The sequence below is a fragment of the Geobacillus sp. G4 genome, assembly GCF_040327975.1.
GTDB lineage: Bacteria > Bacillota > Bacilli > Bacillales > Anoxybacillaceae > Geobacillus > Geobacillus thermoleovorans.
The window spans coordinates 1-55942 of record NZ_JBEPJY010000003.1; the positions used below are offsets into that span (position 1 = coordinate 1).

A 55942-nucleotide genomic window follows, 5' to 3' on the forward strand; every position below is an offset into this window, starting at 1 on the left:
AAAAATTTTGCACATTATTTCAGAATCCATCTGAAATAATTTGAAAAAGTGATTCTGAAATAATGTGCTAATTTACAAGTTGCACCCAGCCAAAAGGCTGGGTGAGGATTGAAACAATAAAAGATCGTATAATTGAAAATGCAAAGAAAGTTGCACCCAGCCAAAAGGCTGGGTGAGGATTGAAACTTGTTGCAATCTTTGAACTTTTTCAGCTTGATCAAGTTGCACCCAGCCAAAAGGCTGGGTGAGGATTGAAACCCGATGCTTTTTCCGACTTCCACGAGTATGCTCATGTTGCACCCAGCCAAAAGGCTGGGTGAGGATTGAAACATGGGCATCCATTTGATCGGGAGGAATTCGCAAAGTTGCACCCAGCCAAAAGGCTGGGTGAGGATTGAAACGGTGGAAGCATGGAACAAGGTGTTGGGCAAGCAGGTTGCACCCAGCCAAAAGGCTGGGTGAGGATTGAAACGTTAGCCCCTAGCTGAAGATCCAGGGGTAACTTTTTTGCCAAACAAAGCAGGAATTTACCGTTCCGCGTCGAATTAAACTTATGAAAACTGTTGCTTCACCTTCTCCACATCTTCTTTAAACTTCTCATGTGTTTTCGCCAGCACTTCTTCAAAGACGCCGTTCATTCGTTGTTCCAGCACAGCGATTCCTTCCCCGGTAATGCCGCCTTTGACGCATACTTTTTCCTGCAACGTTGGCAATGTGTACAGATTCCGCTTGAGCAGTTCCCCAAGGCCGATGATCATATCGGTCGCCAGCATCGTCGCCTGTTCCTTCGTGATGGCGGTTTTGGCCGCTGCGGCGTCGATGAAGCGCTGAAGCAAATAGCTGAAAAACGCTGGACCGCAGCTTGAGATGTCGGAAGCGACGCGGGTGATGGCCTCGTCGATGTACACCGGCGAGGCGATGCGCCGGAGAAGATCATCGATCGTTTGCCGGCAGGCGGCTGAGCAGCGCGAGCCGAAGGTGACAAGGATGCTGCCGGAGAGCGCCCGGTTTGCAATGCTCGGAATGGCGCGCACGATTTGGCAAGGGACGGCTGCTTCAAGCTGTTCGACGCTGATCGGGCTTGTGATCGATACGAGGTAGTGTTCGTTTGTCCAGTGCGGGGCCAGTTGCTGCAATAATGGGTGGATGTCGAGCGGTTTGACGCATAAAAAGACGAGGCTGGATTGTTTGATGACTTCAGCCGCATCGGCAACCACTGCAATGCCGGGATGCGCGCGTTGTATCGCGAACGCTTTCGCAAGCGTACGGTTCGTTATGACGAGCTGATCCGCTTTCACGGCGCCGGAGTCGAGGAACGCTTCGATTAAGATGGTGCCCATATTCCCCGTGCCGATAACGCCGATGTTCATGCATTGTCCCCCCTCCCGGTTTTGGTTCACCGGAACTCTCTTTTTCGATATGTATGAGAAAAAGGCTCGGTTTATGACTGGAGATGGAAAGGATGGGATCGTATGTGGGAGCATGTGCAGGAGCTTGGAAAACGTTATGGGAAAGCGGGGGTGCTCTTGTTGTTTGCCGCGGCGGCGGGGTTATGGGTGTTTCGTCATCCGACGGATGAAAAGGAGCAAGTCGTCTTGCCGGCGGCGGCTGAAACGGATGCCGCCCGGCCGGAAGAAAAAAAGGACGAGGCGCCCAAAACCGCTGTGGTGGATGTGAAAGGGGCGGTCGCGAAGCCAGGAGTGTACGAAGTGGCGGCGGACGCCCGCGTTCGCGATGTTATCGCCCTAGCCGGCGGATTGACGGACGAGGCGGATGAAACGAAAATCAATCTGGCGGCAAAAGTGCGCGATGAGATGATGATTTACGTGCCGGCAAAAGACGAGGCCGCACCAGCGTCAGATGCCGTCGGCAAGTCTCCAAGCGATGGAGCTCGGGACGGGCCGCAAGTGGCGGTCAATACGGCGACGGAAGAGGAGTTGATGCAGCTTCCCGGCATCGGACCGGCGAAGGCAAAAGCGATCATCGCCTATCGCGAAGAACACGGGCCGTTCCAGCGGGTGGAAGATTTGTTGAATGTAACCGGAATTGGCGAAAAAACGCTGGAGAAATTGAAACCGTATTTGCTTGTGCCGTAAACGAGGCGGGGGAGCGCAATGCTTCTCGTTTATGGGCGGATCAGGGCTGCTGCGGACGTTTTTCGGCGTTGACGGGGGCAGGCGGCGGCGGGTAGACTAAAAGTATGGAAACGAGCGGAGGGACGTAGAATGGAACGCATCACATGGGATCAATACTTTATGGCGCAAAGCCATCTGTTGGCGCTGCGCAGCACGTGCACAAGGCTGGCGGTCGGGGCGACGATTGTGCGCGATAAGCGCATCATCGCCGGCGGGTACAACGGCTCGATCGCCGGGGGCGCCCATTGCACCGATGAAGGGTGCTACGTTATTGACGGCCATTGTGTACGGACGATCCATGCGGAAATGAATGCCATTTTGCAATGCGCCAAGTTCGGCGTCCCGACCGAGGGGGCCGAGATGTATGTCACCCATTTTCCGTGCTTGCATTGTTGCAAGGCGATCATTCAAAGCGGCATTCGCGCTGTCTATTACGCCCAAGACTACAAAAACCACCCGTACGCCTTGGAGCTGTTTGCTCAAGCTGGCGTCCGGCTTGTGCAAGTGCCGCTGAAAACGGATGTGTTCGCCTTGCTTTCCGGCGGCGGAGGGGGAGCATGAAAGGACAAGCCGTCTATCCCGCCGCGGCGGCGCTCTTTGCCGTGGCGGCGGCCTCGCCGTCCAAAACCACATGTCTTCTCCTTATCATTTATCTCCTTCTTCTTTTCATCCGCCGGCCGCACTGTTTCCTTCCTGCTCTCGTTGCAGCTCTCTTCTTTTTTGTCTATTTTCTCATCGTTGACCATCATAACAAAACTTCCCTTTCCGGCGGCCGTCATTCGCTTTCCGTTCGTTTTTCCGCCGCGCCGGCGATCGACGGCGATCGATTGCAGGCGGCGGTGCAAGCTGGCAAGGAGCGGGTGCAGCTTCGTTACATTATTCGGACGGCTGCGGAAAAAGAAGCGCTGCGTGCGCGTCTTATGCCCGGGGTCGTGTGCCGGCTGAGCGGAATGCTCGAGCGCCCTATGCCAGCCAGCAATCCGTATGCATTTGATTACCGCCGTTATTTGCGCCGCCATCGCATCCATTGGCTCTTTCTCCCTGAGGCGATCGATCTTTCCGCTTGCGTGCGTGTCCGTCCCACCATCATCGAACGGCTTGAGGCGATTCGCGAGGCTGGCGTCCGCCGCATTGAAGCCCGGTTTCCGCCGGAAGCGGCCGGCATCGCCGCTGCGCTCATTTATGGCGAACGCCGCTCGTTGGACGAGGAAGTGATTAGCGGTTACCAGCAGCTCGGGATCATCCATTTGTTGGCCATTTCCGGCGGCCATGTCACCCTGCTTGTCGGCGCTGCGTTGGCCGCTGCCATTCGGTTTGTGACGCGCGAAGCGGCCGTGCTTGCTTTGCTCGTTTTCTTGCCTATGTATGCGGTGCTCGCCGGCGCTTCGCCGTCGGTGCTGCGCGCCTGTGCGACCGGGATGATTGTATTGGCCGTCCAGTGGAAAAAAGGAATGATCCATCCGCTGGATGCGTTGAGTTGGACAGCGCTTGCCCTGCTCGTCTTTGACCCATATATGGTTTGGGATGTCGGTTTTCAACTATCATTTCTTGTCACGTTTGCCCTTCTCGCCCATGTGTCGGTGCTCGCCTCTGCTCGTTCGATGCTCCAAAACTTGTTTCAGACCGCGCTCGCCGCTCAGCTTGCCGCGCTGCCGATTTTGCTTTACCATTTTTATGAAATTTCTGTTTGGAGCATAGGGCTGAATGTCTTCTTCGTCCCTTGGTATTCATTTGTCATTTTGCCCATTGCTTTTCTATCCGCAGTTTTTTCCTTTTCTCCGCTCATTTGGCTGTTTAGCCGCCTCATTGAGCTGACGGACGCGGTTGTCCGTTTTTTCTCGGTCGATTACTCGTTTATGCTTGTGCTCGGGCGTCCGGGGCCGTGGTGCTTAGCTGGCTATCTGACGGCCATCGCGGCGGCGTTTTTGGATTGGGAACGCGGCCGCCTGCTCCGCGGATTGACAGCGGTGGCGGCGGCGACGGCGCTTCAGCTGGCCGCCCCGTATGTGGATCCGAAAGGGGAAGTGACGGTATTGGATGTTGGGCAAGGGGACTGTATTTATATTGAGCTTCCTTATCGAAAAGCAGTCTATCTCATTGATACCAGCGGGACGCCGGAATGGGCGCGCGAACCGTGGCGCAAGCGGTCGCGGCCGTTTGCCGTCGGCCGCGACGTTGTCGTGCCGTTTTTAAAAGCCCAAGGGGTGAGGACGCTTGATCAACTGATTTTGACGCACGATGACGCCGACCATATCGGGGCTGCTCCCGAGGTGATGGGAGCCGTGCGCGTCAAGAAGATTGTCACAAGCCCAGGAGCGCTGCCGGCCGTCAAGGCGATGGCGCGCCCGTTTTCCGTGCCGGTGGCCGCCAGCGTGCGGGGGGATCGGTGGAAGGTGGGGGATGCCGCGTTTTCCGTATTGCACCCGGAGGCGGGAAACAATGAGGATAATAACGGCTCGCTTGTATTGCTTGCCCGCCTCGGCCGCTTGACATGGCTGTTTGCTGCGGATATCGAGGAAGAGGCGGAACAGGCGCTCATCCGCGCTTATCCAGAGCTGCGCGCCGATGTATTGAAAGTCGCCCACCACGGCAGCAAAACGTCGACAACAGAGCTGTTTTTGCGGACGGTCAAGCCGCGAGCGGCCATCATTTCCGTCGGCCGCTACAATCGCTACGGGCATCCGTCCCCCGAGGTGCTTATGCGGCTTCGGCAACAACGGGCGATCATTTGGCGGACGGATGAAAACGGGGCCATTCGCTATGTGTATGACGAAAACGGTGGAACCTTTCAGGTGATGAAACCATAAGATGTAGTGCACAAAAAAGCGGAACGTTTCAGCAGAAACAAAAAAATAAGGATTGCTTATGTAAGCAATCCTTATCGACCGAAAAATTCGATCAACGTTGCGATGATGAACATGGTAGCGAAAAAGCCGAACGACACGATGAATCCGACGGCGGAATCGACGGCGTCATTTCGTTGGCTTTGCACTTCCTTTTCAAATACGTTCATCGTTTTCCCCCTCCTCGTTCAATCATTTTTAGTATAGACGAAAACGCGTGAAAAATCTACCGCCGCTCGCTTCTTTTCCTTCCTTGACAACAGTTGACACAAATACTTTCAAACAGCCGGGAAAACATAAAAATAACCCGCTGGCCAATAAGGTCCTAGGACTTATAGGCTGGCGTTTATATAAAGGGGAACCGGTTTTTTCGGCAGCCGGTTCCCTTGTAAAATGACGAAAAACGGTGTATCTTTTCTAGCAGAGACGTTTGCTAGGGAATGGAGACGGGAACATGCTGGAACGCGTATGGGGAAACATTGAAAAACGGCGTTTTTCTCTTCTTTATTTATTATACGGCAATGAGCCGTTTTTATTAACGGAAACGTATGAGCGATTGGTGAACGCAGCGCTTGGCCCCGAGGAGCGCGAGTGGAACTTGGCTGTGTACGACTGCGAGGAAACGCCGGTCGAGGCGGCGCTTGAGGAGGCCGAGACGGTGCCGTTTTTCGGCGAGCGGCGTGTCATCCTCATCAAGCATCCATATTTTTTTACGTCTGAAAAAGAGAAGGAGATCGAACATGATTTGGCGAAGCTGGAGGCGTACTTGAAGGCGCCGTCGCCGTTTTCGATCGTCGTCTTTTTCGCGCCGTACGAGAAGCTTGATGAGCGAAAAAAAATTACGAAGCTCGCCAAAGAGCAAAGCGAAGTCGTCATCGCCGCCCCGCTCGCCGAAGCGGAGCTGCGCGCCTGGGTGCGGCGCCGCATCGAGAGCCAAGGGGCGCAAGCAAGCGACGAGGCGATTGATGTCCTGTTGCGGCGGGCCGGGACGCAGCTTTCCGCCTTGGCGAATGAAATCGATAAATTGGCCCTGTTTGCCGGATCGGGCGGAACCATCGAGGCGGCGGCGGTTGAACGGCTTGTCGCCCGCACGCCGGAAGAAAACGTATTTGTGCTTGTCGAGCAAGTGGCGAAGCGCGACATTCCAGCGGCGTTGCAGACGTTTTATGATCTGCTTGAAAACAATGAAGAGCCGATCAAAATTTTGGCGCTGCTCGCCGCCCATTTCCGCTTGCTTTCGCAAGTGAAATGGCTTGCCTCCTTAGGCTACGGGCAGGCGCAAATTGCTGCGGCGCTCAAGGTGCACCCGTTCCGCGTCAAGCTCGCTCTTGCTCAAGCGGCCCGCTTCGCTGACGGAGAGCTTGCTGAGGCGATCAACGAGCTCGCTGACGCCGATTACGAGGTGAAAAGCGGAGCGGTCGATCGCCGGTTGGCCGTTGAGCTGCTTCTGATGCGGTGGGGCACCCGCCCGGCGCAAGCGGGGCGTCACGGCCGGCGGTGAAGCGATCGCCCGGCCGTTTGCCGTGAACATAAAGAAAAACAAAAAAACGACCTGGCGCCAGGTCGTTTTTGATTAGGAAGCTTGGATGCTGTTCAATTTTTTCGCTAAGCGCGATTTTTGCCGGCTGGCGGCGTTTTTATGGATAAGGCCTTTGCTTGCAGCTTTGTCTAATTTTTTCGACGCAATAATGAATGCCTCGCGCGCTTTTTCCACGTCTTTCAATTCAACAAGCGCTTCAAATTTTTTGATCGCCGTACGCATGGCCGATTTCATCGAGGCGTTGTGAGCCCGGCGCTTTTCGCTCGTTTTCGCGCGTTTGATCGCTGATTTGATGTTAGCCACGTTCGTTCACCTCCGTTACCATTCCTACTTTCTGTTGTGAACAACAGGAAGAACAAGTGTTATTCTATCAAACGTGTTTGGATTATGCAAGAGTGTTCAAGCGAAAATCCTTTACGAAACATGAATGACCGGGCCTGATTGCGGCGACAATAAAAGAAAACGGCAGAAATGGGGAGGAACGACATGGAACAGCCGCTCGATTTACGCCAGTACTCGGTGCGCACGGATTTAGCGATCGAAGCGCATGAGATCGCACTCGAGGAGCGCTTGCAGCAAAAACAAGAAAGCGCCGCGCCGATTGAGGGGGTCATCATTCATGACGAGGAGATCAACGGCGTCAAGCTGTCGCATGTGCATGTCACGGAACAAGGAGCGGCCTCGATCGGCAAAAAGCCGGGCCACTACGTGACGATTGAAGCGCAAGGCATCCGCGAACAAAACACCGAGCTGCAGCAAAACGTGCAGCGCATTTTTTCCGAGCAGCTCAGCGCCTTTTTCAAGCGGCTCCGCATTCCCGATCAAGCGAGCTGCTTGATCGTTGGGCTCGGCAACCAAAACGTCACCCCGGACGCGCTCGGGCCGCTCACGGTGGAAAACGTGCTTGTCACCCGTCATTTGTTCCAGCTGCAGCCGGAAAGCGTCGAGGAAGGCTTCCGGCCGGTGAGCGCCCTTGCTCCGGGGGTGATGGGGACGACCGGGATTGAAACGAGCGACATTATCGACGGCGTCGTCCGGAAAACAAAGCCGGATTTTGTCATTGTGATTGACGCCTTGGCTGCCCGCTCGATCGAACGAGTCAACGCGACGATTCAAATTTCTGACACCGGCATCCATCCTGGCTCCGGGGTCGGCAACAAGCGGAAAGAGTTAAGCTATGAAACGCTTGGCATTCCGGTCATTTCGATCGGCGTTCCGACGGTTGTCGATGCGGTCTCCATCACGAGCGACACGATCGATTTCATTTTGAAGCACTTCGGCCGCGAAATGCGCGAAGGGAAACGGCCGTCAAGCGCGCTCGCTCCGGCGGGCTGGACGTTTGGGCGCAAACGAAAATTGACGGAACAAGACATGCCGTCGCCGCAAGAACGGTCGACGTTTCTTGGCATGGTCGGCACGCTTGGCGATGAAGAAAAGCGGCGCCTCATCTATGAAGTGCTCGCCCCGCTCGGGCATAATTTGATGGTGACCCCAAAAGAGATCGATTCGTTTATCGGCGATATGGCCAACTTATTAGCCGGCGGCTTGAATGCGGCGCTGCATCGGCAAGTCGACCAAGGCAATGTCGGCTCCTACACCCATTAGACAAAAAACAGTTCTATCTTTTCCCGCTTGGCCATACGTTAAACTGAGGAGACAAGCCGGGAAAGGGTGGGAATATGAAACGATGGCGCTCCCCAAACGTCATGATCGCGATTCCAGGAGCCAGCATAAAGAAACTGTTGATGCTCATCATCCTTGGCTGCATGATGATGTTTATGCTTGTCGGAGCGCTCACATCGCTGCGGCCGGAATACCGTCCGTCGTCATCATCGCTGAACGATATGGCGGCCCATTTTCCGGAAGAGACGTTCATTCGTCTGTTCGCCTTGGAAAATCGATATTTTGCGCAGCTGCTGCCGAAAGATCGGCGGCAGACGAATTACTCATCGCTATTGTTCCGCCTGGCGACGAGCATCAATCCCGATGACCCGCGCAGCCTGCTTGGCAGCGAGCTGCCGGGCTTTGCCCTTTATGACAGCAAAATTCTCATCGCTGGTGAAGGAACGGATTATACGAACATGCCATACGAATCAGCGCCGCCGCTTGAGGCGATGCTTGCGGAACGGCAAGCCTCGGTCGATGAACTCGAACAAGCAAACAAGAACGAAGATGAAAAACCGGTTCCCCCGCCATCGCAGACGACCGGAGGGAAAAAAGTGGTCTACATTTACAATACCCATACGCATGAGTCGTTTTTGCCGGCGCTCAAAGGGGTCACTGACCCGGATTTGGCGTTTCACCCGACGGTCAACATCACAAAAGTGGGGGAAAAGTTAGCGGAAGAACTGGAAAAGCGCGGCATCGGGGCTGAAGTGAGCAAAATCGACATTGTCAGCGAATTGTTAAAGAAAGGGATGAAATACTCCCAATCGTATGATATGTCCCGCCAAACAGTGGTCGCAGCAATGAAGCAAAATCGTGACTTGCACTACTTCATCGATATCCATCGCGATTCGCGGCGGCGGAAATATACGACGGCTACGATCAACGGCGTTGATTATGCGCGTGTCGCATTCATTATTGGCGGAGAAAACGCGACATACGAGAAAAACTTGCAGCTGGCTACCGCGTTGCATCAGTTGCTGCAAAAGAAATATCCAGGGTTGAGCCGCGGGGTGATCGAGAAAAAAGGAGCCGGGACGAACGGCAAGTTTAATCAAGATTTATCGGAAAACGCGATTTTAATTGAAGTCGGCGGTGTTGACAATACGTTTACTGAGTTGTTTCGTTCCGTGTCGGCGTTGGCCGATGTGTTCAGCGACTATTATTGGCAGGCGGAAAAAGTCGAAGCGCCGGCTCCGGCGGAGAAAAAGTAAAGGAGCGTCACTATGGCACGATGGTTCATCCGCTTTACTCTAGCGATCTTTCTTCTTTTTTTCGGCGTGTTGTTTGGCATGCAAGAGGCGCATCGCGGCATGGAACGGATGCGCGGTTATGCCGATCCGTCGTTTCCATCCGTCATCGATATGAAAAAAAGGGAAAATGGTGAGGTGGAAGCGGCGGTGTTTGGCCGGCCGGTCGTTGCTGGAGATTTAGGAGAAAAGCAAGAAACGATTCGCGAGCTGAAAACGTTCAACTTGTTCTCTAGGCTCGGCCAACTTTTTGCCGATGCCGTCACCGCGCTCATGGAAATGCTGTTTTCGCTCGTCGGCCGGGTGTTGGACTAGCCCGTTCATGTGCGGACGAAACAGGAACGTGCCGTCACAATGGCGGCTTTTTCTTTTGGACGCCGTCCGCCGGCTGGAGCACAAAGTGCTGCGCTTTCCATATTGTCGATTGTTTTCTTGGCGCGGCTCTGGCCGTTTCGCGTCTTTCCGGAAAGCCCGAACGGCGGCTTGGCTTTTCGTTCATCATTGAATCTTCTTCGCGCTGTTGCTATAATCAAAGCTAGTGTAGTTTTGCGAAGAAGCAGGAGTGAGAGACGATGAACCGGGAAGAACGGTTGAAACGGCAGGAACGGATCCGCAATTTTTCGATTATTGCTCACATTGACCACGGAAAATCGACGCTGGCGGACCGCATTTTGGAAAAGACGGGGGCGCTGTCGGAGCGTGAATTGCGCGAGCAGACGCTCGATACGATGGAGCTTGAGCGCGAGCGCGGCATCACGATTAAATTGAATGCGGTTCAGTTGACATATAAAGCGAAAAATGGCGAAGAGTATATTTTCCATTTGATCGACACGCCGGGCCACGTCGACTTTACGTACGAAGTGTCGCGCAGCTTGGCCGCTTGCGAAGGGGCGATTTTGGTCGTCGATGCGGCGCAAGGCATTGAAGCGCAGACGCTCGCCAACGTGTATTTGGCGATCGACAACAATTTAGAAATTTTGCCGGTCATTAACAAAATCGATTTGCCAAGCGCTGAACCGGAGCGGGTGCGTCAAGAAATTGAGGATGTCATCGGTTTGGACGCCTCTGACGCGGTGCTTGCTTCGGCCAAAGTCGGCATCGGCATCGAAGAAATTTTGGAAAAAATCGTCGAAAAAATTCCGGCTCCCTCGGGTGATCCGGATGCGCCGTTGAAGGCGCTCATTTTTGATTCCCTTTATGACCCGTACCGCGGCGTCGTCGCCTATGTCCGCGTCGTCGACGGAACGGTGAAGCCAGGGCAGCGCATTAAAATGATGTCGACCGGCAAAGAGTTTGAAGTGACGGAAGTCGGCGTGTTCACGCCGAAGCAAAAAGTCGTCGACGAATTGACGGTCGGTGATGTCGGCTATTTGACCGCCTCGATTAAAAACGTGAAAGATACGCGCGTCGGCGATACGATCACCGATGCCGAACGGCCGGCAGCTGAACCGCTCCCGGGCTATCGGAAGCTCAATCCGATGGTGTTTTGCGGGATGTATCCGATCGATACGGCGCGCTACAACGATTTGCGCGAGGCGCTCGAGAAGCTGCAATTGAACGATGCGGCGCTCCACTTTGAGCCGGAAACGTCGCAGGCGCTTGGGTTCGGCTTCCGCTGTGGATTTCTCGGCTTGCTTCATATGGAAATCATCCAAGAGCGGCTCGAGCGCGAATTTCATATCGATTTGATCACGACCGCGCCGAGCGTCGTTTACAAGGTGCATTTGACCGACGGAACGGAAGTTGACGTCGACAACCCGACGAACATGCCCGACCCGCAAAAAATCGACCGCATTGAAGAGCCGTATGTGAAAGCGACGATCATGGTGCCAAACGACTATGTCGGTCCGGTGATGGAGCTGTGTCAAGGAAAGCGCGGCACGTTTGTCGATATGCAATATTTGGATGAAAAGCGCGTCATGCTCATTTACGATATTCCGCTCTCCGAGATCGTCTACGACTTTTTCGACGCTTTAAAGTCGAACACAAAAGGGTACGCGTCATTCGACTACGAATTGATCGGCTACCGGCCGTCCAATCTCGTCAAGATGGATATTTTGCTAAACGGCGAAAAAATCGATGCCTTATCGTTTATCGTTCACCGCGACTCTGCGTACGAGCGCGGCAAAGCGATCGTTGAAAAGCTGAAAGATTTGATTCCACGCCAGCAATTTGAAGTGCCGGTGCAGGCGGCGATCGGCAACAAGGTCATCGCCCGTTCGACAATCAAAGCGTTGCGCAAAAACGTGCTCGCAAAATGTTACGGCGGCGACGTGTCGCGGAAGCGGAAGCTGCTTGAGAAGCAAAAAGAAGGAAAGAAGCGGATGAAACAAATCGGGTCGGTCGAAGTGCCGCAAGAAGCGTTTATGGCCGTCTTGAAAATCGACGACCAGAAAAAATAACGAGCAAGGCTGTCTCCGTTGGGGATAGCCTTGTTTGTTTCCTGCGGCGCCGCCGGCTGAAAGGAGGAGGACCGATGGCCGTTTCAGCGTATTTTCATATTCCATTTTGCGCCCATATTTGCCATTATTGCGATTTTAACAAAGTATTCGCCGCCGGCCAGCCGATTGACGACTATTTGCGGGCGATGGACAAAGAAATGGTGTGGACGGCGGCGGAATTTGGCAGCCAACTCAAGACGCTGTTTATCGGCGGCGGCACGCCGACGGTGCTTGAGCCGGCGCAGCTCGGCTGTTTGCTTGCGAGCATCCACCGCCATTTTCAGTTTGACCCGCAAACGGCCGAATTTACCGTCGAAGCCAACCCGGACGGCTTGACGAAAGAAAAGCTCGCTATTTTGCGCGATGCCGGAGTGAATCGGCTGAGCCTGGGGGTGCAGACATTTGACGATCAGCTTCTGCAAACGATCGGCCGCACGCACCGGCGAGGCGACGTCATACGGGCTGTAGCGTTGGCCAGAGAAGTCGGGTTTCAGAACATCAGCATTGATGTAATGTACGGTTTGCCGGGGCAGACGCTTGAGCAGTTTACGGCCGATTTAGAAGCGGCGTTTTCGCTTCATGTGCCGCATCTTTCTGCTTATTCCCTCATTTTGGAGCCAAGGACGATTTTTTATAACGAATGGCGGAAAGGGCGGCTCCGTCTACCGGGCGAAGAGATGGAAGCCGAGATGTACGAAGCGGCGATGGAGCAGATGGCTGCCGCTGGCTATCGGCAATACGAAATCAGCAACTATGCTTTGCCGGGATTTGAAAGCCGGCACAACTTGACGTACTGGAACAATGAGGAGTACTACGGCATCGGCGCTGGGGCGCACAGCTATATCGACGGGGTGCGGCGGGCGAATATCGGTCCCATCCGGCATTACATCAGCGCGATCGAACGCGGCCAATGGCCGCACCGCGACGTGCGCCGCTTGACCACTCGCGAGCAGATGGAAGAGGAAATGTTTTTAGGGCTGCGCAAAACGGAAGGGGTGTCCAAAGCCTGCTTTCGGCAAAAGTTCGGCCGCGACCTCCACGACATATTTGGCGCGGCGATCCGCCGGGAAATCGAAAACGGACGCCTCGAGGAAACGGAGACTCACATCCGCTTGACCAAACGGGGCAAGCTGCTCGGCAATGAAGTGTTTGCCGCGTTCCTCGGCGAAATGTAAACATTGACATTTGCCGGGCGATTTGCTACCCTAGTAGTAGATTTAGCACTCGAATTGTTCGAGTGCTAACAGAGGTGAGACACGTGCTAACGGACCGCCAACTGCTGATTTTGCAGGTGATTATCGACGATTTCATTCGTTCTGGGCAGCCGGTCGGTTCGCGGACGTTATCGAAAAAGCATCAAATCGCGTTCAGCTCGGCGACGATCCGCAATGAGATGGCGGATTTGGAGGAGCTCGGCTATATTGAAAAAACGCACATTTCTTCCGGCCGTGTGCCGTCGGAAAAAGGGTACCGCTACTACGTCGACCATTTGCTGCCGCCGCAGCGGCTGACAAGGGCGGACATTCAAAAAATCCGCTCCGTGTTTGCCGAGCGCATCTATGAGCTGGAAAAACTGATGCAAAAGTCGGCGCAAATTTTATCCGAGCTGACGAACTATACATCCATCGCGCTCGGGCCGACGTTTAAAGAAAGCAAACTGAAGCAGATGCAAATCGTTCCGCTCAACGAACAGACAGCCGTCGCCATCGTCGTGACGGACACAGGCCATGTTGAAAACCGGGTCGTGACGATTCCGTCATCGATGGACGCAGGCGACCTCGAAAAAATGGTCAACATTTTCAACGAGCGGTTGAACGGCGTTCCGCTCATTGATTTGAAAGAAAAAATGGAGACGGAAGTGGCCGACGTATTGCGCCGGCACATCCGCAACTACGACAGCGTGCTCAATACGCTCATTGAGACGCTCGATGCCCCTGAAGAAGAAAAAGTGTTTTTCGCCGGCAAGGCGAATATGCTCAACCAGCCGGAGTTCAGCGACATCCAAAAAGTGCGCCCGCTCCTGGACATCATTGAGCAGGAAAAAGACATTTATCGCCTGCTCCGCAAGCAAACCCAAAAAGGAGTGCGGGTTTCGATCGGGCATGAAAACGAACTGCGCGGCATGGAAAACTGCAGCTTGATTACAGCGACGTATTCGGTCGGCGATGAGCCGCTCGGGGCGATCGCGATTCTTGGTCCAACGCGCATGGAATACTCGCGCGTCATCACTGTCTTAAACCGTGTCGCTTCCGATTTGTCGGCCGCGCTCGCGAAATGGTATCAAAGTCAATAAGAATGGCCATATTGGATAACGGATGGATCGCGCATCCATCCTTTCCTTGTGGCCATTGATACATAAAAGGGAAGAGCCCCGGCAGGGAGGTGAAAGCGATGGAGCAAGGAGAAAAACAAGTGATGGAACAAGCTACATACGATGAGCCGGAGCGGGAGCAACCGATCGAGGAAGAAGCCGCCCCGCAGCCCGAGGGGGAATCAGGCGGCGTTCCGCTTGAAGAGGCCGGTGGGGAGGAAGCGGCGGAGCCGGCGGAAAAAGCGCCAACGGCCGAGGAGTTGGCGGCGGCCAAGGCGCAGATCGCCGAATTGGAAGCGAAGCTTTCAGAGATGGAACACCGGTATCTCCGCCTGTACGCCGATTTTGAAAACTTCCGCCGCCGGACGCGCCAGGAGATGGAAGCGGCTGAAAAATACCGCGCCCAAAGCTTGGCGAGCGATTTGCTTCCAGTGCTTGACAACTTTGAACGCGCGTTGAAAATAGAGACGGACAACGAACAGGCGAAATCGATTTTGCAAGGGATGGAAATGGTGTACCGGTCGCTTGTTGACGCCTTGAAGAAAGAAGGCGTCGAGGCGATCGAGGCGGTCGGAAAGCCGTTTGACCCTTATTTGCACCAAGCCGTCATGCAGGCGGAAGCGGAAGGCTATGAGCCGAACACGGTTGTTGAGGAGCTGCAAAAAGGTTATAAGCTGAAAGACCGCGTGCTGCGGCCCGCCATGGTCAAAGTAAGCCAATAAACGGAAACGGAGGGTGATCAGTGATGAGCAAAATTATCGGCATCGACTTAGGAACGACGAACTCTTGCGTCGCCGTGTTAGAAGGCGGCGAAGTGAAAGTCATTCCGAATCCGGAAGGAAACCGCACGACCCCGTCGGTCGTCGCGTTTAAAAACGGCGAACGCCTAGTCGGCGAAGTCGCCAAACGGCAAGCGATCACGAACCCGAACACGATCATCTCGATCAAGCGCCATATGGGGACGGATTACAAAGTCGAAATCGAAGGGAAGCAATATACGCCGCAAGAAATTTCGGCGATCATTTTGCAATACTTGAAGTCGTACGCCGAAGACTATTTGGGCGAGCCGGTGACGCGTGCGGTCATCACGGTGCCGGCGTATTTCAACGACGCCCAGCGCCAAGCGACGAAAGATGCCGGCCGCATCGCCGGCCTCGAAGTCGAGCGCATCATCAACGAGCCGACGGCCGCGGCGCTTGCTTACGGCCTTGATAAAGAAGAAGACCAAACGATTCTCGTCTATGACTTAGGCGGCGGGACGTTTGACGTCTCGATTTTGGAGCTTGGCGACGGCGTGTTTGAAGTGAAGGCGACGGCCGGCGACAACCATTTGGGAGGCGACGACTTCGACCAAGTGATCATCGATTATTTGGTCAATCAGTTCAAGCAAGAGCACGGCATCGATTTGTCGAAAGACAAAATGGCGCTCCAACGCTTGAAAGATGCCGCGGAAAAAGCGAAAAAAGAGCTGTCCGGCGTCACGCAGACACAAATTTCGCTTCCGTTTATCAGCGCCAATGAAAACGGTCCGCTCCATTTGGAAATGACGTTGACAAGAGCGAAATTTGAAGAGTTGTCCGCCCACCTCGTCGAGCGGACGATGGGGCCGGTCCGCCAGGCGCTTCAAGACGCCGGCTTGACGCCAGCCGATATTGATAAAGTCATTTTGGTCGGCGGTTCGACGCGCATTCCAGCTGTCCAAGAAGCGATCAAGCGCGAGCTTGGCAAAGAGCCGCACAAAGGCGTCAACCCGGACGAAGTCGTTGCCATCGGTGCGGCGATCCAGGGCGGGGTGATCGCTGGCGAAGTGAAAGATGTCGTCCTGCTTGACGTGACCCCGCTTTCGCTTGGCATTGAAACGATGGGCGGCGTATTTACGAAACTGATCGAACGGAACACGACGATCCCGACAAGCAAATCGCAAGTGTTCACAACGGCGGCTGACAATCAAACGACGGTCGACATTCACGTTTTGCAAGGAGAGCGCCCGATGGCGGCGGACAACAAATCGCTCGGCCGCTTTCAGCTGACCGGCATTCCGCCGGCGCCGCGCGGCGTGCCGCAAATTGAAGTGACGTTTGATATTGACGCCAACGGCATCGTTCACGTGCGCGCCAAAGATTTAGGAACGAACAAAGAGCAGTCGATTACGATCAAATCGTCGTCCGGCCTGTCGGAAGAAGAAATTCAGCGCATGATTAAAGAAGCGGAAGAAAACGCCGAAGCCGACCGGAAGCGGAAAGAAGCCGCCGAGTTGCGCAACGAAGCCGACCAGCTCATTTTCATGACCGACAAAACGATCAAAGAAGTCGAAGGAAAAGTGAGCGCCGATGAGATCAAGAAGGCGCAGGATGCGAAAGAGGCGTTGAAAGCGGCGCTCGAGAAAAACGACATCGACGACATCCGCAAGAAAAAAGACGCGCTGCAAGAAGCGGTGCAGCAGCTGTCGATCAAGCTGTATGAACAAGCGGCGAAACAGGCGCAAAGTGCAGGATCGCAAGGCGGCGCTGCCAATCATAAAGACAACGTGGTGGACGCCGAGTTTGAAGAAGTGAACGACGATAAATAATGCAACCGAAAGTCAAAGTCAGGCCTGCCTTGGCTTTGACTTTTTTTCTAGCATTGACATATTGCCTTGCCGCAGAGGGAAATGATAAAATTAAATTTATGTGAGTGAATCGGGAGTGGATGATCAACGATGGCGAAGCGCGATTATTACGAGATTCTCGGCGTCAGCAAAAACGCGACGAAAGACGAGATCAAAAAAGCGTATCGAAAGCTTTCGAAGCAGTATCATCCAGATGTGAACAAAGCCCCGGACGCCGCGGAGAAGTTTAAGGAAATTAAAGAGGCGTACGAAGTGTTAAGCGATGATGAAAAGCGGGCCCGCTACGACCGCTTTGGCCATGCCGACCCGAACGAAACGTTTGGCGGCGGCGGATTCCAAGGCGGAGGGTTTGATTTCGGCGGCTTTAGCGGCTTTGGCGGTTTTGAAGATATTTTTGAAACGTTTTTCGGCGCCGGTCCGCGCAGGCGGGCGAGCGGTCCGCGCAAAGGCGCGGATGTCGAGTATATGATGACGCTTACGTTTGAAGAAGCGGCGTTCGGAAAAGAAACGGAAATTGAAATTCCGCGGGAAGAGACGTGCGACACGTGCCAGGGCAGCGGAGCGAAACCGGGCACAAGCCCGACGTCTTGTCCGCATTGCCACGGCAGCGGGCAAGTGACAAGCGAACAAGCGACGCCATTTGGCCGCATCGTCAACCGCCGGACATGCCCCGTCTGCGGTGGCACGGGCCGGTACATTCCGGAGAAATGCCCAACGTGCGGCGGCACGGGACGCGTCAAACGGCGGAAAAAAATTCACGTCAAAATTCCAGCCGGCGTCGACGACGGCCAGCAGCTGCGCGTCGCCGGCCAAGGGGAGCCAGGGGTCAATGGCGGGCCCCCGGGCGATTTGTACATCATCTTCCGAGTCGAACCACATGAGTTTTTCAAACGCGACGGCGACGATATTTATTGCGAAGTGCCGTTGTCGTTCGCCCAGGCCGCGCTCGGCGATGAGATCGAAGTGCCGACGCTCCATGGCCATGTGAAGCTGAAAATCCCGGCCGGCACGCAAACGGGCACGCGCTTCCGCTTGAAGGGAAAAGGGGTGCCGAACGTACGGGGCTACGGCCAAGGCGATCAGCACGTCATTGTCCGCGTTGTGACGCCGACGAAGCTGACCGAAAAGCAAAAGCAGCTGCTGCGCGAGTTTGAACGGCTCGGCGGAGACACGATGCACGACGGGCCGCACGGCCGTTTTTTTGAGAAAGTCAAAAAGGCGTTTAAAGGAGAAGCGTAAGCGCGATGAAATGGTCAGAAATCAGCATTCATACGACGCATGAGGCGGTCGAGGCGATTTCGAACATTTTGCATGAAGCGGGCGCCGGCGGCGTCGTCATCGAAGACCCATACGATTTGGTCAAAGAACGGGACGACTGGTACGGCGAGATCGTCGAGCTCAACCCGGACGACTATCCGGAAGAAGGGGTGATCATTAAGGCATATTTGCCGGTCAACAGTTTTCTTGGCGAAACGGTCGAACAAATTAAGCAGGCGATTAACAATTTATGGCTGTATGATATCGACCTTGGCAAAAATAAAATTACATTGAGCGAAGTAAACGAAGAGGAATGGGCAACGGCGTGGAAAAAGCATTATCACCCGGTGAAAGTGTCCGAAAAGTTTACGATCGTGCCGACGTGGGAAACGTACGAGCCGGCGTCTAGTGATGAGCTGATCATCGAAATGGATCCGGGCATGGCGTTTGGGACTGGCACGCACCCGACAACGGTCATGTGTCTGCAGGCGCTCGAAAAGTATGTGCGCCCCGGCGATCATGTCATTGACGTCGGCACCGGCTCCGGCATTTTAAGCATCGCCGCAGCGATGCTTGGCGCTCGGTCGGTGCGGGCGCTCGATTTGGACCCGGTGGCGGTCGACAGCGCGCGGCTGAACGTGAAGCTCAATAAGGTGCAGCATGTCGTAACGGTCTCACAAAACAATTTGCTCGACCATATCGAGGAACCGGCTGATGTGATCGTCGCCAATATTTTAGCGGAAATCATTTTGCGCTTTACTGGTGACGCCTACCGGTTGTTAAAGCCAGGCGGCCGCTTCATCACGTCTGGCATCATTCAGGCGAAAAAGCAGGACGTCAAAGACGGGTTGCTTGCCGCCGGCTTTGCCATTGAGGAAATCAACGTGATGGAAGACTGGGTGGCGGTTGTCGCCCTGAAACCGTAAGCAAAGAAGGGATGGCTGTGCAGCGCTATTTCGTTTCCGGCCAGGCGCAACAAGGCGGGATCGTCGCGATCAGCGGCGATGATGCCTATCATATCGCCCGCGTCATGCGCATGAATCCGGGGGACGGGATCATTTGCGTCTTTCCAGACGGGCGCACGGCGGTGTGTGAAATTGAACAAATTGCCAATGAGCATGTGCAAGCTCGTATTGTACAATGGAAAGAGGAGCGAAGCGAGCTGCCGGTGCGCATCTACATCGCCCAAGGGCTGCCGAAAGGCGAAAAGTGGGAGCTCGTCATCCAAAAAGGAACAGAGCTCGGCGCCGCCGGCTTTCTTCCGTTCGAAGCCGCCCGGTCGGTCGTGAAATGGGACGCGAAAAAGGCGGAGAAAAAAGTCGAGCGATGGAAAAAAATCGCGAAAGAAGCGGCTGAGCAGGCTGAACGAACGGTGGTGCCGGACGTGCGGGCGCCGCTTTCGTTTGTCGAGCTCCTCTCCTTTGGCCAAACGGTCGATGTTCGGCTGTTTGCCTACGAAAAAGAGGCGCGAAACGCCCGGCATGCCGCGCTTCCGGCGCTTCTTTCCCGCCTCCGTCCGGGCGGCGCGTTGCTGGCTGTTTTCGGGCCAGAAGGCGGGTTCAGTCCGGAAGAAGCAGAACAGCTTCGGCAGCACGGCTTTTCGCCGTGCAGCCTTGGGCCGCGCATTTTGCGGACCGAAACAGCTCCGCTCTATTTGCTTTCCGCCGCCTCTTATGAATGGGAGCTGCGCGCGCCGAACGGCGAAGCGGAGCGCGCTTAGTGAGCAACATTGGCTGTTTCTTATAAAAGTTCGGTCCCGCTGATCCCTAAGCGGGGGGCAGAGTGAGGTGAACAAGATGCCGACAGTGGCTTTTCATACACTAGGCTGCAAAGTCAATCATTACGAAACCGAAGCGATTTGGCAGCTGTTTAAAAAAGCCGGCTACGAGCGAAAAGAGTTTGAAAGCCGTGCGGATGTGTATGTGATCAACACGTGCACGGTGACGAACACCGGCGATAAAAAGAGCCGTCAAGTCATCCGTCGTGCGGTGCGCCGCAATCCGGACGCCGTCGTCTGCGTGACCGGTTGCTATGCGCAAACATCGCCGGCTGAGGTCATGGCCATTCCGGGCGTTGATATTGTCATCGGCACGCAAGACCGGCATAAAATTTTGGATTACATCGAGCAATTCCAGCGCGAGCGCCAGCCGATCAACGCTGTTCACAACATTATGAAAACGCGCGTTTTTGAGGAGATGGATGTGCCGGAATTCACTGATCGGACGCGGGCGTCGCTTAAGATCCAAGAAGGGTGCAACAACTTCTGCACGTTTTGCATCATCCCGTGGGCGCGCGGCTTAATGCGCTCGCGCGATCCGCAGGAAATCATTCGCCAGGCGCGCCAGCTCGTCGCCGCCGGCTATAAAGAAATCGTTCTGACCGGCATTCATACAGGCGGCTATGGCACCGATCTGAAAGACTATAACTTTGCGTCCTTGTTGCGCGATTTGGACGAGCAAGTGCCGGGGCTGAAGCGGCTCCGCATTTCGTCGATTGAGGCGAGCCAAATCACCGATGAAGTGATTGATGTGCTGAAGCGGTCGGAGAAAATCGTCCGCCATTTGCACATTCCGCTCCAGTCTGGGTCGAATACGGTGCTCAAGCGGATGCGCCGCAAATATACGGTGGAATTTTACGCGGAGCGGCTCGCCCGGCTGCGCGAAGTGTTTCCAGAGCTGGCGGTGACTTCTGACGTCATCGTCGGCTTCCCAGGCGAGACGGAAGACGAATTTATGGAGACGTACAACTTTATTCGTGAACAACGGTTTTCCGAACTGCATGTCTTTCCTTATTCGAAGCGGACCGGCACGCCGGCGGCGCGCATGCCGAACCAAATCGATGAAGAAACGAAGCATGACCGCGTCCGCCGCTTGATCGCTCTGTCCGACCAATTGGCGAAAGAGTACGCCTCCCGGTTTGAAGGGCAAGTGCTCGAAGTCATTCCGGAAGAGCGCGACAAAGAGCGGCCGGATTTGTACGTCGGCTATACAGACAACTATTTGAAAGTCCGCTTCCCGGCAACCGAGGAAATGGTCGGTGAACTTGTCAAAGTGAAGATTACGAAAGCCGGCTATCCGTACAATGAAGGAGAGTTCGTCCGCGTTGTGCCGGATGAAATGGCCCGTTCGGTCAAATGGAGCTCATAACCCAGCCTAGTTGCTGGGTTTTTTCTGTCTTTTTCCGGAGACAATACGGATGGCTAGTTTTTGTCGAGGGAGCATGGTATGATGGTAGACGTCAGACTTTCCATCTTGACGGAAATGGCAGAAAGGGGTTTCTCCGAATGACGATGAATATCGCGAAAATGATCGATCATACGCTGCTCAAACCGGAAGCGACAGAACAACAAATCGTGCAACTGTGCACGGAAGCAAAGCAATACGGCTTTGCTGCCGTGTGCGTCAACCCAACGTGGGTGAAAACGGCGGCGCGCGAGCTTTCCGGCACGGATGTCCGCGTCTGCACGGTCATCGGCTTTCCACTTGGGGCAACGACGCCGGAAACAAAGGCGTTTGAAACAACGAACGCCATCGAAAACGGCGCTCGCGAAGTCGACATGGTGATCAACATCGGCGCGTTAAAAAGCGGGCAAGACGAGCTTGTCGAGCGCGACATTCGTGCGGTTGTCGAAGCGGCGGCTGGCAGGGCGCTTGTCAAAGTGATCGTTGAAACGGCGCTTTTGACCGATGAGGAAAAAGTGCGCGCCTGCCAGCTCGCAGTGAAAGCCGGCGCTGATTATGTGAAAACGTCGACCGGGTTTTCCGGCGGAGGTGCGACGGTGGAGGATGTGGCGCTGATGCGGAAAACGGTCGGCGACAGAGCAGGCGTCAAAGCATCAGGCGGCGTCCGTGACTGGAAAACCGCTGAGGCGATGATCAACGCCGGCGCGACGCGCATCGGCACAAGCTCTGGGGTGGCGATCGTCACCGGCGGGACGGGCCGCGCTGACTACTAAGCCCGGTTTCGGTCATGCAAAAACAGAATGACCTTTTCGATGGCGCCGACAAATGGAAGAGCAGCCACTGAGCAAATGACGTTGAACAAGACGCTCACATGAGCGAGCTGCACATCAGGCGCTGGGCTGAGCCTGGCGGCAAAACTGGCGAGCGGCTCGGTCCAAAAGGCGAACAAAGCGGCGCCGACGACGTTCAGCCATAGATGGGTGTAGGCGGTCAGCTGGGCCTCTTTGCTGGAGCCGATCGAAGCCAAAAGCCCGGTGATGCACGTACCGATGTTGGCGCCAAGCAACAGAGCAATCGCCGCGGACAGCGTCAACAGCTGTTCGTTTAAAAATCCCATGGCGATGCCGATCGTTGCCGCGCTCGAATGAACGAGAGCGGTGAGGACGATGCCGACAAGAAGGCCGACAGCGACGGATCGGTTCGTTTCTTTAAGCCATGCATCAACGAACGGATAGGCGGCAAGCGGTTTAGCGAGGCTGCCAAAGCCGTCCATGGCAAACAGCACAGCGGCGAGGCCGACAGTGGTCATGCCGATGCCGAGAACAAGGCGATGGCGGCCGAAAAAAACAAGCAGCGCGCCGCTGACAAGAAGTGGGATGGCGCCATCGCCGATATCAAGCGTCATCAGCTCGGTCGTGACCGTCGAGCCGATGTTGCTGCCTAAAATGATGCCGATCGATTGGCGGAACGACAAGTAGCCGGCGGCGACAAGGCCGACCGTCATCACCATCACCGCTGAGCTGCTTTGCAGGAGAGCGGTCGTCGCCAAACCGGCGGCAAATCCTTGCAGCGGCGTGGCGGTAAAGCGCATGAGCCACCGTTTTAACCGATGGCCGGACAACGTGTAAAGCCCAGCTTTCATCATAAACATGCCAAGAAGAAACAAAGCGGTGTAAATGGCAAACAGCATCAGAAACGACCCCATGGGCGACTCCCCTTTCACCCTATATGTATGGGCCTTGTCCGCGGGTGATGACCGTTTTTTCAGCGCGGGGAAGAGGCGGCCAGCAGGCCGCCGCTGCTTTTTTTTATTGACCTTTTCTGTCAGCATGTATTATAATTGACAAGTACAATATGCAATGGTTGTTGTTCGGAGGGAGGGAAGCAGGATGTCCAAAACGATCGTTCGCAAAAATGAGTCGATCGACGACGCTCTTCGTCGCTTCAAGCGTGCCGTTTCGAAAACGGGCACTTTGCAAGAAGTGAGAAAGCGCGAATTTTATGAAAAGCCAAGCGTCAGACGGAAGAAAAAATCTGAGGCGGCTAGAAAGCGCAAGCACTAAGAGCATGCATTAAAGAGGGTGTATAATCGGTGAGTCTTCTCGATCGTTTGAATGACGATATGAAGCAGGCGATGAAAAACAAGGAGAAAGAAAAACTGTCTGTTCTCCGGATGCTGAAAGCGGCGCTGCAAAACGAAGCGATCAAGCTCGGCAAAAGCCCGCTCTCGGAAGACGAAGAGCTGACGGTTCTTTCTCGCGAACTGAAACAGCGTAAAGACTCCCTCCAAGAATTTGAAAACGCTGGCCGTTCAGATCTTGTCGAAAAAGTGAAAACCGAAATTGAAATTGTTCAATCGTATATGCCAACGCCGCTGACAGAGGACGAGCTGCGCGAATTGATCGAGCAGACGATCAAGGAAGTCGGCGCCTCTTCGAAAGCGGATATGGGAAAAGTGATGGGCGCGATCATGCCGAAAGTGAAAGGAAGAGCGGATGGTTCGCTCGTCAACAAACTTGTCCAACAACAGCTGTCATAAATGCAATGGGCCTTGCCGGCAGGCAGGCCCGTTGTTTTTGAAAAGCGGTGCTAGAACCCCCTTTTGTCTCATACATATGAGATGAAAGGGGGTTCTTTTTGATGGTGAAAAAATGGCGCCAGCAGATGAAGCGGTGGATGGCGGAAAAGCTTGAACTTCCCGCCGACATTATGATGGATCTGCCCCGCATTACGATGGTTGGGCACATACATATTTACATTGAAAACCACCGCGGGCTGCTCGCGTTCAGCGATAAAGAGCTCCGCCTTTTGCTGCGGAACGGACAGCTCGTTGTCCGCGGCGAACAGTTTGTGATTAAAACGATTTTGCCGGAAGAAATTTTGTTGGAAGGAAAAATCAGCCAAGTCGTTTATATAGATGAATAGCGAGGAGGAACGGAGATGAAAAACGAATGGGTCGACACACTCGCCGGCAGCGTGCGGGTCAAAGCGAGAGGGAAAGGGATCGAACGGTTGATCAACGCCTGCGTCCGCCAAGGGATTGCCGTCTGGAACGTGAAAAAGCATAGCGCGGATACCGCGACGTTTTTCATTAAGCTCAGCGACGTGAAACGGCTACGCCATGTCGCCCGGCAAAGCGAATGCAAACTTTCGTTTGTCGGGAGAACCGGGCTGCCGTTTTTTTGGCGGCAGGCCTGGCGGAACAGCGGGTTTTGGCTCGGCTTGCTCCTTTTTATAGCGATTGTGTTTTTGCTTTCGAACATCGTTTGGAAGATCGAAATCAAAGGGGCGGCTCCAGAGACGGAGCATCAAATCGCCCGCGAGTTAAAGCGAATGGGAGTCGAGCGCGGCGTATTTCAGTTTCTGCTTGATGACCCGGAGACGCTGCAAAAAAAGCTGACGGAACGCGTTCCGGACATCACGTGGGTCGGCGTTGAGTGGAAAGGGACGTCGCTTCACTTCCGCGTCGTTGAAAAAGAGATTCCGGAGCCGAAAAAACCGATTCCGCCGCGTCATCTCGTGGCAAAAAAAGAGGCGGTCATCGCTGATTTGTTCGTTGAAGAGGGACAACCGCTCGTTTCCGTCAACGACTATGTGCAAAAAGGCCAGCTGCTTGTTTCTGGCATTATCGGCGCTGAAGGGAGGACGAAGTTTGTGCCGGCGTCAGGGAAAGTGTTTGGCGAAACATGGTACAAGTCTACGGTCGTCCTGCCGCTTGAGACGACGTTTCATGTGTTGACCGGCAAGTTCACCGAACGGCATTATGTCGGAATCGGGCGCCTTTTGATTCCTGTTTGGGGATGGAAGAAGCCGGTGTTTGCCCATACCATCGTTGAGACAGAAAAACGGCCGTTTCGTTTTTGGAAATGGGACTTGCCGCTCTATTACGAGCGCATCACGATCCGCGAGGCGGAAGAAGTGAAGCGGCGCTACACGTGGGAAGAAGCGTTCGCGGAAGCGAAAGAGATCGCCCGCCGCGAGCTGCGGGCGAAATTGCCGGAGGAGGCGGCCATTCGCAGCGAAAAAGTTTTGCATCAGGCGAAAGAGAATGGTAAAGTAAGGGTAGAATTGCATTACGAAGTCATCGAAAATATTGCTGTACCACAACCCATCGTCCAAGGAGATTGAGAATGTCAGAGCAGTTCGTTACGATCAGCCAACATGTGCGAAACCCGCAGGAAGCGGCGGCGCTCTTTGGCGTCCATGACATCCATTTAAAGCGGATCGAGGAAGAGCTCGGCGTGTCGATTGTGACGCGCGGGGAAACGGTCAACGTCTCCGGCACGCCGCAGCAAGTTCAGCTCGTTGATGAATTGCTTCGCCATTTATTGATCGTCATTCGCAAAGGGGCGGCGGTCAGCGAGCGCGACGTTCTTTACGCCATTCAGCTTGCAAAAAAAGGAGCGCTTGACGGCCTTGTTCAACTGTACGACGAGGAGATTACAAAAAACGCCAAAGGGAAGCCGATCCGCGTCAAAACGTTGGGCCAGCGCTATTATGTTGCAGCAATTGAACAGTATGACTTGACGTTCGGCATCGGCCCAGCCGGCACCGGAAAAACGTATTTGGCGGTCGTCATGGCGGTCAAGGCGTTAAAAAACGGCAGCGTCAAGCGCATCATTTTGACTCGTCCGGCCGTTGAGGCTGGAGAAAGCCTCGGCTTTTTGCCAGGCGACTTAAAAGAGAAGGTTGACCCGTATTTGCGCCCGCTGTATGATGCCTTAAACGATGTGTTGGGAGCGGAGTATACGCAGCGGTTGATTGAGCGCGGCACGATTGAAATCGCCCCACTCGCCTATATGCGCGGCCGGACGCTGGAGGATGCGTTCGTCATTCTTGACGAGGCGCAAAATACGACGCCAGCGCAAATGAAAATGTTTTTGACCCGGCTCGGCTTCGGCTCGAAGATGGTCATTACCGGCGATATTTCCCAAGTCGACTTGCCGAAGGGCGTCGAATCGGGGCTTTCGGTCGCCAAGCGCATTTTGGCCTCCATTGGCGGCATCGCCTTTGTGTTTTTGGAACAGTCGGATGTCGTTCGCCATCCGCTCGTCGCGAAAATTATTGACGCCTATGATGAGGCGGGCTTATAGAACGAGAGCGACGGGATCGGTCTTTTCTTGCAAAGCGAGGGGAAAACCGGTGGGAAGGTTTCGTTTTTTTCTTGAGCGGACAAAAACAGTCCGCTTTGTCCGCTTTTGGCTGTTTTTGCTTTTGGCTGTTCTGTTGTTTGCCGTTTTGTATTGGCAAGTGAAGCCGCGCCAGTATGAGCTGCGCCTGTTTGACGTCGCGAAGGAAACGATCCGTTCGCCGGTGACGGTCGAGGACAAAGAGGCGACCGCCAAGCTGAAAGAAGAGGCGGCGGCGAAAGTAGCGGATGTCTATACGTTAAAAAAAGAATATGCCGAAAACCGGGTCGACCTTCTTTCCTCGCTGTTTGCCGCGATTGAAAGCGTGCAGCGCGAGGCGGAGCCGGACCGCCCGCTCGGCGATATGATCGCCAAACTTGAGGAACGGCTGCCGCCGGAATGGCTTGCCTATCTGTCTGCCGCTGAATGGCAACGGCTGCTTGCCGCCTCGCCGGAGGAGCTCAAGACGGCGAAGGAAGCCGCCTTGACCGCGGTGCATGCCGTCATGAGCGAGCGCATTTCCCAAGCGGAACTTGACACGGCGCGGGCGGAAGCGGCCAAAGAGCTTGAATACGCTGCGCTGTCGCCGCCGCTTCGCGAGGCGGTCGCGAAGCTTTGCCGACAGGCGGTCATTCCGAACGTCGTCTACGATCGGGCGGCGACGGAAGAAAAACGGCGGCAGGCGATGGATGAAGTGAAGCCGGTGAAAATTTTGCAAGGGCAAGTGATCGTCGAGGAAGGACAGTTTATCACGAATGATGTTTACCGCCGGCTCGAGCTGGTCGGCTTGCTTGAGAGCGGGCGTCCGTCTTGGACCGCCGCTGGGCTTTTGGTGTTCGTTTTGTTGCTGCTTGCTCCGCTCATTTACTATTTTCGGACGGAAACGACGAATGAAAAGCTGTCGCTTTATACAGCCATTTTTACGTTGATGATGACGACAATGGCGCTCATTCGCCTTCTGCCATCTAGCGGCGCTGTTTCCATCGGTTACCTTGTGCCGGCGGCGTTCGGGCCGATGCTCGTCCGCATTTTGCTCGGAGAGCGGCTCGCGATGATGACGACCATCATCGGAGCAGTGTGCGGCAGTTTGCTGTTCAATGAGGAAATTGGAACGGCCGGCGCGGTGTCGGTGTCGTTGATTGTTTACTTTCTTGCCGGCGGCTTGGCCGGGACGTTTTGTCTGCCAAAGGAGCTGGCGAAAGCGAACATTTGGCGGGCCGGCGTGTTTGTCGCCGCGGTCAATATCGTTTCGCTTTTTTCGCTGTTGCTGTTAAAAAACGGCCGCTATTCGCCGACGGAAATCGGCTTGTTGGTGCTGATGGCGGCGGCCTCAGGGGTTTTTTCTGCCATTTTGACGATCGGTCTCTTGCCGGTGTTGGAGGCGGCGTTTGGCATTTTGTCGCCGCTTCGGCTCATTGAACTGTCCAATCCGAACCATCCGCTCTTGCGCAAGTTGCTCACTGAAGCGCCGGGGACGTACCATCATAGCATTATGGTCGCCAATTTGGCCGAAGCGGCGTGCGAGGCGATCGGCGCCGACGGCTTGCTGGCGCGCGTCGCCTGCTACTACCATGACATCGGCAAGACGAAGCGGCCGCGCTATTTCATCGAAAATCAAATAGGCGGCAATCCGCATGACCATTTGTCGCCGCAGTTGAGCAAAAATATTATTATTGCCCATGTCGCCGACGGCGTCGCTTTGCTGCGCAAGCACCGGCTGCCGAAGGAGATCATCGACATCGCCGAACAGCACCACGGCACGACGCTGCTGAAGTATTTTTATCATAAGGCGCGCGAGCAAACCGAGTTTGTCTCGGAAGCGGAGTTTCGTTATCCCGGGCCGAAGCCGCAGACGAAAGAAGCGGCGGTCATCAACATCGCCGACAGCGTCGAAGCGGCTGTTCGCTCGCTATCCAACCCGTCGCAGGAAAAAATCGAGAAGATCGTCCGGTCGATCATCGCTGATCGCTTGCAGGACAACCAGCTGAACGAGTGCGACATTACGCTGAAGGAGTTGGAACTCGTCGCCCGTTCGCTTTGCGAGACTTTAAACGGCGTCTTCCATTCGCGCATCGAATACCCAGAAGTACGAAAGGAAAAGGTGAAGCATGCATGACCATTCACATTGATTTTCTAGATGAAACGAACGAGGTGACCGCTGAGCAAATCGAGACGATCGAGCGGCTGCTCGCCGAGGCGGCGGCCCTTGAAAACGTGCCGGACGGGGCGGAGGTGAGCGTCACATTTGTGGACAACGAACGCATCCGCGCGATGAATCGCGACTATCGCGGCAAAGATGCGCCGACCGATGTGCTTTCGTTTGCTCTTGAGGAGGAAGGGGAAGAAGAGGTTCACATCGTCGGCGCTGATATGCCGCCGGTGCTCGGCGATATCGTCATTTCGATTCCGAAGGCAAAAGAGCAGGCGGCAGCCTATGGACATTCGTTCATGCGCGAGCTCGGGTTTTTGGCTGTGCACGGTTTCTTGCACCTGCTTGGTTACGATCATGGGACAGAAGAGGAAGAGCGCGTCATGTTCGCCAAGCAGGAAGACATCTTGGCGAGGTTCGGGTTGACAAGATAATGCGCGGCAAACGAGAGCGAGACCGGTTTGCTTGGGCGTGGGCGGGAATGAAGGCGGCGGTGAAAGAGGAAGCTCATTTGCGCTTCCACTTGGCGGCCGCTGTTGTCGTCTTTGCCGCCGGGTGGGTCGTTGGGCTGTCGCGCTGGGAGTGGATCGTGCTGCTCATGGCGGTCGGCACGGTCATTGCGCTTGAGCTTGTCAACACGGCTATTGAGCGCGCCGTCGATTTGGCGACGGGTGAGTTTCATCCGTTGGCGAAAGCGGCGAAAGACATCGCTGCCGCGGCGGTGCTCGCGGCGGCCGGATTTGCGGTTGTGATCGGCATTTTGCTGTTTTGGCCGCATCTTCGCTAAACGAATGAGAGAGAAAATTCGAATTTTTCTGTTACATTTTGATTTCAAATGATGAAATGGATGGCGTTTTTTTGTAAAATAAAAGAAAGCAGCGTTTGCTTGCAGGAAAGGAAGAGTCAACTCGTGGAGATTGAGCAGCTCATTGTCGAAGCGAAAAAAGCGCGCGAACTCGCCTACGTGCCGTACTCGAAGTTTCCAGTCGGCGCCGCGCTGTTGACGAAAGGCGGCAGTGTGTACCGCGGCTGCAACATTGAAAACGCCGCCTACAGCGTGTGCAATTGTGCGGAGCGGACCGCGTTGTTTAAGGCATATTCGGAAGGGGAGAAGGAGTTCACTGCTCTTGCGGTCATCGCCGACACTCCCCGCCCGGTGCCGCCGTGCGGCGCATGCCGCCAAGTGATCGCCGAACTTTGCCACGGCGATATGAAAGTCATTTTAGCCAACCTCAAAGGCGATGTGAAAGTCATGACAGTCAGCGAATTGCTGCCAGAAGCTTTTTCAGCGGAGGATTTGCATGCGTAAAGAAGGATACAAATCAGGATTTGTTGCCATTATCGGAAGACCAAACGTAGGAAAGTCGACGTTTTTAAACCGCGTCATCGGGCAAAAAATCGCGATTATGAGCGATAAACCGCAAACGACGCGCAATAAGATTCAAGGCGTGTACACGGACGATGACGCGCAAATCATCTTTATCGACACGCCTGGGGTGCACAAACCGAAGCATAAGCTCGGCGACTTTATGATGAAAGTGGCGCTCAATGCGCTTCGCGAAGTGGATTTGATTTTGTTTATGGTCAATGCCGAGGAAGGATTTGGGCGCGGTGAGGCGTTCATCATCGAACGGCTGAAAGAAGTGGACACCCCGGTGTTTTTAGTCATCAATAAGATCGACCGCGTCCATCCGGATGAATTGCTGCCGCTCATTGACCGATACAAAGATTTGTACCCGTTTGCTGAAATCGTGCCGATTTCGGCGCTTGAAGGGAACAATGTCGACCGCCTGCTTGAGCAAATTAAAGAGCGGTTGCCGGAAGGGCCGCAATATTATCCGCCGGACCAGATTACTGACCATCCGGAGCAGTTTATCATCGCCGAGCTCATTCGCGAGAAAGCGCTTCACTTAACGCGCGAGGAAGTTCCGCACTCGATTGCTGTCGTCGTCGAACGCATCGAGCGGCGAGAAGGGTCGCCAACGGTGTACATTAGCGCGGTGATCGTTGTGGAGCGCGATTCGCAAAAAGGAATCATCATCGGCAAGCAAGGCCGGATGCTGAAGGAAATCGGACAGCGGGCGCGCGCTGACATCGAAGCGCTGCTTGGGTCAAGAGTGTTTTTGGAACTGTGGGTCAAAGTGCAAAAAGACTGGCGCAACCGCCTTTCGCAGCTGCGTGATTTCGGGTTCCGTGAAGACGAGTATTGACGGTTAGAAAATTTTACGCGACATAAACCGTTTTTGCCTGAGCCAACCTATAGGTAAACCACCAATACGCAATGCCTGCAGGCGGAAAGAGGTGTCATTCCATGCTTGAGTTTACGTGGAAGTTGTTTAGCCAAACAGGCAATATCGACACGTACCTCCTATTTAAAGAGTTGGAACGAGAGCAACAGTTTGGCGGTGAAGAGCAAAACGCTGAACAGAAAGAAATCGACCAGCCGATCTCGTAGCATCGTTGTTGGTAGAAGCGGTGGTGAGGGGATGTTCGAAACGTGTGAAGCGATCGTCATGCGGACGGTCGATTATGGCGAAACAAATAAAATTGTCACATTGTTTACCCGAGAATGGGGAAAGGTGGCTGCGATGGCAAGGGGAGCGAAAAAGCCAAGCAGCCGCCTTTCTGCTGTTACGCAGCCGCTCTCATACGGCCATTATGTCATCCGCCGCAGCCGCGGCGTCGGCGTTCTTCACCAGGGAGAGCTCATCGACTCGATGCGGGCGCTGCGCGAAGATTTGTTTGCCGCCGCCTATGCGGTGTATATTGTAGAGCTCACCGACAAAAGCACGGAAGAGCAAAAGCGCAATCCGTACTTGTTTGAGCTTCTTTTGCAGACACTACAATATATGAGCGAAGGCCGCGATTTAGAGATTTTGACGTTCATTTACGAAATGAAAATGCTTGCAGTGCTTGGCATTCCGCCGGTGCTGGACCGTTGTGCCCGCTGCGGGGCGACGGAGGGGCGCTTCTCGTTTTCCGTCAAGGAGGCGGGCTTCCTTTGCCATCGCTGCGAGGCGTCCGATCCCCATCGGTTCCCGCTCTCTTCGGCTTCCGTCCGGCTGTTGCGCCTCTTTTTTCATATCGATCTTGCTCGGCTTGGATCCATATCGGTGAAAGAAAGCACAAAGATGGAGCTGGGCGCCGTATTGTCCGCCTATTATGATGAATATGCCGGCCTGTCGCTGAAGACGAAGCGTTTTTTGCAGCAAATCGGTGAACTGAAAGACAAGCTCAGCCCCGACGGAGGGCAAGGAGCATCATTTTCATTGTGAATGGGGCGTGTAGTATAATATAAATGAGAGTGATAGCGTGTGGGACCTTTTTTGGCAAGGTGGTGAACGACGATCGAACTAAATAAACGCCAAGAGCAGATTTTGCAAATTGTGAAAGACTACGGGCCGATCACCGGAGAAAGCATCGCTGAGAAACTGAACTTAACGAGGGCGACGCTGCGGCCGGATTTGGCCATCTTGACGATGGCTGGCTACTTGGAAGCACGGCCGCGCGTCGGCTATTTCTATACGGGAAAAACCGGCAAGCAGCTGTTCGCCGATAAAATGAAAAAGATGAAAGTCGAGGATTACCAATCGATTCCGGTTGTCGTCAATGAGAATGTGAGCGTCTATGATGCGATCGTCACAATGTTTCTAGAGGACGTCGGCACGCTGTTTGTCGTCGATGACGAGTCGTTGCTTGCGGGCGTTTTGTCGCGCAAAGATTTGTTGCGCGCAAGCCTCGGCAAGCAGGAACTGACGGCGATCCCGGTCAATATTATTATGACGCGGATGCCGAACATCGCCGTTTGCTACAAGGACGACCCGCTCATTGACGTGGCTGAACAGCTGATTGAAAAACAGATCGATGCCATGCCGGTCGTGCGCAAAACGGAGAAAGGATATGAAGTGATCGGCCGTATTACGAAAACGAATATAACGAAAGCATTCGTGTCGCTAGCCAAAGAGGACTAAATCCAAACAAAGGAGGAGAAGAATGAACCAGCGCCTTGTTTACGTCGTATCCGATTCCGGCGGGGAAACGGCCGAGCTTGTCGTCAAAGCGGCGGCCAGCCAGTTTCACGCCTCGCCGATTCAAGTGAAACGCGTCCCGTATGTGGAAGATAAAACGACATTGGCTGAAGTCGTCGCTTTAGCGAAAATGAACCGCGCCATTATCGCGTTTACGCTCGTCGTTCCGGAGATGCGGGAATTCTTGCTCGCCGAAGCGGCGCGCGAAGGGGTCGTCGCATACGATATCATCGGTCCGCTCATTGAAAAGATGAGCCATTTGTTCCAGCTGACGCCAAGATATGAGCCGGGTCAAGTGCGCGTACTTGACGAAGATTACTTCAAAAAGATTGAAGCGATCGAATTTGCCGTCAAATACGATGACGGGCGCGACCCGCGCGGCATTTTGCGCGCCGATATCGTGCTCATCGGCGTATCGCGCACATCGAAAACACCGCTGTCGCAATATTTGGCGCATAAGCGGCTGAAAGTGGCGAATGTGCCGATCGTTCCAGAGGTCGAGCCGCCGGAGCAGCTGTTTCGAGTCGGTCCGGGGAAATGCTTCGGCTTGAAAATCAGTCCGGATAAACTGCTTTCGATCCGCCGCGAGCGGCTGAAATCGCTCGGCCTGAACGACCAGGCGATTTACGCCAATATGGATCGAATCAAAGAGGAGCTCGCTTATTTTGATGAAGTCGTGAAAAAAATCGGCTGCGACGTCATCGATGTGACGAACAAGGCGGTCGAAGAGACGGCGAGCATCATTATGAAAAAGTTGAAGCGCTAGCTTCGCCTCATCCGCACGATTTCTTGATTTGGAGTCGTGCGTTTTCTTATGGCATATTGCCGCGATTTATATTATAATAAAAAATTGCGAGAAAAATGACCTATATAGGTTTAGAGCGGCCATGAGACGAGTAAACTATTTATAGCCGCTTGTCAAGAAGAACGAAAAAAAGATTTTCGACAAAGTTGTCAATCATTCGGCAAAAAAGCAGGATTTTTTTGCGATGGTGTAGAATAATAGGGGGTGTAAAGCAACCCTTGCTTTGAGAGCGCGGTCATCTGCTGCATAAGATCATCAAGAAAAAAGTGAAATTTTCTTTTTCTTGCTGAAATATAATATACCGAAGCGCATCTTCGAGATGCACCGCTCTGATGAATCTTTGTCCAGACGGCGGGCTGAGGGGCGGGAAGCGGATGATCAAGCCAGCCGACTTTACGGGCAAGGGGGCGAAACGAACGTTTTGAAAAAATTTGTCGAAATGGAAAGGAAAATCGGCTTGCTGCCGAGAATAAATACGATACGGGGTTGTTCGTATGGGACATCGCATTCCCGAGGAAACGATTGAAGCCATCCGCCGCGGCGTTGACATCGTTGACGTCATTGGCGAATACGTCCAGTTGAAAAAGCAAGGCCGCAACTATTTTGGCTTATGCCCGTTTCATGGAGAAAAGACGCCATCGTTTTCCGTTTCCCCAGAAAAGCAAATTTTCCACTGCTTCGGCTGCGGGGCAGGGGGGAATGCCTTTACGTTTTTAATGGATATCGAAGGCATTCCGTTTGTGGAAGCGGCGAAACGTCTTGCGGCCAAAGCAGGGATCGACTTGTCCGCCTATGAGCTGGACAGCCGCGGGAGTGATGGCAGCCGGGCCGACGAGGCGAAGGCGATGGTCGAAGCACACACGTTGTTGAAACGATTTTACCATCATTTGCTTGTCCATACAAAAGAAGGACAAGCCGCGCTCGATTATTTGCAGGTGCGCGGGTGGACAAAAGAAACGATCGACCGATTTGAAATCGGCTATGCGCCGGATGTTCCTGATGCCGCCGTCAGGTTGCTGGAGAGCCGTTCGTTTCCGTTGGTGTTGATGGAAAAGGCGGGCTTGTTGGTGAAAAAAGAAGACGGGCGATACGTCGACCGCTTCCGGAATCGGATTATGTTTCCGATCCATGATCATCGCGGCGAGACGGTTGGTTTTTCCGGCCGTCTGCTCGGCGACGGGCAACCAAAGTACATGAACAGCCCAGAAACGCCGATTTTCCGCAAAGGCACGCTTTTGTATTTTTTTCACGAGGCGCGCGTGTCAATCCGCAAGCGTCAAGAGGCGCTGCTCGTTGAAGGGTTTGCCGATGTCATCTCTGCCGTGCAGGCCGGCGTTGACTATGTGGTGGCAACGATGGGAACGTCGCTGACCGAGGAGCAGGCACGCATTTTGCGCCGCCATGCGGAAACGGTCACGATTTGCTATGACGGCGACAGCGCCGGAACGGAAGCCGCCTGGCGCGCCGCCGAACAATTGAGCGCGTTCGGGTGCCGCGTGAAGGTAGCGTTGCTCCCGGACGGGCTGGATCCAGATGAATATATACGCACTTGCGGCGCCGACCGTTTTGCCGAAGAGATCGCCGCCGCCCGGCCGCTCATGGCGTTTAAAATGGATCGTTTGCGGCGGGGAAAAAATTTGCAGGAAGAAGGCGACCGGCTCCGTTATATCGAGGAAGCGCTCCGAGAAATCAGCAAGCTGTCGAGCCCGGTGGAAAAAGATTATTATATGCGCCAGCTTGCGGATGAGTTTTCGTTGTCGCTCTCCGCGCTTTACGAACAGTTGTCCCGCTCCAAGCCGGAACAGCCAAAGCCGCAGGTGAATGACGGCGGAAAACCGGTCCGGCCGGCATTGACGAAAAAATTGCTTCCGGCCTTTCAAAATGCCGAGCGGTTGCTGCTTGCCCATATGATGCGGAGCCGCGATGTGGCGTTCATCGTTCAGGAGCAGGTCGGCGGCCGATTTAATATCGAAGAGCATCGGGCGTTGGCTGCTTACATTTACGCCTTTTACGAAGAGGGGCATGAAGCCGACCCCAGCGCGCTCATGTCTCGGCTTCCCGGCGAGTTGCGGACGCTGGCGAGCGAGCTGTCGCTTTTGTTGGTCGCAGACGACGTTTCCGATCGGGAGCTTGCCGATTGCATCCGGCATGTGTTGAATCACCCGAAATGGTTAATGCTAAAGGAAAAAGAGCAAGAAAAGACGGAAGCGGAGCGAAGAAAAGACTTTTTGACGGCCGCCCGCATCGCGAAAGAGATGATTGAGATGAAAAAAATGTTATCTTCTTCATAACATGGTGGTATGAGTTTTTAAAGGAGGTAATGAAATGGCTGAAAAACCAGCCCAATCAAAGCAGGCTGAAGCTGCCGGCGAATCGCTTGAACAAGTGAAAGAGCAACTCGCTGAGCTCGGCAAAAAGCGGGGGATCCTCACCTATGAGGAAATCGCTGAGCGGTTGTCTGGCTTTGATTTGGACTCCGACCAGATGGATGAGTATTATGAATACCTCGCTGAGCAGGGCATTGAAGTGATCAGCGAATCCGACCTTGAAGCCGATCCGGACATCGACGACTTGGCCAAAGAGGAAGAATTCGACTTAAATGACTTGTCCGTTCCTCCCGGCGTCAAAATCAATGACCCGGTGCGCATGTACTTGAAGGAGATCGGCCGCGTGCCGCTGTTGTCGGCGGAAGAAGAAATCGAGCTGGCGAAACGGATCGAGCAAGGCGATGAAGAAGCGAAACGCCGGCTGACGGAAGCGAACCTCCGCCTCGTCGTCAGCATCGCCAAACGGTATGTCGGCCGCGGCATGCTCTTTCTTGATTTGATTCAAGAAGGGAACATGGGGCTGATCAAGGCGGTCGAAAAGTTTGACTATCGGAAAGGCTACAAGTTCAGCACGTACGCGACCTGGTGGATCCGCCAAGCCATCACAAGGGCGATCGCCGATCAGGCGCGGACGATCCGCATCCCGGTTCATATGGTCGAAACGATCAATAAACTGATCCGCGTCCAACGGCAATTGCTCCAAGACCTCGGGCGCGAACCAACGCCGGAAGAAATCGCCGAGGAAATGGATTTGACACCGGAAAAAGTGCGGGAAATTTTGAAAATCGCTCAAGAACCGGTGTCGCTCGAGACGCCGATCGGCGAGGAAGATGACTCGCATCTTGGCGATTTCATCGAAGACCAAGACGCGACATCGCCATCCGAGCACGCTGCTTACGAGCTGTTGAAAGAGCAGCTCGAAGATGTGCTTGATACGCTGACGGATCGCGAGGAAAATGTGTTGCGTCTCCGCTTCGGGCTTGACGACGGACGGACGCGGACGCTCGAAGAAGTCGGCAAAGTGTTCGGCGTGACGCGCGAACGCATCCGTCAAATTGAAGCCAAAGCGTTGCGCAAGCTGCGTCATCCAAGCCGCAGCAAACGGCTGAAAGACTTTTTAGAGTGACCGGTTTGTTCGATAGTTTACTTCTTCGGAAGTAAACTATTTTTTCTTTCTTTATGGGAAAGGTGGTCTATCTATGAATCGGCAACGACGGGAAACGATCATCCAAGAAATCGAATATTGGAAACGTTCGCGCCTTCTGCCGGAACATTATTGCGACTATTTGCTCGCGTTGTACACGGAAGGAGACGCCCGTTCGCACGGACGACGGTGGCGCAGCTCGCTCGCCGCTGGTCTCTGTTTATTGCTTCCAGCCGCTGCTCTTGTCATTTATTTTACTGAATTGTCATTCGTTTTGCAAACGCTCCTTTTCGCCCTATTTTTGGCTGCCTGCTTGTTCTTTTGTTGGCGGTGGCGGAACAAGCGAGAGCTCCTTCACTTTCCGCTCATCGGAAGCGCCTGGATTTTGCTTATGGCATCCATTCTTGAGGTTGATCGGTATTTTCCCAGGCAAACGGGTGCGCTAGTAGCTGTCGTGCTCGGAAACTGTGTTCTCTGGTTTGTTGTCGGCCGCCTGCTTCACCTTCGCTACTTTTCGCTCGCCGCTGTCAGCGGGGCGTTGCTTGTAACCGCCGCCATCTGGTGGCGCTGAGGCGTGTTGTTGCCTTTTCGGCAACTTAGGGCTTTTCCTTGTCCATTATTTACAGTAAAATAAAATTGTTTGCAGCGTTCTTCATTATACATAAGGGAGGTAAAAGAGATGAACCGCAATCCGCTCATCCCGTTTTTCATCATCATGGCATTCGGGATTGTGCTGACGTTCGTCTTGTCGTTTAAAGGGCTAGGCGATGCGAAGGAAATGGCCAAAGAGAAAAAAGGCGGCGAAAAAACGGAACAAACGGCCGAATTCAACCCAGAACAGTTTTACCAACAAACGTGTTCTGGCTGTCACGGCCAAAACTATGAAGGCGGCGTCGGTCCATCGTTGAAAGGGGTCGGGCAACGGCTGTCGATGGACCAAATTAAAGACGTCATCCAACACGGGCGCGGCAACATGCCGCCAGGGCTTGTGCCGGCGGATAAAGCCGATGCCATGGCGAAATGGCTCGCCGGTTTAAAATAATGGATGGTGAACATCCCTTTGCTTTTTGGCAAGGGGATGTTTTGTTTAGTACAATAGAGGCGCGCGGTGTTGGAGAGGAAAGGAGGGGAAGGCGAACCGCCTTCGCGCTGCAGGTGGCGGAAGGTTGGTTGCCATTGCGGTGCTATGAACGAATTTCGCCTGTCGAAACGGCTGGAAACGGTCGCCTCATTCATTCCAAAAGGGGCGGTGCTTGCTGACATCGGGTCGGATCATGCGTATTTGCCTTGCTATGCCTGCTTGCACGGCTGCGCATCAAAAGCCATTGCCGGCGAGGTGGCGGACGGACCGTTCCGCCTAGCGCAGCAGCAAGTCGAGAAGTCCGGGCTTTCTCATCTCATTTCCGTGCGCAAAGGGGATGGGCTTTCGGTCCTTGCCCCGGGGGAGGCGGACTGCATCACGATCGCCGGCATGGGTGGGGCGCTTATCGCCCGCATTTTGGGCGACGGAAAGGAAAAGCTTGCCGGTGTCAAACGGCTCATTTTGCAACCGAACATCGGTGCGGAACTTGTTCGCCGTTGGCTTCTTGATCATGGGTGGGAGCTCGTGGCTGAGCGCATTTTGAAAGAAGATGGGCAAATTTATGAAGTACTCGTCGCCGAGCCTGGCGCCCCCCGACGGCCTTACCGACATCTTGAGGCGGAGCTGCTCCTTGGACCGTTTTTGCGCCGGGAAAACAGCGAGGTGTTCCGCGAAAAGTGGAAGCGCGAGATTGAAAATTGGAAACGGATCATCGCTGATTTGACGGCCAAAGGGCAAAGTGAAGCGGCTGAGCGGAAAAAGCGTGAACTGGAGAGAAAAGTTCAATTGGTGGAGGAGGCGTTGTTATGAGCCGCGTTCCGTACGGCTATGAAATCATTCAGCTTCTTGAGCAGCTTGCTCCGAAACAGTTGGCGCTGGAAGGGGATCGGATCGGTCTGCAAATCGGGACGCTAAACAAGCCGGTCAAAAAAGTGATGATCGCTCTCGATGTGCTCGAAGATGTCGTTGTCGAAGCGATCGATCAGCAAGTGGATTTAATCATCGCCCACCACCCGCCGCTGTACCGCCCGCTGAAGCAATTGCTGACTGATGATGGGCACGGGCGGATGATCGCCGCGTGCATCAAGCATGACATTGCGGTGTACGCCGCCCATACGAATTTGGATGTGGCCGATGGCGGTCTGAACGATTGGCTTGCCGAGGCGCTCGGCTTAAACGATACGGCTGTGCTTGTGCCGACGTATACCGAACCGTTGAAAAAGCTCGTTGTTTATGTGCCGGTGACGCATGCTGAGGTGGTGCGGAAGGCCTTAGGCGATGCCGGCGCCGGGCATATCGGCCGCTACAGCCATTGCACGTTCAACAGCCGCGGCGTCGGCACGTTTTTGCCGCACGAAGGGGCGCGGCCGTTCATCGGCGAGCAAGGGCGGCTCGAGGAAGTTGAGGAAGTGCGCATCGAAACGATCGTGCCGGCCTCTCTTGAACGGGAAGCGATTCAGGCGATGCTGGCTGTTCATCCGTATGAGGAAGTGGCCTATGATATCTATCCGCTTGACAATGAAGGCCGCCGCTTCGGGCTCGGGCGCATTGGCCGGCTGCCGCAGCCGGTGACGCTTGGCGCTTTTGCCGAGCAGGTGAAAACGGCGTTTTCCGTTCCGGCGGTGCGCGTCGTTGGCCGGCTGGATGATCTTGTGCAAACGGTCGCGGTGCTTGGCGGGGATGGGAATAAGTTTGTCGCTGCCGCCGCATCGGCCGGGGCGGACGTATACGTGACAGGGGATGTGTATTACCACACCGCCCATGACGCCCAAGCGCTCGGCCTTCACATCATTGATCCGGGACATAATGTAGAAAAAATCATGAAAGAAGGCGTAGCCCGATACTTAATCACTGAGCTCTCGAAACGTCAATGGGAGGCAGAAGTGGTTGCTTCCAGCGTCCATACTGATCCGTTTCAGTTCGTATGAACGGCCAACGAAAAAGGCTGTCCTGGATGAGCGGTTCAACCGTTTGTCCAAGACAGCCTCTCTTTATGGATGAAACAACCGTCACTCTTCTTTCTTTGTTTTCACTTTCGGCAAGATTTTTTGCAGCGGCACTTTCCGTTCCCTCTTCCATGTCGATGGGTCGTTCGGGTCAAACTGCTCCAAAAAGTCGATCACTTCTTTCGTAATCGGCGTCGGGGTGGAAGCGCCGGCGGTGACAGCGACTTTTTTCGCATCTTTAATCCAGTTGATGTCGATTTCCGTCACATCAGCGACGCGATACGCCTTCGTGCCGGCGATCTCTTCCGATACTTGGGCGAGGCGGTTCGAGTTGTTGCTGCGCGGGTCGCCGACGACGATCGTCACATCGGCTTCCTTCGCCTGCTCAGCGACCGCCTCTTGTCGAAGCTGGGTGGCCAGGCAAATTTCTTTATGCATTTCCACGTGCGGGTATTTTTCTTTCACTTTCGCCATGATGTCGGCGACGTCCCATTGGCTCATCGTCGTTTGGTTCGTCACCATGATGCGCTCATTGTGAATGGACAGCCGTTCGACATCATCAATGGTTTCCACAAGATGGATTCTTTCCGGATTGATGCCGACCGCTCCTTCCGGTTCCGGATGTCCTTTTTTGCCGATATAGATAATATCGTAGCCATCGGCGAGCTTTTGTTCGATGAGCCGATGCGTTTTTGTCACATCGGGGCATGTCGCATCAATCGTGACAAGTCCCTTTTCGAGCGCTCGTTTTTTTACTTCCGGTGAGACGCCGTGGGCGGTGAAAATGACGGTGCCCTGGTCGATTTTTTCCAAAATTTCCAAACGATTTTCTCCATCGAGCGTGATGATGCCTTCTTCGGCAAACGCGTCCGTGACGTGCTTATTATGGACGATCATGCCGAGAATGTAAATCGGACGCGGCAAAGATGGGTCCAACGCCGCGTTGCGGGCGATGACCATTGCATCGACCACCCCGTAGCAATACCCGCGCGGGGTAATTTTAATCACTTCCATCATATTCCCTCCCTGCCGCCGGTTGTGCGGCGGTTGTTCACCTTCCATTATATCGGAGCACCGGGGAGAAGACAAAGAATAACCGCCCTAAACAGCGGGTGCGCTAGGGCGGGGAAAGAAACTAGATATACAGTTTCGGCTTGGAAGGCTTCGGGGCGGCCGGTGCTTCTTTTTCTTGCGGCTCTTCGCGCTTTGCCTGCGGAACGGAGCGTTTTTTTGGCGCCTTGGCGGCCGGCTTTTGTTTCGTTTCGTTGGCCGGTGCGCTTTCCGACGTTGTTTCGCCTTCCCCTTCATCGGCCGGTTTCAACTCGCGGAAAATGCGGATCATCGCCGGAAGATTGCGGATGAGCGGTCCATACTGTTGCACCATCGGCATGACGTTTTGTGCGATGCCAAGCATTTTTTGCACGTTGTTTAACATGCCAACCAAGCCGCCGCCCGTGTTGGATGCGGCGGTGTTAGCGGCGTTGGACAGCAACGGCAGCCCCCACGGAGACGATGCAGCAGCCGGCGGCTGCCCGCGCGAAAACAAGCGGGCCAAGAAGCCGCCGGGGCCGCTGGGGCCAAAAGGCGGCGCCGGCATGCGGGCGAACGGGGATGGCGGCCTTCCGGCAAACGGAGAAGACATCATCGGGGGCCGACTGTATCTCATAGCAGCTTCCTCCTTTCGGTCGTGCGGATGAACGAATGTCCTCCTTTCTACAATATGCGGGCAAGGCGGGAAAGGTTTGTTGCAGGATCGTCTTTAGTTGCGGCAGGGGGCAGCGATTCGCTATAATGATGAAGCGGACGAAGCGGTGCCCATATGCCATTTAAAATGTTCACGTTTACGCTTTTTTATGGAGCCAGCCAGTATTTGATCGACTGTCGGGTGATCGAACCATACCGCTTCCAGACCGATGCATGGATTTGTGAAACGGTTGGTTGTTCCGTCTTCCGTCGCGTCAAAGCTTGCCGCCGACAGTCGGAAAAATAGACGGCACGCTTTTGGGCCAACGAGATGGGAAACCTTCCAGTTGCATTTATTTCATAGAAGGGAGTGGTGCTTGATGACAGAAACGCAGTTCACTCGTTTTTCATTTCAGCCGTTTATCATCGAAGCGATCAAGACGCTTCGTTTTTATAAACCGACGGAAATTCAAGAGCGCATCATTCCGGGGGCGCTGCGCGGCGAAAGCATGGTCGGCCAATCGCAAACCGGAACGGGAAAAACACATGCGTACTTATTGCCGATCATTGAAAAAATCAAGCCGGAACGCGCCGAAGTGCAAGCCGTCATCACGGTGCCGACGCGCGAGTTAGCGACGCAAATTTATCACGAAACGCTGAAAATTACGAAGTTTTGCCCGAAAGATCGGATGATCGTCGCCCGTTGCTTGATCGGCGGGACGGATAAGCAAAAAGCGCTCGAAAAGCTCAACGTGCAGCCGCATATTGTCATCGGCACGCCGGGGCGCATCAACGATTTCATTCGCGAGCAGGCGCTTGATGTGCATACGGCCCACATCCTTGTCGTCGATGAAGCTGACTTGATGCTCGATATGGGCTTTATCACTGATGTCGACCAAATCGCCGCCCGGATGCCGAAAGACTTGCAAATGCTCGTCTTTTCAGCGACGATTCCGGAAAAGCTGAAGCCGTTTTTGAAAAAATATATGGAAAACCCGACCTTTGTCCACGTCGACCCGAAGCGGACGGCGAACGAAAACATCGAACATGTGCTCATCCCGCTGCGTGGACGCGAGAAAACAAAACTGCTCCGTGATGTGCTCCTCAGCTACAACCCGTATTTGGCCATCGTATTTGTCAACACAAGGAAAATGGCTGACGAGGTCGCCGACCGTCTCGCTGAGCAAGGGTTGAAAGTCGGCGTGCTGCACGGCGATTTGACGCCGCGCGAGCGGAGAAAGATGATGAATCTTATCCGCGATTTGGAGTTTCAATATGTCGTCGCGACCGATTTGGCGGCGCGCGGCATCGATATTGAAGGCGTCAGTCATGTCATCAACTACGAGTTGCCTGATGATCTGCAGTTTTATATTCACCGGGCCGGACGGACGGCGCGCGCTGGCTATAGCGGCATTGCGGCGACGATTTACGAGCCGTCTGACCAAGATGCGATTGCTCGGTTGGAAAAAATGGGAATTTCGTTTGTCCACCGTGATTTCGTGCGCGGCGAATGGAAGGAGCTGCCGCCGTGGAACCGGCGGAGCAAGCGGGCGGGCGAAAAGGATGACGAACTGGCGCTGCTTTTCGCCAAACTGAAAAAAACGAAGCAGGTGAAGCCGGGCTACAAAAAAAAGTTGCGCGCGGAGCTGGAGAAGAAGAAAAAGCGGCTTGGCCGCTTCAAAAAATCATAATAGCCGTCCGCCTTTAACGCAAAGAAAAGGGAGAGAAGAACATGTTAAAAATCGGTTCACATGTTTCCATGAGCGGAAAGAAAATGCTGCTGGCCGCCAGCGAGGAAGCGGCCTCCTACGGAGCGAACACGTTTATGATTTACACCGGGGCGCCGCAAAACACAAAGCGCAAGTCGATTGAAGAGCTCAACATCGAAGCCGGGCGCCAGCATATGCAAGCGCACGGCATCGAAGAGATTGTCGTCCACGCCCCGTATATCATCAATATCGGCAATACGACCAATCTCGATACGTTTTCGCTAGGCGTCGACTTTTTGCGCGCGGAAATCGAGCGGACGGAAGCCATTGGAGCCAAACAGCTTGTGCTCCATCCAGGCGCTCACGTCGGCGCAGGGGTGGAAGCCGGACTTCGGCAAATTATTCGCGGACTGAATGAAGTGTTGACGCGCGAGCAGACGGTCGAAATTGCCCTGGAAACGATGGCCGGCAAAGGGTCGGAATGCGGGCGGACGTTTGAGGAGCTAGCGTACATTATCGACGGCGTCGCCTATAATGATAAGCTGTCCGTTTGCTTTGATACGTGCCATACGCATGACGCCGGCTATGACATCGTCAACGATTTTGACGGCGTTCTTGAGGAGTTTGACCGGATCATCGGCCTCGGGCGGCTGAAAGTACTGCACATCAACGACAGCAAAAACCCGCGCGGCAGCCGGAAAGACCGCCATGAAAACATCGGTTTCGGCCATATCGGGTTTGCTGCGCTCAACTATATCGTCCATCATCCGCAGCTTGAGGATATTCCGAAAATTTTAGAAACCCCATACGTGGGCGAAGACAAAAACAACAAAAAACCGCCGTACAAGCACGAAATTGCCATGCTGCGGGCGCAGTCGTTCGATGACCAGTTGCTTGAAAAAATCACCGCTGGGGCGGAATGAAAAAAGGGCTATATGCCCTTTTATTTTTTTTGCACGAATTTCAAAAATAGCTCGTTCGCTTTTCGAGCGATGTCTGGCGAAGTGATTTTCGCTAACTCTCGCACCCATTTTTTCCGCTCCTCGGGGTCAAAGACGTTAATGTCGTTCGTCCGGGCGAGATGAAGAATTTTCTTCGCTTGGCTGACCGTGATCGGCAAGCCGTACTCTCGGCTGTACGCAACGAGTTCTTCCGGGGTGATCGTTTTTAATTTTTGCTTGACAAGCTGTTGGTAAATGTTCATCGCAGCCGCCTCCTTGCTTCTGTTCCATCATATGACGTGAATGGAAAAGGCGTGTATGGTATAATAAAAAAATAAAAAGGGAAAGGGTGGTAGTTTGGCGCCAAAACAGCATAAAAAAGAACCGTTAGGCCATGTGTTGTATCGGGTGTTGATGATCGCCATCGGCGCCTCTTTGGCGGCGTTTGCCATCGAGCGGCTGCTCGTTCCAAACAAAATGATCGACGGCGGCATCATTGGCATATCGCTGATTCTGGACTACGTGACTCCGGACGAATGGCGGCTGCTCAATTTCGCCACGCTCGTCATCCTCTTAAACGCCCCGTTCATGTATTTCGGCTACAAGCAAATCGGGAAAACGTTCATGCTGTCAACGATTTTAGGCGTCGTGATCCTCGGCGTCACCGAACGAGCATTTCACCATCTTTCCCCGCTGACAACCGAGCCGATTTTAGCCACCGTTTTTGGCGGGTTGTCGCTCGGTCTTGGCGTCGGATTGGTCATCCGTCATGGCGGATCGCTCGATGGGACGGAAATTTTAGGGATTTTGATGACGAAAAGAATCCCGTTCTCGGTCGGCGAGTTTGTCATGTTTGTCAACGTTTTTATTTTTGGCTGGGCGGCGTTTGTGTTTGGCCTCGAGCCGGCCATGTATTCGGTGATGACGTACTACATCGCCTCAAAAACGATCGATGCGGTCATTGAAGGGCTTGACGAGACGCGGGCGGCCTTTATTGTGACCGATCATTATGAGGAAATTTCCGACGCCATTTTGCACCGGCTCGGACGCGGGACAACGAAATTGCTCGGCAAAGGCGGATATACGGACGAGCAAAAGGAAATCATTTATGCAGTCGTCACGCGCTTGGAAGTAACAAAACTAAAATCGATCGTCAATGAAATCGATCCGGATGCGTTCATCACCATTATGCCGACGCATGAAGTGCGCGGAGCCCGCTTTAAATCAGCGATTCATTGAGGTTTACAAAACGCGGATGGTGGGGTATACTTGCATAGTGAAGCAAATCGGAATGATTCTGAATTAGCAAGGGAGAACGGCCATGGAAAATGGGCTTGTTGTGCAAATGGAGGATGTTTCGTTCCGCTATGAAAAAGAGAACGTGCTTGAGCATGTTAGTTTAACGGTGCCGAAAGGGGCATTTTTAGGATTGGTCGGCCCGAACGGCTCGGGAAAATCGACGCTGCTCAAATGTGTGCTCGGCTTGTTAAAACCGAACAGCGGCCGCATTTTTTTGTTCGGCGAGCCGATTGAATCGTTTCGCGAATGGCATCGAATCGGTTTCGTGTCGCAAAAAGCGAACAGCTTCAACCGCAGCTTTCCGGCGACGGTTGAGGAAGTGGCGGCGAGTGGGTTGGCGGCCAAACGCGGCTTATTTCGGCCGCTGACACACGAAGACCGCCGTGCGGTCGAAGCGGCGCTCGCGGCCGTTGGGTTGAGCGGCCTGGCAAAGCGCAATATCGCGGAGCTGTCCGGCGGCCAGCAACAACGGGTATTTATCGCCCGCGCACTGGCGAGCAAGCCGGATTTGCTCATTTTAGACGAGCCGACGGTCGGCGTGGATGCGCGCCATGTGCATGAATTTTACGAACTGCTCGGCGACTTGAACCGCCGCGGCTTAACGCTTATCTTAGTGACGCATGACATCGGGACGATCACGGACCGGGTGACCGATATCGCCTGTTTGAACAAGCGCCTCTATTTCCATGGAAAGGCGGAAGAGTTCGAACATCTTGGCAACGAGGCGATTTCGCAGTTTTATGGCCATCCGCTCCACGTTCTCTCTCACGAGCATGAACGAGCGGAATGAAACGGTGACGGTGGAGGAATGACACGTGTGGGAAGCCATTTGGCAATACGAATTTTTGCGCAATGCGTTTGTTGCCGGCGTTTTGACCGGTTTTACGGCGCCATTGCTCGGCGTTTTTATTGTCGTTCGGCGGCTGTCGCTCATCGCTGATGCGTTGAGTCATGTGACGCTTGCGGGCATTGCCGCCGGGCTCTTGCTCAGTTCATCGGCGCCGGCGGCCGCGAGCTGGAACCCGCTTTACATCGGAATGGGGTTTTCCGTCGTCGGGTCGCTGTTTATCGAAAAGCTGCGCGCTGTGTATCGGCATTATGAAGAGCTTGCGATTCCAATCGTGTTGTCGTCCGGTCTTGGCTTGAGCGTCATTTTCATTTCGATGGCCAACGGGTTTACGACCGATTTGTTTTCGTATTTATTCGGCAGCGTCAGCGCCGTCAGCCGTGCTGACGTTTGGACAGCGTTTGCTGTCGCCGCAGCTGCCGCGATAGTGATTTTGACGTTTTACAAAGAGCTGTTTCTTCTTTCCTTTGACGAGGAATACGCCCGTGTCTCCGGCGTTCGCACCACATTGATCCATTTTTTGTTTATTGTGCTTGTTGCGCTCGTCATTGCTGCATCGATGCGCATCGTCGGCGTGCTCCTCATCTCGTCGCTCATGACGCTGCCGGTGGCGGCGAGCATCCGCATCGCCAAAAGTTTTAAACAGATGATCGGGCTTTCGATTTTGTTCGGGGAGCTGGCCGTCATCGCCGGGCTTTGGGCGGCGTATGAGCTAGACTGGGCGCCGGGTGGAACGATCGTCATCGCAGCGGTTGTCATTTTGCTTTTCGCACTCAGATGGAAAAGGGGGCGGCAGCGATGAATATCGACGAAGCGTTGCAGTTGATGAAAGAGAAAGGATTTAAATATACGGAAAAACGGAGACAAATGCTTGAGTTGTTTGCCGAAAGCGACAAATACTTGACGGCCAAAGACGTGCTTGAAGCGCTCCGTCCCGTCTATCCGGGCTTGAGCGTTGATACCGTGTACCGCAATTTGTCGCTCTTTGCGCTGCTTGGCATTTTGGAAATGACCGAGCTTTCCGGGGAGAAACATTTCCGTTTTGCCTGCGGCGCCCGCCGCCACCACCATCATTTCATTTGCATCCAGTGCGGAAAAACGAAGAAGATTGACGCTTGTCCGATGGATGGGCTTGCGGCGCAGCTCGATGGGTATGAGATCACGGACCATAAGTTTGAAATTTACGGCACATGTCCGCAATGTCAACAGAGGGGCTGATCCCAAAACGCATTCGCGTTTTGGATCAGCCCCTTGTTTATGGCCGGAGGCGCTGTTCGATTTCTCGCTTTGCTTCAAGCCAGTTATTGACGCGGATGACGTTTTCGGGGAGCGGGCCTTGGTTGTACGGAGTGTCAAACAAAATGACGGGAATGCCGCATGTTTCGGCGATTTCGCAGGCATTATCGTACTTGTCTTCAAAGAAGGCCGACAGCTTATATTGGCGGACGGCGGCGATTTTGTCGTGCGACCCAATCAGATCAATATGGTGGTAATGGACGCCGTGCCGCCGGAACCAGCGCTCGGTGAGATCGTACAAATGGCGGCCACGGGCGCTGATGTAATACAGCTCGTATTTGTCTTTCCAGCTGTCAATCACCTCAAGCGCATAGCGGGCAAGCGGAGCCCTCTCATAAATATCCGCTTCGTTTTCCTCAAGCCAGCGGTCCATTTCTTCCTCCGCCACGCCGTATAACGGCGCCAAATTGTATTGCGTAATGTCGTTTAATGCGAGCTCTTTGCCGAATGCTTCGTTTAAATACGGAATGAACGTGCTCGGACATGTCACCGTGCCGTCAATGTCGATGCCAAGCCGTTTTTTCACCGCTTCATCCTCCTGTTAGAAAATATTCACACTGATAAAATAACGCCGGTTTCTCATACTAATAATGCTTCTTACTTTAGGAAAGCGAGGGAAGCATATGGCAGACGACCGCGAGCGCACGTATAACGGAAGTTACGTGCAATCGATCGGAAAAGAGGAACCAGAACGCAATTTTATGGAAGAAACAGCGGCGGAAGTCGCTGAACCGATTCGCCGCGGCGACGAACGGGACGAAGAACGCGCGGACGGCGCCGGGCTCGGCTGGCTCGCTTTGGCCCTGTCCATCATCGCCTTGTTTATTTGGCCGATTTTGTTAGGGGCGGCCGGCATTATTGTCGGGTTTATCGCGCGCCGGCGCGGCGCAGAGACGCTCGGTGCGTGGGCCATCGGCATCGGCGTCATCGCTATTCTCGTCCGCCTGTTTATTATCCCGTTTTATACGTAAAAAGCGAGGGTGTCCCCAAGCGGGGACGCCCTTTCTCGTTGTGCAGGAACCTTCCGCTCATTGGGCGGCGTTGCCTTTCAGAGCGGCTTTGTTTTCCTTTTGCTTTGCAAAGTATTCTTCCGCCAGCTTGTCGATTTCTTTTTTCAGCTCTTCCACCATTTGCTCTTCGGGTACTTTTCGGACGATTTTGCCGTGGCGGAACAACAAGCCTTCGCCACGGGCGCCGGCAATGCCGATGTCGGCTTCCCGTGCTTCCCCTGGTCCATTGACGGCGCATCCGAGCACAGCGACTTTGATCGGCGCTTGAATTTTGGCGATATAGTCTTCGATTTCGTTGGCGATGCGAATCAAATCGATCTCAATCCGCCCGCACGTCGGGCAGGAAATGAGCGTCGCCGCATTGGAAGCGAGTCCGAACGTTTTTAAAATTTCGCGCGCCACTTTTACCTCTTCAACCGGGTCGGCGCTTAACGAAACGCGGATCGTATTGCCGATGCCTTTGCTTAAAATGGCGCCGAGTCCAACCGCGCTTTTGATCGTGCCGGAAAAAAGCGTTCCCGCTTCGGTGATGCCGACATGGAGCGGGTAGTCGAACGTGCGCGCCGCTTTTTCGTACGCTTCAATGGCGAGGCGTACGTCGGACGCTTTTAACGAAACGATAATATCGTGAAAATCAAGTTCTTCTAAAATGCGGATATGATATAAGGCGCTCTCAACCATGCCGTTGGCTGTTGGATATCCATATTTTTCTAAAATGCGTTTTTCCAGCGATCCGGCGTTGACGCCGATGCGAATCGGTACGCCGCGCTCTTTCGCCGCTTTCACGACCGCTTCGACTTTTTCGCGGCGCCCGATGTTGCCTGGATTGATGCGGATTTTATCGACGCCGCCTTCGATCGCTTTCAGCGCCAATTTATAGTCAAAGTGGATGTCGGCGACAAGCGGGATGTTGATTCGCTTTTTTATTTCCGGTATGGCCTCAGCCGCCCGCTCGTCCGGGCAGGCGACGCGGACGATTTGGCACCCCGCTTCCTCGAGGCGGTGGATTTGCGCCACCGTCGCTTCGACATCGTGCGTTTTTGTCGTCGTCATGCTTTGAATGATGACTTCGTTGCTGCCGCCGATTGTCAGCGGACCGACGCGGACCGGCCGAGTCTTTGAACGATGGATGATTTCACCCACGGGAATTCGCTCCTTTAACATTCAAGTCGCTTTCTGCATTATTGTAACAGTGCCATCCGCCGTTTGACAAGCGATTCGCCGGTTAGCGATAGATCGGCACTTTATAAGTTTTCCCGATTTTTAATGTTTGCGCATGTTCGCCTGGATTTAACCGTTCAAAATCACGGATCAGCTGCTCGAGCGGAACGGGCAATGGACCGTTGAGTTCTTTCTCGATGATGGACAACAACGTATCGCCAGGGCGAATGGTCACCGTCCGGTACGGGATGGCCGCCTGTTTCGACTGGACAACGGCTGCCGCTGTTTCAGATGAAGGGTGAAGCGTTCCGATGACAAGGTCGCGGTAAACGATATAACTGGAAAGAAAGAGAAGCAGGAGAAAAATGAATTTTTTCATGACGCTTCCTCCGCATGCGTATATCTATTTCATATGTATGCTTGTCCAGCGAAAATATGTCTTCCTTAGCAAGGTCGTTGAGTTCATGAGGAAAACACTTCAACAAAAGAATGTCTCCAATTTGAAAAACGGCATCACCGTTCTTCTTTGCCTTCAAGGCTCGCTTGACGGCTTTTTGAAAATATTCCTGTTTTTTGTCTTTACAGAAACTTAACAACTGCTTTATAAGGGCCTAACAATGTCTCGCTACAATGGTCTTGTACGTTGAAAGTACGAAAACAAAACGGGGGGATTTCTGAATGTGGAGCAAACGAGTCAAATTGGGATTGGCCGCCTTGTTGATGACCGGCGTTTTGGCCGGCTGCGGGCAGACTGAAAAGAACAACGCGGGCGGCAATGAAGGAACGGCAAAGAAAGAAGAAACCTACTCCGGCACCATTGCACTAGCGGGATCTACAGCGCTTCAGCCGCTGGCAGAGGAAGCGGCAAACGCGTTTATGGAAAAGTATCCGGACGTATCGATCACCGTTCAAGGCGGCGGCAGCGGTACGGGCGTCAACCAAGTGGCAGCCGGCGCCGTGCAAATCGGCAACTCGGATGTGCCGGCGGCGGAGAAGCTGGACGACAAATCGAAAGCGTCAGAGCTTGTTGACCATAAAGTGGCCGGCATCGCCTTTGCGATTGTGGTCAACGACGATGTGAAGGTCGATAATTTAACGACGAAGCAAATTCAAGATATTTTCAGCGGAAAGATTAAAAACTGGAAAGAAGTCGGCGGACCAGATGAAGCCATTCACGTGATCAACCGTCCGGCGTCATCGGGTACGCGGGCGACATTTGAGAAAACGATCATGAAAGGCGTAAAAATCGATGATTCCATCGGTACGGTGCAAGATTCGAACGGAGCGGTCGAACAGGCGATCAGCTCGACGCCGGGCGCTGTCAGCTATGTAGCCATGTCGTATTTAATTGGGGAAAAGAAAAACTTGAAAACGGTCAAAATTGACGGCGCGGAACCGACGGTGGAAAACATCCGCACGGAAAAGTACCCGTTTTGGTCGTATGAATACATGATTACCAAAGGGGAAGCGAAGGAAGAAGTGCGAGCGTTTATCGACTTTGTCAAGAGCGAAGAATTTGCGCCGACCGTTAAAAAGATGGGGTATATCCCGATGACGGAATTGGAGTAGAGAAGGGCGGAAGGCCGGCTCGTTAGGCCGGCCTTTGACAATGGAGGGATGAAGCCATGCAACAAATGCATACGAAACGGCGGAATCGCTGGCTTGAAGAGTACATCGGCCGCACGTTTGCGGTCATCTGCGGCTGGCTGATCGTTCTGATTACGGTGACGATGATCATCTTTTTGGCGGTAAAGGGAATTCAGTCCTTTACGGACAGCGGTCTTTCGCTTTCCGACATGTTGCTTTCGATGCAATGGGATCCAAACGGCACGCCGCCGAAGTATGGGGCGCTCATTTTTATTGTTGGCTCGATGCTCGTCTCGCTTGGCGCTTTGTTGATCAGTGCGCCGATCGCGTTGGCGTTGGCGATTTTCATGAACTTTATCGCTCCCAAATGGTTCGTTTCGTTGCTCAAGCCGGTGCTGGAGCTGCTTGTCGGCATTCCGTCGGTGGTGTATGGCTGGCTTGGGGTGACGATTCTCGTTCCGCTCTTGCGCGAATGGTTCGGAGGCTCCGGCTTTAGTCTGTTGGCGGGGATCATCGTCCTTAGTATGATGATTTTGCCGACCATCACCAGCATTGCGGCCGACGCCTTGGCCAATGTCCCGATGACGTATATGGAAGCATCATACGGGCTTGGCTCTACGCGTTGGCAGGCGATTTCCCGCGTCATCGTTCCGGCGGCGAAAGCCGGGATTGCCACCGGCGTCGTTCTCGGCTTGGCGCGGGCGTTTGGCGAGGCGCTTGCTGTGCAGATGGTGATCGGCAATACGATTAAGCTGCCTTCAGGCCTTGACAGCCCGACGGCGACGTTAACAAGTGTATTGACGATGGATATGGCAAATACGATCAACGGAACACCATGGAACAACGCGTTATGGACATTGGCGCTCATTTTGCTCTTGATCTCGTTTTTCTTCATTGCCGTGATCCGTTTGGTCGGCCCGAGAAAGGAGCGATAAGATGACAGCGCGAATGATCGATAAAGTTTGGACAGGCATTTTCTATGCGGTGGCTGCTGCAGTCATCGGGTTGCTCATGTTCTTTTTTGCCGTTGTGTTGTCGAAAGGAGCGGGGTTTTGGCAACCTGAGTTTCTGTTCGGACGGCCGAGCAATACGCAAGCGGGCGGCGGCATTGGTCCGCAGCTCATCAATTCATTTTATATGTTGGTTGTGACATTGCTTTTGTCGGTTCCGCTTTCGTTGGGAGCTGGAATTTATTTGGCCGAATACGCCAAACAAGGGCGGATCGTCGGGTTCATTCGCCTTTGCTTGGAAACGATGGCATCATTGCCGTCGATTGTCGTCGGGTTGTTTGGATTGTTGGCGTTTGTCACCTTGACGGGTTGGGGCTATACGCTGCTCGGCGGAGCGTTAGCCGTCACGATCATCAATTTGCCTGGATTGACGCGCATTTGCGAAACGGCGATTTTGGATGTTCCAGCCAACATTAAAGAGGGGAGTCTTGCCCTTGGAGCGACGCGCTGGCAGACGTTGGTCAAAGCGGTGCTTCCGGCCGCCATCCCGCAAATTGTCACCGGCGTCATTTTATCGGCTGGGCGCATTTTCGGCGAAGCGGCTGTTTTCATTTATACCGCTGGGCTGACGACTCCGATGCTTCGTTGGGATGCGGATTGGGGCAGCCAGGCCAACCCGCTGAACGTGTTCCGGCCGGCCGAAACGCTGACGGTGCATATTTGGAAATTGAATTCGGAAGGCATTGTCCCAGACGCGAAGCTGATCGCGGCCAAATCGGCGGCTGTGTTGATGGTGGCCGTTCTTTTATTCAATTTGGCTGCACGGCTCGCTTCTTCCTTGCTTGCGCGGCATTTCTCCGGGGGGCGGCGCGCGCGTCGAGGACGAGGAGAAAGAAGCAAAGCAGCGTAAGCACAAAAAAAGCTGCCCTGCATCGACAGGCAGCTTTTTTTACATTTCCCGTTTGGCTGATGGCACTTCCTTGACGGCCAAAAAGAGGACGACAAGCGAAACGAACCAATGGATCAACGCGCCGTAGGGCACGACCGCTTGCACCGTTTCCATCACGGTGAAAAAGACGGTCGACAGCGTAATGGCGTAAGCCGACATCACCCATGTATGGCGGTAGCGCAGCGTTTTGTCGAGCACGCCGGCAAGAATCAGGCCGAAAAAGGCAAAGATGCACACGCTGATGAATTTCCCGGCGCAGGCGAGCACGTATAAAACGAGCCCAAAAAGCGGGATGAGGACAGGGAGAAGCGACTGAAGACCGGCGATGAACGCGCGAACGTCTTCGTTGGTAATGGTCACATCCGGAAACGTGGCATAGCTGTAATGCTGCGCCTGATGGCCGGCGACGAGCACGGCTTCATGCTTCAAGAGCGCGATGGCGTTCGGAAACTGCTCGACGTTCTCACTCGTCACTTTGCCGGTGCTGTCAAAAATGATCGTAAATCCGCCTTGATCAATATGAATCGGCGTGGCCGCCTCCGAGTGAAGTTCGCCGTTTTCAATCGAAAACGGCGGCAACTCGTTATTCAATAAGGCGCTCGTTGTGCGGATGCCTTCAGTGAGCGACGAGGAGACATAGTAAAACGTCGGAAGAATGGACAGCAAAGTCAGCAAAAACAAATAACCGATCGTTTTCCCAATTCCCTGAAATCGAAAGCGGGCGATGTCTTTCGGAGAATATAAGCTTTTCCACAGCTGGACGAATACGTTCATCGCAGACACACCTTTCTTTATCTCCTTTTCCATTGTAGCCGGGAAAGAGGAAGAATTCAACTTGAGACAAAGAAAAAGCGGGCATCTTCCCGCTTTAGTCAGAAGGCAAATGAAAGGTTTCAAGCAAGGCGCGCCATTGCAACACCCGTTCATTTAGTGCATCGGCTTCGGAACGAATGGCAGCCATGGCATTGTGCTGGCCGTCGGTAAAATGTGAAATTTGCTCCATCGACGAAGCGATCTGTTGGGCGACGGTGGCAATCTCTGCGATATGTTCACGCATTTCGCTGATTTGCCGCTCGATGGCGGCGAATTGCTCTGAAATTTGCAGCGTATGTGCGGATGAATGCGACACCATTGCGGTGATGTCTTCAAAGGCTTGTTGGCTTTCCGTGGACGTTTTTTTCGCTTCATTGAGTTGTTTTGCACTTTCTTTCATCGGTTGAACCGCGGCCTCGATTTGGCTTTGTACACAACGGTGTGCTGAAAAAACAAAAAGTGAAGACAAGCAAATCGATTGAAACATTGTGCCAACTTTGGTAAGCTAATCTCAAACGGACGCTTTGGCGTTCGTGTACATACCAAAAAGGAGGAGATCGGTATGCCATTTGAATTGCCAGCATTGCCGTATCCGTACGATGCGCTTGAGCCGCACATTGACAAAGAAACGATGAACATTCATCACACGAAGCACCATAACACATACGTCACGAATTTGAATGCGGCGCTTGAAGGGCATCCGGATTTGCAAAGCAAATCGCTCGAAGAATTGCTCAGCAATTTGGAAGCCCTTCCGGAAAGCATTCGCACGGCGGTGCGCAACAACGGCGGCGGCCATGCGAACCACTCGCTTTTCTGGACGATTTTGTCGCCAAACGGCGGCGGCGAGCCGACGGGTGAACTGGCTGAGGCGATCAACAAAAAATTCGGCAGCTTTGCCGCGTTCAAAGACGAGTTTTCGAAAGCAGCAGCCGGCCGTTTCGGTTCTGGCTGGGCATGGCTTGTCGTGAACAACGGCGAGCTGGAAATTACGAGCACGCCGAACCAAGACTCGCCGATCATGGAAGGTAAAACGCCGATTCTCGGCTTGGACGTTTGGGAGCATGCCTACTACTTGAAATACCAAAATCGCCGTCCGGAATACATTGCCGCATTCTGGAACATTGTCAACTGGGACGAAGTGGCGAAACGGTACAGCGAAGCGAAAGCGAAGTAATCAACAAAGCGGGGCGAAACGAAACGCCCCGCTTTTTTTAGCGACGGGGGGCCGCAGGCAAAGGAAGCGGTGGTTTTCTTTGCGCCGGGTGCATAGCCATAGCGGAAATGGCCACACTACCGGATAGATGAAAAGGGGAGTTTGCAATGGCATTTTTCCAAAAACTGACCGGTCAACAACAAGTGAACCGCGACCTGCTTCTTTTGCTTTGCATCGGTGGGTTTTACGCGCTCGGTGTTTCCCTGTCGAACACGTTTGTCAACATTTATTTATGGAAACAGACCGGCGATTTCCGCGACTTGGCGCTATACAATTTGGCGATTGTCACGATGCAGCCGCTGACGTTTATTTTCGCCGGCCGGCTGGCAAAACAAATTGACCGCATTCTTGTTTTGCGGCTTGGTGTGTCGTGTTTAGCCGTTTTTTTTGTCACCGTTTTATTGGTCGGCTCTCGCGCCCATCAATATTTGCTTTTTCTCGGTGCGCTGCTCGGCGTCGGCTATGGTTTTTATTGGCTGGCGTTTAACGTGTTGACGTTTGAAATTACCGAACCGGAGACGCGCGACTTTTTTAACGGTTTTTTTGGGGTGTTGACCTCATCAGCCGGCATGATCGGGCCGATTGCCGCCGGTTATATGATTTCATCGCTCGCCGGTGCGAAGGGGTATACGTTCGTTTT

The 55942-nt window shown here is 53.9% G+C and carries 61 protein-coding genes and 1 CRISPR repeat array (1 of these 62 cut by a window edge); of the genes, 49 read left to right on the top strand and 12 right to left on the bottom strand.

The annotated features are described in order from the left end of the window. Positions 1–78 precede the first annotated feature (78 nt). Positions 79–472: direct repeats of the CRISPR family, unit length 37 nt; unit sequence GTTGCACCCAGCCAAAAGGCTGGGTGAGGATTGAAAC. A 79-nt stretch (positions 473–551) separates the two neighbouring features. Beyond that, on the bottom strand, positions 552–1370 hold the full coding sequence (comER, locus tag ABS784_RS04150; RefSeq protein ID WP_068895605.1) for a late competence protein ComER: 819 nt from the start codon (positions 1368–1370) through the stop codon (positions 552–554). A gap of 102 nt (positions 1371–1472) precedes the next feature. On the opposite strand from comER, the gene ABS784_RS04155 reads away from it, so the two are divergent. From ABS784_RS04155 to ABS784_RS04165, 3 genes are all read left to right on the top strand, one after another. Continuing rightward, positions 1473–2096, top strand: coding sequence for a helix-hairpin-helix domain-containing protein (locus tag ABS784_RS04155; RefSeq protein WP_014196384.1), 624 nt, complete (start codon positions 1473–1475; stop codon positions 2094–2096). A gap of 129 nt (positions 2097–2225) precedes the next feature. Then, positions 2226–2696, top strand: coding sequence for a ComE operon protein 2 (locus ABS784_RS04160; protein WP_011231995.1), 471 nt, complete (start codon positions 2226–2228; stop codon positions 2694–2696). Next, complete coding sequence (locus tag ABS784_RS04165; RefSeq protein WP_020278364.1) at positions 2693–4942, top strand: DNA internalization-related competence protein ComEC/Rec2; 2250 nt, start codon at positions 2693–2695, stop codon at positions 4940–4942. Before ABS784_RS04160 ends, ABS784_RS04165 begins: the two co-directional genes overlap by 4 nt. A gap of 71 nt (positions 4943–5013) precedes the next feature. Here the strand turns inward: ABS784_RS04165 and ABS784_RS04170 are convergent, their stop codons facing one another. Continuing rightward, positions 5014–5148 (bottom strand): YqzM family protein, encoded by a 135-nt coding sequence (locus ABS784_RS04170; protein WP_011231993.1) that lies wholly within the window; start codon positions 5146–5148, stop codon positions 5014–5016. Positions 5149–5432: 284 nt separating this feature from the next. Between ABS784_RS04170 and holA the strand changes: the two genes are divergently transcribed. Further along, positions 5433–6479, top strand: coding sequence for a DNA polymerase III subunit delta (holA, locus tag ABS784_RS04175; protein ID WP_011231992.1), 1047 nt, complete (start codon positions 5433–5435; stop codon positions 6477–6479). Between the two features lie 72 nt (positions 6480–6551). Here the strand turns inward: holA and rpsT are convergent, their stop codons facing one another. Continuing rightward, entirely contained in the window at positions 6552–6821 is a 270-nt protein-coding gene (gene rpsT / locus ABS784_RS04180; protein WP_011231991.1) for a 30S ribosomal protein S20, read from the bottom strand. A 183-nt stretch (positions 6822–7004) separates the two neighbouring features. Between rpsT and gpr the strand changes: the two genes are divergently transcribed. The 13 genes from gpr (at position 7005) to deoC (ending at position 22005) form a co-directional block, all read left to right on the top strand. Then, on the top strand, positions 7005–8123 hold the full coding sequence (gpr, locus tag ABS784_RS04185; protein ID WP_011231990.1) for a GPR endopeptidase: 1119 nt from the start codon (positions 7005–7007) through the stop codon (positions 8121–8123). A gap of 74 nt (positions 8124–8197) precedes the next feature. Further along, complete coding sequence (gene spoIIP / locus ABS784_RS04190; protein ID WP_011231989.1) at positions 8198–9397, top strand: stage II sporulation protein P; 1200 nt, start codon at positions 8198–8200, stop codon at positions 9395–9397. A gap of 12 nt (positions 9398–9409) precedes the next feature. Continuing rightward, positions 9410–9748: a YqxA family protein gene (locus ABS784_RS04195; protein ID WP_011231988.1), complete on the top strand. Its 339-nt coding sequence runs from the start codon at positions 9410–9412 to the stop codon at positions 9746–9748. Between the two features lie 257 nt (positions 9749–10005). Next, positions 10006–11835: a translation elongation factor 4 gene (gene lepA / locus ABS784_RS04200; RefSeq protein WP_011231987.1), complete on the top strand. Its 1830-nt coding sequence runs from the start codon at positions 10006–10008 to the stop codon at positions 11833–11835. Positions 11836–11909: 74 nt separating this feature from the next. Further along, positions 11910–13049 (top strand): radical SAM family heme chaperone HemW, encoded by a 1140-nt coding sequence (hemW, locus tag ABS784_RS04205; protein WP_144329557.1) that lies wholly within the window; start codon positions 11910–11912, stop codon positions 13047–13049. Between the two features lie 83 nt (positions 13050–13132). After that, a complete protein-coding gene (gene hrcA, locus ABS784_RS04210) occupies positions 13133–14167 on the top strand; it encodes a heat-inducible transcriptional repressor HrcA (protein WP_011231985.1) in 1035 nt (344 codons plus the stop codon). A gap of 98 nt (positions 14168–14265) precedes the next feature. Continuing rightward, positions 14266–14907, top strand: a complete 642-nt coding sequence (grpE, locus tag ABS784_RS04215; RefSeq protein ID WP_013524168.1) for a nucleotide exchange factor GrpE — start codon at positions 14266–14268, stop codon at positions 14905–14907. Positions 14908–14930: 23 nt separating this feature from the next. Further along, positions 14931–16754: a molecular chaperone DnaK gene (dnaK, locus tag ABS784_RS04220; RefSeq protein WP_013144701.1), complete on the top strand. Its 1824-nt coding sequence runs from the start codon at positions 14931–14933 to the stop codon at positions 16752–16754. A gap of 129 nt (positions 16755–16883) precedes the next feature. Beyond that, positions 16884–18032, top strand: a complete 1149-nt coding sequence (gene dnaJ, locus ABS784_RS04225) for a molecular chaperone DnaJ (RefSeq protein WP_011231982.1) — start codon at positions 16884–16886, stop codon at positions 18030–18032. Positions 18033–18037: 5 nt separating this feature from the next. After that, entirely contained in the window at positions 18038–18976 is a 939-nt protein-coding gene (prmA, locus tag ABS784_RS04230) for a 50S ribosomal protein L11 methyltransferase (protein ID WP_023634649.1), read from the top strand. Between the two features lie 17 nt (positions 18977–18993). Continuing rightward, positions 18994–19770, top strand: coding sequence for a 16S rRNA (uracil(1498)-N(3))-methyltransferase (locus ABS784_RS04235; protein ID WP_081130546.1), 777 nt, complete (start codon positions 18994–18996; stop codon positions 19768–19770). A gap of 76 nt (positions 19771–19846) precedes the next feature. Next, positions 19847–21196: a tRNA (N(6)-L-threonylcarbamoyladenosine(37)-C(2))-methylthiotransferase MtaB gene (gene mtaB / locus ABS784_RS04240; RefSeq protein ID WP_011231979.1), complete on the top strand. Its 1350-nt coding sequence runs from the start codon at positions 19847–19849 to the stop codon at positions 21194–21196. Positions 21197–21333: 137 nt separating this feature from the next. After that, positions 21334–22005 (top strand): deoxyribose-phosphate aldolase, encoded by a 672-nt coding sequence (deoC, locus tag ABS784_RS04245; protein WP_047758083.1) that lies wholly within the window; start codon positions 21334–21336, stop codon positions 22003–22005. Here the strand turns inward: deoC and ABS784_RS04250 are convergent. Then, the gene (locus tag ABS784_RS04250; RefSeq protein ID WP_023634651.1) at positions 22002–22937 is read right to left on the bottom strand and encodes a Na/Pi symporter; all 936 of its coding nucleotides are present in this window, start codon (positions 22935–22937) and stop codon (positions 22002–22004) included. The genes deoC and ABS784_RS04250 overlap by 4 nt on opposite strands. A gap of 184 nt (positions 22938–23121) precedes the next feature. Between ABS784_RS04250 and rpsU the strand changes: the two genes are divergently transcribed. From rpsU to ABS784_RS04350, 20 genes are all read left to right on the top strand, one after another. After that, a complete protein-coding gene (rpsU, locus tag ABS784_RS04255; RefSeq protein WP_008879912.1) occupies positions 23122–23295 on the top strand; it encodes a 30S ribosomal protein S21 in 174 nt (57 codons plus the stop codon). 29 nt (positions 23296–23324) lie between these two features. Then, positions 23325–23771, top strand: a complete 447-nt coding sequence (locus ABS784_RS04260; RefSeq protein WP_011231976.1) for a GatB/YqeY domain-containing protein — start codon at positions 23325–23327, stop codon at positions 23769–23771. A 101-nt stretch (positions 23772–23872) separates the two neighbouring features. Beyond that, on the top strand, positions 23873–24157 hold the full coding sequence (gene yqfC / locus ABS784_RS04265; protein WP_013144709.1) for a sporulation protein YqfC: 285 nt from the start codon (positions 23873–23875) through the stop codon (positions 24155–24157). A 15-nt stretch (positions 24158–24172) separates the two neighbouring features. Next, a complete protein-coding gene (yqfD, locus tag ABS784_RS04270) occupies positions 24173–25360 on the top strand; it encodes a sporulation protein YqfD (RefSeq protein ID WP_011231974.1) in 1188 nt (395 codons plus the stop codon). A 2-nt stretch (positions 25361–25362) separates the two neighbouring features. After that, positions 25363–26325 (top strand): PhoH family protein, encoded by a 963-nt coding sequence (locus ABS784_RS04275; protein ID WP_011231973.1) that lies wholly within the window; start codon positions 25363–25365, stop codon positions 26323–26325. Between the two features lie 49 nt (positions 26326–26374). Continuing rightward, positions 26375–28477: an HD family phosphohydrolase gene (locus tag ABS784_RS04280; RefSeq protein WP_023634652.1), complete on the top strand. Its 2103-nt coding sequence runs from the start codon at positions 26375–26377 to the stop codon at positions 28475–28477. Next, positions 28474–28944, top strand: coding sequence for an rRNA maturation RNase YbeY (ybeY, locus tag ABS784_RS04285; RefSeq protein WP_011231971.1), 471 nt, complete (start codon positions 28474–28476; stop codon positions 28942–28944). Before ABS784_RS04280 ends, ybeY begins: the two co-directional genes overlap by 4 nt. Beyond that, entirely contained in the window at positions 28944–29297 is a 354-nt protein-coding gene (locus ABS784_RS04290) for a diacylglycerol kinase family protein (protein WP_011231970.1), read from the top strand. The genes ybeY and ABS784_RS04290 overlap by 1 nt, the downstream gene beginning before the upstream one ends. Before the next feature lie 123 nt (positions 29298–29420). Continuing rightward, positions 29421–29819, top strand: a complete 399-nt coding sequence (locus tag ABS784_RS04295) for a cytidine deaminase (protein WP_021322326.1) — start codon at positions 29421–29423, stop codon at positions 29817–29819. Beyond that, entirely contained in the window at positions 29812–30720 is a 909-nt protein-coding gene (era, locus tag ABS784_RS04300; protein ID WP_011231968.1) for a GTPase Era, read from the top strand. The genes ABS784_RS04295 and era overlap by 8 nt, the downstream gene beginning before the upstream one ends. 101 nt (positions 30721–30821) lie before the next feature. Further along, positions 30822–30965 (top strand): YqzL family protein, encoded by a 144-nt coding sequence (locus ABS784_RS04305; RefSeq protein ID WP_011231967.1) that lies wholly within the window; start codon positions 30822–30824, stop codon positions 30963–30965. A 31-nt stretch (positions 30966–30996) separates the two neighbouring features. Further along, the gene (recO, locus tag ABS784_RS04310) at positions 30997–31785 is read left to right on the top strand and encodes a DNA repair protein RecO (RefSeq protein ID WP_011231966.1); all 789 of its coding nucleotides are present in this window, start codon (positions 30997–30999) and stop codon (positions 31783–31785) included. 72 nt (positions 31786–31857) lie between these two features. Next, positions 31858–32481, top strand: coding sequence for a transcriptional regulator CcpN (ccpN, locus tag ABS784_RS04315; RefSeq protein WP_272945229.1), 624 nt, complete (start codon positions 31858–31860; stop codon positions 32479–32481). A gap of 22 nt (positions 32482–32503) precedes the next feature. Next, a complete protein-coding gene (locus ABS784_RS04320; protein ID WP_011231964.1) occupies positions 32504–33304 on the top strand; it encodes a pyruvate, water dikinase regulatory protein in 801 nt (266 codons plus the stop codon). Positions 33305–33837: 533 nt separating this feature from the next. Continuing rightward, positions 33838–35634 (top strand): DNA primase, encoded by a 1797-nt coding sequence (gene dnaG / locus ABS784_RS04325; RefSeq protein WP_011231963.1) that lies wholly within the window; start codon positions 33838–33840, stop codon positions 35632–35634. Between the two features lie 34 nt (positions 35635–35668). Then, the gene (gene rpoD / locus ABS784_RS04330; protein ID WP_011231962.1) at positions 35669–36796 is read left to right on the top strand and encodes an RNA polymerase sigma factor RpoD; all 1128 of its coding nucleotides are present in this window, start codon (positions 35669–35671) and stop codon (positions 36794–36796) included. Between the two features lie 73 nt (positions 36797–36869). After that, positions 36870–37385: a hypothetical protein gene (locus ABS784_RS04335; protein WP_023634655.1), complete on the top strand. Its 516-nt coding sequence runs from the start codon at positions 36870–36872 to the stop codon at positions 37383–37385. Between the two features lie 108 nt (positions 37386–37493). After that, the gene (gene cccA, locus ABS784_RS04340; protein ID WP_011231960.1) at positions 37494–37856 is read left to right on the top strand and encodes a cytochrome c550; all 363 of its coding nucleotides are present in this window, start codon (positions 37494–37496) and stop codon (positions 37854–37856) included. A gap of 144 nt (positions 37857–38000) precedes the next feature. Then, a complete protein-coding gene (locus ABS784_RS04345) occupies positions 38001–38705 on the top strand; it encodes a tRNA (adenine(22)-N(1))-methyltransferase (protein WP_023634656.1) in 705 nt (234 codons plus the stop codon). After that, positions 38702–39823: a Nif3-like dinuclear metal center hexameric protein gene (locus ABS784_RS04350; protein ID WP_014196362.1), complete on the top strand. Its 1122-nt coding sequence runs from the start codon at positions 38702–38704 to the stop codon at positions 39821–39823. Before ABS784_RS04345 ends, ABS784_RS04350 begins: the two co-directional genes overlap by 4 nt. 81 nt (positions 39824–39904) lie before the next feature. Here ABS784_RS04350 and ABS784_RS04355 read toward each other — a convergent pair whose 3' ends face one another. Further along, positions 39905–40855 (bottom strand): 4-hydroxy-3-methylbut-2-enyl diphosphate reductase, encoded by a 951-nt coding sequence (locus ABS784_RS04355; protein WP_011231957.1) that lies wholly within the window; start codon positions 40853–40855, stop codon positions 39905–39907. 121 nt (positions 40856–40976) lie between these two features. Then, positions 40977–41507, bottom strand: coding sequence for a VrrA/YqfQ family protein (gene vrrA / locus ABS784_RS04360; RefSeq protein ID WP_352511566.1), 531 nt, complete (start codon positions 41505–41507; stop codon positions 40977–40979). A 397-nt stretch (positions 41508–41904) separates the two neighbouring features. Here vrrA and ABS784_RS04365 point away from each other — a divergent pair, with 397 nt between their 5' ends. Together ABS784_RS04365 and ABS784_RS04370 are read left to right on the top strand one after the other, a co-directional pair. Continuing rightward, entirely contained in the window at positions 41905–43215 is a 1311-nt protein-coding gene (locus tag ABS784_RS04365; RefSeq protein ID WP_352511568.1) for a DEAD/DEAH box helicase, read from the top strand. A gap of 41 nt (positions 43216–43256) precedes the next feature. Beyond that, complete coding sequence (locus ABS784_RS04370) at positions 43257–44156, top strand: deoxyribonuclease IV (RefSeq protein ID WP_352511570.1); 900 nt, start codon at positions 43257–43259, stop codon at positions 44154–44156. Positions 44157–44176: 20 nt separating this feature from the next. Here the strand turns inward: ABS784_RS04370 and ABS784_RS04375 are convergent, their stop codons facing one another. Then, the gene (locus ABS784_RS04375; protein ID WP_352511572.1) at positions 44177–44437 is read right to left on the bottom strand and encodes a DUF2624 domain-containing protein; all 261 of its coding nucleotides are present in this window, start codon (positions 44435–44437) and stop codon (positions 44177–44179) included. Between the two features lie 94 nt (positions 44438–44531). Here ABS784_RS04375 and ABS784_RS04380 point away from each other — a divergent pair, with 94 nt between their 5' ends. From ABS784_RS04380 to ABS784_RS04395, 4 genes are all read left to right on the top strand, one after another. Beyond that, positions 44532–45413: a YitT family protein gene (locus ABS784_RS04380; protein ID WP_352511574.1), complete on the top strand. Its 882-nt coding sequence runs from the start codon at positions 44532–44534 to the stop codon at positions 45411–45413. An 82-nt stretch (positions 45414–45495) separates the two neighbouring features. Continuing rightward, positions 45496–46263 carry a metal ABC transporter ATP-binding protein gene (locus ABS784_RS04385; RefSeq protein ID WP_352511576.1) on the top strand — a complete coding sequence of 256 codons (768 nt, stop codon included), beginning with the start codon at positions 45496–45498 and terminating at the stop codon, positions 46261–46263. Between the two features lie 25 nt (positions 46264–46288). Next, positions 46289–47122, top strand: coding sequence for a metal ABC transporter permease (locus tag ABS784_RS04390; RefSeq protein ID WP_023634659.1), 834 nt, complete (start codon positions 46289–46291; stop codon positions 47120–47122). Beyond that, positions 47119–47538 (top strand): Fur family transcriptional regulator, encoded by a 420-nt coding sequence (locus ABS784_RS04395; protein ID WP_011231949.1) that lies wholly within the window; start codon positions 47119–47121, stop codon positions 47536–47538. The genes ABS784_RS04390 and ABS784_RS04395 overlap by 4 nt, the downstream gene beginning before the upstream one ends. A gap of 37 nt (positions 47539–47575) precedes the next feature. Here the strand turns inward: ABS784_RS04395 and ABS784_RS04400 are convergent, their stop codons facing one another. Beyond that, on the bottom strand, positions 47576–48142 hold the full coding sequence (locus ABS784_RS04400; protein ID WP_011231948.1) for a nucleotidase: 567 nt from the start codon (positions 48140–48142) through the stop codon (positions 47576–47578). A 97-nt stretch (positions 48143–48239) separates the two neighbouring features. On the opposite strand from ABS784_RS04400, the gene ABS784_RS04405 reads away from it, so the two are divergent. After that, positions 48240–48587: a DUF4190 domain-containing protein gene (locus ABS784_RS04405; RefSeq protein WP_352511579.1), complete on the top strand. Its 348-nt coding sequence runs from the start codon at positions 48240–48242 to the stop codon at positions 48585–48587. 57 nt (positions 48588–48644) lie between these two features. On the opposite strand, the gene ispG is transcribed toward ABS784_RS04405, so the two are convergent. Both ispG and ABS784_RS04415 read right to left on the bottom strand, forming a co-directional pair. Beyond that, on the bottom strand, positions 48645–49769 hold the full coding sequence (ispG, locus tag ABS784_RS04410) for a flavodoxin-dependent (E)-4-hydroxy-3-methylbut-2-enyl-diphosphate synthase (RefSeq protein WP_352511580.1): 1125 nt from the start codon (positions 49767–49769) through the stop codon (positions 48645–48647). A gap of 82 nt (positions 49770–49851) precedes the next feature. Then, entirely contained in the window at positions 49852–50166 is a 315-nt protein-coding gene (locus ABS784_RS04415) for a LysM peptidoglycan-binding domain-containing protein (RefSeq protein WP_011231945.1), read from the bottom strand. A gap of 299 nt (positions 50167–50465) precedes the next feature. Here ABS784_RS04415 and ABS784_RS04420 point away from each other — a divergent pair, with 299 nt between their 5' ends. The 3 genes from ABS784_RS04420 (at position 50466) to pstA (ending at position 53234) form a co-directional block, all read left to right on the top strand. After that, positions 50466–51356 (top strand): phosphate ABC transporter substrate-binding protein PstS family protein, encoded by an 891-nt coding sequence (locus tag ABS784_RS04420; RefSeq protein ID WP_011231943.1) that lies wholly within the window; start codon positions 50466–50468, stop codon positions 51354–51356. A 65-nt stretch (positions 51357–51421) separates the two neighbouring features. After that, positions 51422–52309, top strand: coding sequence for a phosphate ABC transporter permease subunit PstC (gene pstC, locus ABS784_RS04425; protein ID WP_020278347.1), 888 nt, complete (start codon positions 51422–51424; stop codon positions 52307–52309). Between the two features lies 1 nt (position 52310). Beyond that, complete coding sequence (pstA, locus tag ABS784_RS04430; protein WP_011231941.1) at positions 52311–53234, top strand: phosphate ABC transporter permease PstA; 924 nt, start codon at positions 52311–52313, stop codon at positions 53232–53234. A 39-nt stretch (positions 53235–53273) separates the two neighbouring features. Here the strand turns inward: pstA and ABS784_RS04435 are convergent, their stop codons facing one another. Further along, a complete protein-coding gene (locus ABS784_RS04435) occupies positions 53274–54047 on the bottom strand; it encodes a DUF1189 domain-containing protein (protein WP_352511583.1) in 774 nt (257 codons plus the stop codon). A gap of 94 nt (positions 54048–54141) precedes the next feature. Beyond that, positions 54142–54486: a hypothetical protein gene (locus tag ABS784_RS04440; protein WP_352511585.1), complete on the bottom strand. Its 345-nt coding sequence runs from the start codon at positions 54484–54486 to the stop codon at positions 54142–54144. 162 nt (positions 54487–54648) lie between these two features. On the opposite strand from ABS784_RS04440, the gene ABS784_RS04445 reads away from it, so the two are divergent. Both ABS784_RS04445 and ABS784_RS04450 read left to right on the top strand, forming a co-directional pair. Next, positions 54649–55263: a superoxide dismutase gene (locus ABS784_RS04445; protein ID WP_066230603.1), complete on the top strand. Its 615-nt coding sequence runs from the start codon at positions 54649–54651 to the stop codon at positions 55261–55263. Positions 55264–55409: 146 nt separating this feature from the next. After that, positions 55410–55942 carry the 5' portion of an MFS transporter gene (locus ABS784_RS04450; RefSeq protein ID WP_352511587.1) on the top strand. 760 nt of this gene lie beyond the right edge of the window, so 533 of the gene's 1293 nt are visible here — the first part of the coding sequence; the start codon lies at positions 55410–55412; its stop codon lies off the right edge, out of view.

Bases quoted from the DNA above. Each gene is read 5' to 3' on its own strand.
- comER (WP_068895605.1), bottom strand. From the start codon at position 1,370: ATGAACATCGGCGTTATCGGCACGGGGAATATGGGCACCATCTTAATC.
- ABS784_RS04155 (WP_014196384.1), top strand. From the start codon at position 1,473: ATGTGGGAGCATGTGCAGGAGCTTGGAAAACGTTATGGGAAAGCGGGG.
- ABS784_RS04160 (WP_011231995.1), top strand. From the start codon at position 2,226: ATGGAACGCATCACATGGGATCAATACTTTATGGCGCAAAGCCATCTG.
- ABS784_RS04165 (WP_020278364.1), top strand. From the start codon at position 2,693: ATGAAAGGACAAGCCGTCTATCCCGCCGCGGCGGCGCTCTTTGCCGTG.
- ABS784_RS04170 (WP_011231993.1), bottom strand. From the start codon at position 5,148: ATGAACGTATTTGAAAAGGAAGTGCAAAGCCAACGAAATGACGCCGTC.
- holA (WP_011231992.1), top strand. From the start codon at position 5,433: ATGCTGGAACGCGTATGGGGAAACATTGAAAAACGGCGTTTTTCTCTT.
- gpr (WP_011231990.1), top strand. From the start codon at position 7,005: ATGGAACAGCCGCTCGATTTACGCCAGTACTCGGTGCGCACGGATTTA.
- spoIIP (WP_011231989.1), top strand. From the start codon at position 8,198: ATGAAACGATGGCGCTCCCCAAACGTCATGATCGCGATTCCAGGAGCC.
- ABS784_RS04195 (WP_011231988.1), top strand. From the start codon at position 9,410: ATGGCACGATGGTTCATCCGCTTTACTCTAGCGATCTTTCTTCTTTTT.
- lepA (WP_011231987.1), top strand. From the start codon at position 10,006: ATGAACCGGGAAGAACGGTTGAAACGGCAGGAACGGATCCGCAATTTT.
- hemW (WP_144329557.1), top strand. From the start codon at position 11,910: ATGGCCGTTTCAGCGTATTTTCATATTCCATTTTGCGCCCATATTTGC.
- grpE (WP_013524168.1), top strand. From the start codon at position 14,266: ATGGAGCAAGGAGAAAAACAAGTGATGGAACAAGCTACATACGATGAG.
- dnaK (WP_013144701.1), top strand. From the start codon at position 14,931: ATGAGCAAAATTATCGGCATCGACTTAGGAACGACGAACTCTTGCGTC.
- dnaJ (WP_011231982.1), top strand. From the start codon at position 16,884: ATGGCGAAGCGCGATTATTACGAGATTCTCGGCGTCAGCAAAAACGCG.
- prmA (WP_023634649.1), top strand. From the start codon at position 18,038: ATGAAATGGTCAGAAATCAGCATTCATACGACGCATGAGGCGGTCGAG.
- mtaB (WP_011231979.1), top strand. From the start codon at position 19,847: ATGCCGACAGTGGCTTTTCATACACTAGGCTGCAAAGTCAATCATTAC.
- deoC (WP_047758083.1), top strand. From the start codon at position 21,334: ATGACGATGAATATCGCGAAAATGATCGATCATACGCTGCTCAAACCG.
- ABS784_RS04250 (WP_023634651.1), bottom strand. From the start codon at position 22,937: ATGGGGTCGTTTCTGATGCTGTTTGCCATTTACACCGCTTTGTTTCTT.
- rpsU (WP_008879912.1), top strand. From the start codon at position 23,122: ATGTCCAAAACGATCGTTCGCAAAAATGAGTCGATCGACGACGCTCTT.
- yqfC (WP_013144709.1), top strand. From the start codon at position 23,873: ATGGTGAAAAAATGGCGCCAGCAGATGAAGCGGTGGATGGCGGAAAAG.
- yqfD (WP_011231974.1), top strand. From the start codon at position 24,173: ATGAAAAACGAATGGGTCGACACACTCGCCGGCAGCGTGCGGGTCAAA.
- ABS784_RS04275 (WP_011231973.1), top strand. From the start codon at position 25,363: ATGTCAGAGCAGTTCGTTACGATCAGCCAACATGTGCGAAACCCGCAG.
- ybeY (WP_011231971.1), top strand. From the start codon at position 28,474: ATGACCATTCACATTGATTTTCTAGATGAAACGAACGAGGTGACCGCT.
- ABS784_RS04290 (WP_011231970.1), top strand. From the start codon at position 28,944: ATGCGCGGCAAACGAGAGCGAGACCGGTTTGCTTGGGCGTGGGCGGGA.
- era (WP_011231968.1), top strand. From the start codon at position 29,812: ATGCGTAAAGAAGGATACAAATCAGGATTTGTTGCCATTATCGGAAGA.
- ABS784_RS04305 (WP_011231967.1), top strand. From the start codon at position 30,822: ATGCTTGAGTTTACGTGGAAGTTGTTTAGCCAAACAGGCAATATCGAC.
- recO (WP_011231966.1), top strand. From the start codon at position 30,997: ATGTTCGAAACGTGTGAAGCGATCGTCATGCGGACGGTCGATTATGGC.
- ABS784_RS04320 (WP_011231964.1), top strand. From the start codon at position 32,504: ATGAACCAGCGCCTTGTTTACGTCGTATCCGATTCCGGCGGGGAAACG.
- dnaG (WP_011231963.1), top strand. From the start codon at position 33,838: ATGGGACATCGCATTCCCGAGGAAACGATTGAAGCCATCCGCCGCGGC.
- rpoD (WP_011231962.1), top strand. From the start codon at position 35,669: ATGGCTGAAAAACCAGCCCAATCAAAGCAGGCTGAAGCTGCCGGCGAA.
- ABS784_RS04335 (WP_023634655.1), top strand. From the start codon at position 36,870: ATGAATCGGCAACGACGGGAAACGATCATCCAAGAAATCGAATATTGG.
- cccA (WP_011231960.1), top strand. From the start codon at position 37,494: ATGAACCGCAATCCGCTCATCCCGTTTTTCATCATCATGGCATTCGGG.
- ABS784_RS04345 (WP_023634656.1), top strand. From the start codon at position 38,001: ATGAACGAATTTCGCCTGTCGAAACGGCTGGAAACGGTCGCCTCATTC.
- ABS784_RS04350 (WP_014196362.1), top strand. From the start codon at position 38,702: ATGAGCCGCGTTCCGTACGGCTATGAAATCATTCAGCTTCTTGAGCAG.
- ABS784_RS04355 (WP_011231957.1), bottom strand. From the start codon at position 40,855: ATGGAAGTGATTAAAATTACCCCGCGCGGGTATTGCTACGGGGTGGTC.
- vrrA (WP_352511566.1), bottom strand. From the start codon at position 41,507: ATGAGATACAGTCGGCCCCCGATGATGTCTTCTCCGTTTGCCGGAAGG.
- ABS784_RS04365 (WP_352511568.1), top strand. From the start codon at position 41,905: ATGACAGAAACGCAGTTCACTCGTTTTTCATTTCAGCCGTTTATCATC.
- ABS784_RS04370 (WP_352511570.1), top strand. From the start codon at position 43,257: ATGTTAAAAATCGGTTCACATGTTTCCATGAGCGGAAAGAAAATGCTG.
- ABS784_RS04375 (WP_352511572.1), bottom strand. From the start codon at position 44,437: ATGAACATTTACCAACAGCTTGTCAAGCAAAAATTAAAAACGATCACC.
- ABS784_RS04385 (WP_352511576.1), top strand. From the start codon at position 45,496: ATGGAAAATGGGCTTGTTGTGCAAATGGAGGATGTTTCGTTCCGCTAT.
- ABS784_RS04395 (WP_011231949.1), top strand. From the start codon at position 47,119: ATGAATATCGACGAAGCGTTGCAGTTGATGAAAGAGAAAGGATTTAAA.
- ABS784_RS04405 (WP_352511579.1), top strand. From the start codon at position 48,240: ATGGCAGACGACCGCGAGCGCACGTATAACGGAAGTTACGTGCAATCG.
- ABS784_RS04415 (WP_011231945.1), bottom strand. From the start codon at position 50,166: ATGAAAAAATTCATTTTTCTCCTGCTTCTCTTTCTTTCCAGTTATATC.
- ABS784_RS04420 (WP_011231943.1), top strand. From the start codon at position 50,466: ATGTGGAGCAAACGAGTCAAATTGGGATTGGCCGCCTTGTTGATGACC.
- pstC (WP_020278347.1), top strand. From the start codon at position 51,422: ATGCATACGAAACGGCGGAATCGCTGGCTTGAAGAGTACATCGGCCGC.
- pstA (WP_011231941.1), top strand. From the start codon at position 52,311: ATGACAGCGCGAATGATCGATAAAGTTTGGACAGGCATTTTCTATGCG.
- ABS784_RS04435 (WP_352511583.1), bottom strand. From the start codon at position 54,047: ATGAACGTATTCGTCCAGCTGTGGAAAAGCTTATATTCTCCGAAAGAC.
- ABS784_RS04440 (WP_352511585.1), bottom strand. From the start codon at position 54,486: ATGAAAGAAAGTGCAAAACAACTCAATGAAGCGAAAAAAACGTCCACG.
- ABS784_RS04445 (WP_066230603.1), top strand. From the start codon at position 54,649: ATGCCATTTGAATTGCCAGCATTGCCGTATCCGTACGATGCGCTTGAG.